Source organism: Undibacter mobilis, from assembly GCF_003367195.1.
GTDB lineage: Bacteria > Pseudomonadota > Alphaproteobacteria > Rhizobiales > Xanthobacteraceae > Pseudolabrys > Pseudolabrys mobilis.
Genome location: NZ_QRGO01000003.1, coordinates 115,344 through 171,205, shown reverse-complemented (window position 1 = coordinate 171,205; position 55,862 = coordinate 115,344). Strand labels below are relative to the sequence as shown.

Annotated in this window: 55 protein-coding genes and 2 tRNA genes (1 of these 57 only partly in view); 29 read left to right on the top strand and 28 right to left on the bottom strand. The window is 64.1% G+C overall.

The genetic code is table 11. The features are described from left to right. The first annotated feature begins 60 nt into the window (after positions 1–60). Positions 61–750, top strand: a complete 690-nt coding sequence (locus DXH78_RS18275; RefSeq protein ID WP_430727511.1) for a PhoH family protein — start codon at positions 61–63, stop codon at positions 748–750. Positions 751–952: 202 nt separating this feature from the next. Continuing rightward, positions 953–1,357, top strand: coding sequence for a DUF6481 family protein (locus DXH78_RS18270; protein ID WP_115518695.1), 405 nt, complete (start codon positions 953–955; stop codon positions 1,355–1,357). Positions 1,358–1,435: 78 nt separating this feature from the next. On the opposite strand, the gene DXH78_RS18265 is transcribed toward DXH78_RS18270, so the two are convergent. The 5 genes from DXH78_RS18265 to DXH78_RS18245 form a co-directional block, all read right to left on the bottom strand. Further along, entirely contained in the window at positions 1,436–1,714 is a 279-nt protein-coding gene (locus DXH78_RS18265; protein WP_115518694.1) for a ribbon-helix-helix domain-containing protein, read from the bottom strand. 184 nt (positions 1,715–1,898) lie between these two features. Continuing rightward, positions 1,899–2,927 (bottom strand): DNA polymerase III subunit delta', encoded by a 1,029-nt coding sequence (locus DXH78_RS18260; protein WP_115518693.1) that lies wholly within the window; start codon positions 2,925–2,927, stop codon positions 1,899–1,901. Further along, positions 2,924–3,610 carry a dTMP kinase gene (gene tmk, locus DXH78_RS18255; RefSeq protein WP_115518692.1) on the bottom strand — a complete coding sequence of 229 codons (687 nt, stop codon included), beginning with the start codon at positions 3,608–3,610 and terminating at the stop codon, positions 2,924–2,926. Before tmk ends, DXH78_RS18260 begins: the two co-directional genes overlap by 4 nt. Further along, positions 3,607–4,872: a D-alanyl-D-alanine carboxypeptidase family protein gene (locus tag DXH78_RS18250; RefSeq protein ID WP_115518691.1), complete on the bottom strand. Its 1,266-nt coding sequence runs from the start codon at positions 4,870–4,872 to the stop codon at positions 3,607–3,609. Before DXH78_RS18250 ends, tmk begins: the two co-directional genes overlap by 4 nt. A gap of 128 nt (positions 4,873–5,000) precedes the next feature. Further along, positions 5,001–5,921, bottom strand: a complete 921-nt coding sequence (locus tag DXH78_RS18245; protein WP_115518690.1) for a septal ring lytic transglycosylase RlpA family protein — start codon at positions 5,919–5,921, stop codon at positions 5,001–5,003. Positions 5,922–6,186: 265 nt separating this feature from the next. On the opposite strand from DXH78_RS18245, the gene DXH78_RS18240 reads away from it, so the two are divergent. Then, positions 6,187–6,276: transfer RNA gene (locus tag DXH78_RS18240), tRNA-Ser, on the top strand. 36 nt (positions 6,277–6,312) lie between these two features. Here the strand turns inward: DXH78_RS18240 and DXH78_RS18235 are convergent. The 3 genes from DXH78_RS18235 to DXH78_RS18225 all read right to left on the bottom strand — a co-directional run bounded on the left by DXH78_RS18235 (position 6,313) and on the right by DXH78_RS18225 (position 9,484). Beyond that, a complete protein-coding gene (locus tag DXH78_RS18235; RefSeq protein ID WP_115518689.1) occupies positions 6,313–7,233 on the bottom strand; it encodes a hypothetical protein in 921 nt (306 codons plus the stop codon). A gap of 204 nt (positions 7,234–7,437) precedes the next feature. Further along, positions 7,438–9,159, bottom strand: coding sequence for a class I SAM-dependent methyltransferase (locus DXH78_RS18230; RefSeq protein WP_115518688.1), 1,722 nt, complete (start codon positions 9,157–9,159; stop codon positions 7,438–7,440). A gap of 85 nt (positions 9,160–9,244) precedes the next feature. Further along, positions 9,245–9,484, bottom strand: a complete 240-nt coding sequence (locus DXH78_RS18225) for a hypothetical protein (RefSeq protein WP_115518687.1) — start codon at positions 9,482–9,484, stop codon at positions 9,245–9,247. A gap of 259 nt (positions 9,485–9,743) precedes the next feature. On the opposite strand from DXH78_RS18225, the gene olsC reads away from it, so the two are divergent. The 5 genes from olsC to DXH78_RS18200 all read left to right on the top strand — a co-directional run bounded on the left by olsC (position 9,744) and on the right by DXH78_RS18200 (position 15,029). Next, entirely contained in the window at positions 9,744–10,553 is an 810-nt protein-coding gene (olsC, locus tag DXH78_RS18220) for an ornithine lipid ester-linked acyl 2-hydroxylase OlsC (RefSeq protein WP_245416941.1), read from the top strand. Between the two features lie 179 nt (positions 10,554–10,732). After that, positions 10,733–12,106: a 30S ribosomal protein S12 methylthiotransferase RimO gene (gene rimO / locus DXH78_RS18215; protein WP_115518685.1), complete on the top strand. Its 1,374-nt coding sequence runs from the start codon at positions 10,733–10,735 to the stop codon at positions 12,104–12,106. A gap of 85 nt (positions 12,107–12,191) precedes the next feature. Continuing rightward, complete coding sequence (locus DXH78_RS18210; protein WP_115518684.1) at positions 12,192–12,932, top strand: metallophosphoesterase family protein; 741 nt, start codon at positions 12,192–12,194, stop codon at positions 12,930–12,932. Positions 12,933–12,935: 3 nt separating this feature from the next. After that, a complete protein-coding gene (locus tag DXH78_RS18205; RefSeq protein WP_115518683.1) occupies positions 12,936–14,333 on the top strand; it encodes a serine/threonine protein kinase in 1,398 nt (465 codons plus the stop codon). Between the two features lie 72 nt (positions 14,334–14,405). Continuing rightward, the gene (locus DXH78_RS18200) at positions 14,406–15,029 is read left to right on the top strand and encodes a DUF1236 domain-containing protein (RefSeq protein WP_115518682.1); all 624 of its coding nucleotides are present in this window, start codon (positions 14,406–14,408) and stop codon (positions 15,027–15,029) included. 95 nt (positions 15,030–15,124) lie between these two features. Here the strand turns inward: DXH78_RS18200 and DXH78_RS18195 are convergent, their stop codons facing one another. The 6 genes from DXH78_RS18195 to DXH78_RS18170 all read right to left on the bottom strand — a co-directional run bounded on the left by DXH78_RS18195 (position 15,125) and on the right by DXH78_RS18170 (position 20,554). Next, positions 15,125–16,360 (bottom strand): allantoate amidohydrolase, encoded by a 1,236-nt coding sequence (locus tag DXH78_RS18195; RefSeq protein WP_115518681.1) that lies wholly within the window; start codon positions 16,358–16,360, stop codon positions 15,125–15,127. A 98-nt stretch (positions 16,361–16,458) separates the two neighbouring features. Continuing rightward, positions 16,459–17,436, bottom strand: a complete 978-nt coding sequence (locus DXH78_RS18190; protein WP_115518680.1) for a quinone oxidoreductase family protein — start codon at positions 17,434–17,436, stop codon at positions 16,459–16,461. 111 nt (positions 17,437–17,547) lie between these two features. Further along, complete coding sequence (locus DXH78_RS18185; RefSeq protein WP_115518679.1) at positions 17,548–18,282, bottom strand: SDR family oxidoreductase; 735 nt, start codon at positions 18,280–18,282, stop codon at positions 17,548–17,550. Positions 18,283–18,310: 28 nt separating this feature from the next. After that, on the bottom strand, positions 18,311–18,994 hold the full coding sequence (locus tag DXH78_RS18180; protein ID WP_115518678.1) for a CDP-alcohol phosphatidyltransferase family protein: 684 nt from the start codon (positions 18,992–18,994) through the stop codon (positions 18,311–18,313). After that, positions 18,994–19,578, bottom strand: coding sequence for a DUF1326 domain-containing protein (locus DXH78_RS18175; protein ID WP_168192894.1), 585 nt, complete (start codon positions 19,576–19,578; stop codon positions 18,994–18,996). Before DXH78_RS18175 ends, DXH78_RS18180 begins: the two co-directional genes overlap by 1 nt. 64 nt (positions 19,579–19,642) lie before the next feature. Then, positions 19,643–20,554, bottom strand: a complete 912-nt coding sequence (locus tag DXH78_RS18170) for a DUF2182 domain-containing protein (protein WP_115518676.1) — start codon at positions 20,552–20,554, stop codon at positions 19,643–19,645. A 108-nt stretch (positions 20,555–20,662) separates the two neighbouring features. Here DXH78_RS18170 and DXH78_RS18165 point away from each other — a divergent pair, with 108 nt between their 5' ends. After that, positions 20,663–21,895 carry a UbiH/UbiF family hydroxylase gene (locus DXH78_RS18165; protein WP_115518675.1) on the top strand — a complete coding sequence of 411 codons (1,233 nt, stop codon included), beginning with the start codon at positions 20,663–20,665 and terminating at the stop codon, positions 21,893–21,895. Here DXH78_RS18165 and DXH78_RS18160 read toward each other — a convergent pair. Then, entirely contained in the window at positions 21,892–22,962 is a 1,071-nt protein-coding gene (locus DXH78_RS18160; protein ID WP_115518674.1) for a CaiB/BaiF CoA transferase family protein, read from the bottom strand. The two genes, DXH78_RS18165 and DXH78_RS18160, sit on opposite strands and share 4 nt — an antisense overlap. A 58-nt stretch (positions 22,963–23,020) precedes the next feature. Then, complete coding sequence (locus DXH78_RS18155) at positions 23,021–23,983, bottom strand: AEC family transporter (RefSeq protein WP_115518673.1); 963 nt, start codon at positions 23,981–23,983, stop codon at positions 23,021–23,023. Between the two features lie 112 nt (positions 23,984–24,095). On the opposite strand from DXH78_RS18155, the gene DXH78_RS18150 reads away from it, so the two are divergent. Continuing rightward, complete coding sequence (locus tag DXH78_RS18150; protein WP_115518672.1) at positions 24,096–25,136, top strand: HpcH/HpaI aldolase/citrate lyase family protein; 1,041 nt, start codon at positions 24,096–24,098, stop codon at positions 25,134–25,136. A 62-nt stretch (positions 25,137–25,198) separates the two neighbouring features. Continuing rightward, on the top strand, positions 25,199–25,531 hold the full coding sequence (gene hspQ / locus DXH78_RS18145) for a heat shock protein HspQ (RefSeq protein ID WP_115518671.1): 333 nt from the start codon (positions 25,199–25,201) through the stop codon (positions 25,529–25,531). Between the two features lie 93 nt (positions 25,532–25,624). Here hspQ and DXH78_RS18140 read toward each other — a convergent pair whose 3' ends face one another. Continuing rightward, positions 25,625–26,374 (bottom strand): invasion associated locus B family protein, encoded by a 750-nt coding sequence (locus DXH78_RS18140; protein ID WP_115518670.1) that lies wholly within the window; start codon positions 26,372–26,374, stop codon positions 25,625–25,627. Positions 26,375–26,682: 308 nt separating this feature from the next. Here DXH78_RS18140 and DXH78_RS18135 point away from each other — a divergent pair, with 308 nt between their 5' ends. From DXH78_RS18135 to DXH78_RS18120, 4 genes are all read left to right on the top strand, one after another. After that, the gene (locus DXH78_RS18135) at positions 26,683–28,464 is read left to right on the top strand and encodes an extracellular solute-binding protein (protein ID WP_430727507.1); all 1,782 of its coding nucleotides are present in this window, start codon (positions 26,683–26,685) and stop codon (positions 28,462–28,464) included. Positions 28,465–28,571: 107 nt separating this feature from the next. Next, positions 28,572–30,092, top strand: coding sequence for an AMP-binding protein (locus DXH78_RS18130; RefSeq protein WP_115518668.1), 1,521 nt, complete (start codon positions 28,572–28,574; stop codon positions 30,090–30,092). Between the two features lie 133 nt (positions 30,093–30,225). Next, complete coding sequence (locus tag DXH78_RS18125) at positions 30,226–31,491, top strand: GGDEF domain-containing protein (protein WP_115518667.1); 1,266 nt, start codon at positions 30,226–30,228, stop codon at positions 31,489–31,491. 37 nt (positions 31,492–31,528) lie between these two features. Beyond that, a complete protein-coding gene (locus tag DXH78_RS18120; RefSeq protein ID WP_115518666.1) occupies positions 31,529–32,182 on the top strand; it encodes a DsbA family oxidoreductase in 654 nt (217 codons plus the stop codon). 97 nt (positions 32,183–32,279) lie between these two features. On the opposite strand, the gene mfd is transcribed toward DXH78_RS18120, so the two are convergent. Next, positions 32,280–35,792: a transcription-repair coupling factor gene (mfd, locus tag DXH78_RS18115; RefSeq protein ID WP_115518665.1), complete on the bottom strand. Its 3,513-nt coding sequence runs from the start codon at positions 35,790–35,792 to the stop codon at positions 32,280–32,282. 33 nt (positions 35,793–35,825) lie between these two features. Then, positions 35,826–36,110 carry an FAD assembly factor SdhE gene (locus tag DXH78_RS18110; RefSeq protein ID WP_115518664.1) on the bottom strand — a complete coding sequence of 95 codons (285 nt, stop codon included), beginning with the start codon at positions 36,108–36,110 and terminating at the stop codon, positions 35,826–35,828. A gap of 117 nt (positions 36,111–36,227) precedes the next feature. Between DXH78_RS18110 and recG the strand changes: the two genes are divergently transcribed. Continuing rightward, on the top strand, positions 36,228–38,324 hold the full coding sequence (gene recG / locus DXH78_RS18105) for an ATP-dependent DNA helicase RecG (RefSeq protein ID WP_115518663.1): 2,097 nt from the start codon (positions 36,228–36,230) through the stop codon (positions 38,322–38,324). A gap of 1 nt (position 38,325) precedes the next feature. Here the strand turns inward: recG and DXH78_RS18100 are convergent, their stop codons facing one another. The 4 genes from DXH78_RS18100 to glmU all read right to left on the bottom strand — a co-directional run bounded on the left by DXH78_RS18100 (position 38,326) and on the right by glmU (position 42,919). Further along, a complete protein-coding gene (locus tag DXH78_RS18100) occupies positions 38,326–38,697 on the bottom strand; it encodes a DUF805 domain-containing protein (protein ID WP_115518662.1) in 372 nt (123 codons plus the stop codon). A 37-nt stretch (positions 38,698–38,734) separates the two neighbouring features. Next, on the bottom strand, positions 38,735–39,469 hold the full coding sequence (locus tag DXH78_RS18095) for a DUF502 domain-containing protein (RefSeq protein ID WP_210209614.1): 735 nt from the start codon (positions 39,467–39,469) through the stop codon (positions 38,735–38,737). Between the two features lie 98 nt (positions 39,470–39,567). Beyond that, positions 39,568–41,394, bottom strand: coding sequence for a glutamine--fructose-6-phosphate transaminase (isomerizing) (glmS, locus tag DXH78_RS18090; RefSeq protein WP_115518660.1), 1,827 nt, complete (start codon positions 41,392–41,394; stop codon positions 39,568–39,570). Between the two features lie 154 nt (positions 41,395–41,548). Continuing rightward, positions 41,549–42,919: a bifunctional UDP-N-acetylglucosamine diphosphorylase/glucosamine-1-phosphate N-acetyltransferase GlmU gene (gene glmU / locus DXH78_RS18085; RefSeq protein WP_115518659.1), complete on the bottom strand. Its 1,371-nt coding sequence runs from the start codon at positions 42,917–42,919 to the stop codon at positions 41,549–41,551. Positions 42,920–43,037: 118 nt separating this feature from the next. On the opposite strand from glmU, the gene DXH78_RS18080 reads away from it, so the two are divergent. Further along, entirely contained in the window at positions 43,038–43,940 is a 903-nt protein-coding gene (locus DXH78_RS18080; RefSeq protein WP_115518658.1) for a superantigen-like protein SSL4, read from the top strand. Between the two features lie 64 nt (positions 43,941–44,004). Next, positions 44,005–44,388: a hypothetical protein gene (locus DXH78_RS18075; RefSeq protein ID WP_115518657.1), complete on the top strand. Its 384-nt coding sequence runs from the start codon at positions 44,005–44,007 to the stop codon at positions 44,386–44,388. Here the strand turns inward: DXH78_RS18075 and DXH78_RS18070 are convergent. Beyond that, positions 44,354–45,961 (bottom strand): glycoside hydrolase family 17 protein, encoded by a 1,608-nt coding sequence (locus tag DXH78_RS18070; RefSeq protein ID WP_115518656.1) that lies wholly within the window; start codon positions 45,959–45,961, stop codon positions 44,354–44,356. The genes DXH78_RS18075 and DXH78_RS18070 overlap by 35 nt on opposite strands. A 404-nt stretch (positions 45,962–46,365) precedes the next feature. Between DXH78_RS18070 and DXH78_RS18065 the strand changes: the two genes are divergently transcribed. Together DXH78_RS18065 and DXH78_RS18060 are read left to right on the top strand one after the other, a co-directional pair. Further along, positions 46,366–46,872, top strand: a complete 507-nt coding sequence (locus DXH78_RS18065; protein WP_210209610.1) for a beta-1-3, beta-1-6-glucan biosynthesis protein — start codon at positions 46,366–46,368, stop codon at positions 46,870–46,872. 185 nt (positions 46,873–47,057) lie between these two features. Then, entirely contained in the window at positions 47,058–49,817 is a 2,760-nt protein-coding gene (locus tag DXH78_RS18060) for a glycosyltransferase (protein WP_115518655.1), read from the top strand. Positions 49,818–49,899: 82 nt separating this feature from the next. On the opposite strand, the gene DXH78_RS18055 is transcribed toward DXH78_RS18060, so the two are convergent. Continuing rightward, positions 49,900–50,325 carry an organic hydroperoxide resistance protein gene (locus DXH78_RS18055; RefSeq protein WP_115518927.1) on the bottom strand — a complete coding sequence of 142 codons (426 nt, stop codon included), beginning with the start codon at positions 50,323–50,325 and terminating at the stop codon, positions 49,900–49,902. 237 nt (positions 50,326–50,562) lie between these two features. Between DXH78_RS18055 and DXH78_RS18050 the strand changes: the two genes are divergently transcribed. Beyond that, positions 50,563–51,018 (top strand): MarR family winged helix-turn-helix transcriptional regulator, encoded by a 456-nt coding sequence (locus DXH78_RS18050; protein WP_115518654.1) that lies wholly within the window; start codon positions 50,563–50,565, stop codon positions 51,016–51,018. Here DXH78_RS18050 and DXH78_RS18045 read toward each other — a convergent pair whose 3' ends face one another. Then, positions 51,019–52,185, bottom strand: coding sequence for a M20 aminoacylase family protein (locus tag DXH78_RS18045; RefSeq protein ID WP_115518653.1), 1,167 nt, complete (start codon positions 52,183–52,185; stop codon positions 51,019–51,021). Positions 52,186–52,487: 302 nt separating this feature from the next. Here DXH78_RS18045 and DXH78_RS18040 point away from each other — a divergent pair. Then, a tRNA-Lys gene (locus DXH78_RS18040) sits at positions 52,488–52,563 on the top strand. Between the two features lie 160 nt (positions 52,564–52,723). On the opposite strand, the gene DXH78_RS18035 is transcribed toward DXH78_RS18040, so the two are convergent. Both DXH78_RS18035 and DXH78_RS18030 read right to left on the bottom strand, forming a co-directional pair. Next, a complete protein-coding gene (locus tag DXH78_RS18035; protein ID WP_115518926.1) occupies positions 52,724–53,113 on the bottom strand; it encodes a c-type cytochrome in 390 nt (129 codons plus the stop codon). Between the two features lie 202 nt (positions 53,114–53,315). Further along, positions 53,316–53,606, bottom strand: coding sequence for a hypothetical protein (locus DXH78_RS18030; protein ID WP_115518652.1), 291 nt, complete (start codon positions 53,604–53,606; stop codon positions 53,316–53,318). Positions 53,607–53,864: 258 nt separating this feature from the next. Between DXH78_RS18030 and DXH78_RS18025 the strand changes: the two genes are divergently transcribed. The 7 genes from DXH78_RS18025 to DXH78_RS18005 all read left to right on the top strand — a co-directional run. Then, complete coding sequence (locus tag DXH78_RS18025) at positions 53,865–54,068, top strand: cold-shock protein (RefSeq protein WP_115518651.1); 204 nt, start codon at positions 53,865–53,867, stop codon at positions 54,066–54,068. A gap of 71 nt (positions 54,069–54,139) precedes the next feature. Beyond that, positions 54,140–54,331, top strand: a complete 192-nt coding sequence (locus tag DXH78_RS18020) for a hypothetical protein (protein ID WP_115518650.1) — start codon at positions 54,140–54,142, stop codon at positions 54,329–54,331. 92 nt (positions 54,332–54,423) lie between these two features. Beyond that, a complete protein-coding gene (locus DXH78_RS18015) occupies positions 54,424–54,606 on the top strand; it encodes a hypothetical protein (RefSeq protein ID WP_115518649.1) in 183 nt (60 codons plus the stop codon). Positions 54,607–54,864: 258 nt separating this feature from the next. Beyond that, positions 54,865–55,038 carry a hypothetical protein gene (locus tag DXH78_RS19965; protein ID WP_168192885.1) on the top strand — a complete coding sequence of 58 codons (174 nt, stop codon included), beginning with the start codon at positions 54,865–54,867 and terminating at the stop codon, positions 55,036–55,038. Between the two features lie 71 nt (positions 55,039–55,109). Continuing rightward, entirely contained in the window at positions 55,110–55,466 is a 357-nt protein-coding gene (locus DXH78_RS18010) for a hypothetical protein (protein ID WP_115518648.1), read from the top strand. Between the two features lie 24 nt (positions 55,467–55,490). Beyond that, positions 55,491–55,655 (top strand): RCC1-like domain-containing protein, encoded by a 165-nt coding sequence (locus DXH78_RS20370; RefSeq protein WP_430727506.1) that lies wholly within the window; start codon positions 55,491–55,493, stop codon positions 55,653–55,655. A 43-nt stretch (positions 55,656–55,698) separates the two neighbouring features. After that, positions 55,699–55,862, top strand: the 5' portion of a protein-coding gene (locus DXH78_RS18005) for a hypothetical protein (protein ID WP_115518647.1). 55 nt of this gene lie beyond the right edge of the window; 164 of the gene's 219 nt are visible here — the first part of the coding sequence; the start codon lies at positions 55,699–55,701; the stop codon falls past the right edge of the window.

The following is a 55,862-nucleotide window of genomic DNA, read 5'->3' as shown; positions in this document are numbered from 1 at the left end:
GAGAAGGAGTCGGCCTTGGGTAAGAACCTGAACAGCAAGAAGAGACGCCGTCATGATCGCTTGTCTGGTACCGCCGAGATCATCAACTTTCAAAACAAGTTTGAAGCTGAACGGGTCTTGCCGCCGATAAAACCGCTCAATCCCACGCAAGCCGACTACCTCGACGCCCTTCGCAGATGTCCTCAGGTCATCGTTCTCGGGCCCGCCGGCACCGGCAAGACCTGGATCGCCGCCACGCACGCCGCCGACCTTCTTCGCAACCGACAGATCGACAAAATCATCCTGACGCGGCCGAACGTGCCCTGCGGCCGTTCGCTCGGCTTTTTTCCCGGCTCGCTCGAGGACAAGTTCGCGCCCTGGGCCGCGCCTGTCATCGAGGCGATCAAGGAACGCATTGGCAAAGCCGCCTACGACATCGCGCTCAAGAATGGCGCCATCGAACTGGTGCCATTCGAGGTGATGCGCGGCCGCTCTTGGAAGAATGCCTTTGTCCTGCTCGACGAGGCACAGAATACCACCGCGGCCGAGATCAAGACCTTCCTCACCCGTATCGGCGAGGACTGTACGGTGGTCATCAATGGCGACATCAGCCAATGCGACCTGCCGAAGGAATCGGGGCTGCGGACGGTCATCGAGATCATCGACGGTCAGAACCTGCCGGTCCCGGTGGTTGAATTCACGCGCGCGGAGATTGTTCGTTCCGGCATCTGCGCGATGTGGGTGAACGCCTTCGAGACGGCGCGGATCTGACTTGCGGCCAACTTTGGCCGGGCAGCGCGTCTCCATCGATCGGCCGGGACGAGGTCAGCCTCGTTCCGGCCATTTTTTGTCGCATATTCGCCCGATAAATTGACGCGGCACAGTTGATTGCATCGCGTCGGCACGCCATATAACGCCTGTAATCCACATTGCTTTAAAGTCACCCGCCCCAGCGACCCTCCAGGAGAAAAATTTGAGTCAATTCAGAAGTCCCGACGCATTCGAGCGCCGGAACAACGCCGCTGCCGTTAAAAAGGCGATGCTCGAGAAGTTCCGGGCCGCCACCCAGGCTCCCGAACTCGAATCCAAGCGCCTTGAACGTCTCGCAATCGCCGAGGCGCGCGCTGAGCGTCAGGCCAAACGCGACGCCGAGCGTGAAGCGGCCCGCAAGGTCCGTGAAGCCGAGGAAGCCCGTCTCGCCGCCATCGAGGCCGAGCGCCAGGCCAAGCTGCAGAAGGAAGCCCAGGAACTCGCGGTCCTCGAAGCGGCCGACAAGGCCGCTGCCGACGAGGCCCTGCTCGCCGAGCAGAAGGCCAAGCGTGACGCGCGTTACGCCGCCCGCAAGGCCGCCAAGAAGAACAAGAAGCGCGGCTACTGATTTCCCCGCCGCGCTGCTGATCTTCGATTGTCGCCGGCCTTAAAGGCCGGCGATTGCTTTTTCGGGCTAGCTTTGCCTTTAGCGACCTTGCGCCAGCTCGACAGTGGCACCGCTGGCCTGACGCTCCGTCATCACTTCCATTGCGCGGGCGCGGGCGTTTTCGAGCACGAAAAGCCGAATGGCGGACGACAGATTGCCTTCGCCGCGGTTCGTATCGATCGCGTTGACCAGGGACGACAAGGTCTCGCGGCGGTGCTCGGCGATCTTCTTCAACTCCTGCCAGAACGCGTCTTCAAGACTGACGCTGGTCTTGTGTCCCCCGATAATGATCGAGCGCTTGGTCACAAGCGATTTCATTGACAACTCCTTATGTCGTGCCCCACCCCATCGCCCGGCCATGCCGGCGAACGACTTTGGTAATATTGGACCGCCGTGTCGGCGTCGGCTGTGATCGCCAACACACCGTCGCGTGAAGCGAACGCTTTTGGCCACGCAACAGTTGCGCCGTCTTGTTCCCGAGATAACACGCCGGACCTGACGATCAGGACCGCCGGGCCGCGTCGGCGAGTTCCTTGAAAACGGCAAACACCAGGGGTTTGCGTTCGAGATTGTAGGCCTCGACGTCGCGTGCCGCCCGGTTGATCCGCTCCCAGGCCATCGCCGCCTTGTTCTTCTGGCCGGCGCCGATTTCGGTCCGCAAGCGATCCGACAACCAGCCATTGACCAGATCGACGAAGGTCTCAAGCGATTCAGGATCGGTGCCCGACAAGGCATCGCCGAGCGCGTGCAGCGCGCGCGGATCGGGCTTCGGTAATTGCTCCATCAGGTCGAGCACACGGCCGCGCAAGGCCAGCGCCGGACCGTCGAGGAGATGCAGCGCACGGCCCGGGCTGCCGCCGGATGCTTCGGCAGCCGGCCGCAGATCGCCGTCGGCTGCGCCGGTGGCGGCGGCAACGGCACGCATGACATCCTCTGTCGCGAGCGGCCGCAGCAGCAACCGCCGGCAGCGCGAGCGAATGGTCGGCAGTTCGCGGCCTGGCGACTGGCTGACGAGCAGCAGCAGTGTGCGCGGCGGCGGCTCCTCCAGAATCTTCAACAAGGCGTTGGCACCGTCGCGTTGCAGATCGTCGATCGGATCGACGATGGCGATGCGCCAGCCGCCCTCACCTGCGGTCGAGCCGAAGAAGCCGACCGTCCGCTTCACGTCGTCGATACGAATGTTTTGAAACAGCTTGCCGGTCTGCGGATTGATCACGCGTTCGAGCACCAGCAAATCGCCTTGCGCCTTGACGGCCATGCGGCGCGCTGCCGGATGCTCCGGGTCGACGGCGAGCGAGGTCGCGTTCTGCACCGCGGGCGACGCCGGATCGGGATGCGCCAGCACGAAGCGCGCCAGCCGGTAGGCCAGCGTCGCTTTGCCGATGCCGGGCTGGCCGCCGATCAGCCAGGCATGGGGCATGCGGCCGCCGCGATAGGCTTCAAGCAAGGTCTGCTCGGCATCGGCATGGCCGAACAGCACGGTCGTCTGATGCGGGGCGAGGCCTGCGCCGTCTTCGGCTTCGTCGGTCATGGCACCGCGGCCTCGACCGGCGTGGCGGGCGCGCCGAGAAGACGCTGCTCCACCGCGGCCCAGACGCGTTCGGCGACAACGTCGCGCGGCGGCCGGCCGTCGATCACGGCAAAGCGCTTCGGCTCCTGCCGCGCCACATCGAGAAACGCCAACCGCAGGTTCTCATGAAACTCCACCGACTCCGCCTCGAAGCGGTCGGCCGCGCCTTCGCCGCGCCGGGTCTTGGCACGGGCAAGGCCGATATTGGCCGGCACGTCGATGAGGATGGTGAGATCCGGCATGGCCTCGCCGACAGTGACGCGCTCGAGCCCGCGGATCAGCTTCATGTCGACCTTGCCGAGCGCGCCCTGATAGACGCGGGTCGAATCGATGAAGCGGTCGCACACGACCCATTTGCCGGCGAGCAGCGCCGGCAGAATGGTGGCGTTGACGTGATCGTCACGCGCGGCGGCAAACAGGATGGTCTCGGTCTCGGTGCCGAGCGGCTTGGCAATGCCGGAGAGAATGATGTGGCGGATGATCTCGGCGCCGGGCGAGCCGCCGGGCTCACGCGTCAGCACGACGTCGAGCCCGCACGCGCGCAGGCGTTCCGCCAGCAACTGCGTGTGCGTCGACTTGCCCGAGCCCTCGCCGCCTTCGAAGGTGATGAACTTGCCGCGCTTCCTGAAAGATTCTGCGCTCATAGCTTTTGCGCACCGGCGCGGAATACGCCGATCACAAGCTCGGCGGCGGCATCGACGGCACGCTGCGAGAGCGAGCCTTGCGCGACGGCCTCCGCTGCCTTCAGCGGCACATTGAGAATGACCTTGTCGTTGCGCCACACACGCAGCACGCCGATTGGCTGGTCCTTCTTGACCGGCGCCGCCACGGGTCCGTTATAGACGATGCGCGCGATCAGACGATCGCCGCCCGACTTCGGCATCATCACCTGCACCTGACCCGGCGCGAGCAACGGCACGCTGCCCTCCGCGCCACCATAGATCTTGGCGGTGCCGATGATCTGCCCTTCGGCGAACAGAATGCGGTGATCGAAATTCTTGAAACCCCATTCGAGCAACCGCTTGCCGTCGTCGGCGCGCTCCTTCGGCGAGCCGAGGCCGTTGACGACCGCGATCAGCCGCGTGCCGTTTTGCACCGCCGAGCCGACGAGACCGTAGCCGGCTTCCTTGGTGAAGCCGGTTTTCATGCCGTCGGCGCCGATTTCCAGCGGCAGCAACGGGTTGCGGTTCGGCTGCTTGATCTTGTTCCAGGTGAAGTCGCGCTGGCCGTAGATCTTGTACAGCTCCGGATAGGTCACGACGATGTGGCGCGCGAGCAGGCCCAGTTCGCGCGTCGTCACCTGCGTGCCGGGATCGGGCAGACCGTTGGAATTGGCGAAGGTCGATTTCTCCAGGCCGATCACGCGCGCGCGCTCGGTCAGCTTGCGGGCGAACTCCGCTTCCGTTCCGGAAATGCCCTCGGCCAGCACGATGCAGGCATCGTTGGCCGACTGGATGATCATGCCATGGATCAGCGCATCGACCGGAATGCGGCTATGCAATGCCGCAAACATGGTGGAGGTGCGCGACGGCGCGCCGCCTTTGCGCCAGGCGTTTTCGCTGACCGGAAACTCGTCGTTGAGATTGAGACGGCCCTGCTTGAGTTCGTTGAAGACGTATTCGGCCGTCATCAGCTTGGCGAGCGAGGCCGGATAGATCATCACATCGGGGTCGCGCTCGAACAGCACGCTGCCGTTCTCGGCGTCGATGAGAATGGCGTGCTTGGCGTTGATCGGCGGCTCGTCTTTCTTGGCCGGGTCTTTCTTGTTGGCGAGCCCCGAGGCCGGCTTGTGGCCCGAGCCCGGCCGGTGCGCTTTGGTCGCGGCAAAAGCCGGCGCGCAAACCGCGGCCGCAAACAGCGCCGCGATCGCAGCTCCGACGAATTTGTTGGTCCGAAACGCTGTCATCAGCGACCCGACTTCCCGATCTGCCGCTCAGGCGATTAAAGGCGCGACGGGCGCCCCGCAACGGCCTTTCGCGCCGGTGTTCCACCGGGCAAAAATGGCAGCGCTGTGACGGAAGGTGCGCAGCCGCGTCAGTACAAGCCGCGGCCGTTCATGAATCCCGCGCGGCCATCATACCGGGGCGGGGCGTAGGCCGAAACCTGCGAAACGGCGGGCGTGGCCTCGGCGGGGGCGCTTTGCACAGCCGCCGGACGCACGGGCGCGGGCAGACTGGCCGCGGCGATGCGGGCCGGCGCTTCGGTTTCCACCTCGTCGTCATCCGCAACGGCGGCAACCTGTTGCGCCGCCGGGGTCATGGTGGCCGGCGTTTTGGCCGGACGCTTGGACTCGGCCATCGGCTTGGGATCGAAATAAGGTGCGAATTCTTTGGACGAAGCCACCTGCACCTTCGGCGGCGGCGCATTGCCGTCGCGCAGCGTGGCCGCGAGTTTGCGGTCGTCGGAACCGGCGAGCGGCGCGCGGCCGACATACTCGACCTTGACCTTGCTGACGCCGTGGCCGTGGAACTCCAGAAGCTGGGCCACCCGCGACGACAGATCGATGATGCGGTTGCCGACATAGGGCCCGCGATCGTTGACGCGCACGATGATGGACTTCTTGTTACGCAGATTGGTGACCCGCGCATAGGACGGCAGCGGCATGGTCGGATGCGCGGCCGAAATCGATTCCTTGTCGAAGATCTCGCCATTGGCCGTGTAGCGGCCATGGAAATCGGAGCCGTACCACGAGGCGTAGCCTTCCGCCTTGTAGTTCACATCCTCTTCGGGAACGTAGGTGCGGCCGGCCACCGTATAAGGTTTGCCGACCCGGTAGCGCCCGCCGCCTTTCGGCACCGGCTCGCCGTCTTCGACGACGCGCGGGCTCGCGGCCACGCCCCATTTGGGGTCGAGACGCGAATTGGCGGAGCAATTGGCAAGCAGCAGCCCGCCCGCGACGAGCACGGCGACGCGTGCGCACAGACCGATCCGGCCGCTTTCTTCCGAAACCTGCATGCTTGAAGAATTCGTCCCCGGTGGCAGTGCAACAACATTAACCTCAACCGGCCGCGGCGCAAACCCATCCGGGCGGTTGTGGTAAACGATTGGTTCCGCTCGGGCTTTTCCCCCGAGTCGAGACAAATCGTCGATATCCCGGATACTTAAGGCGGCGCCCTCTTGCAAGAGCGGCCGCCTTCGACCAATGAACTAGCGGACAGGACGGCTTTACGATCATAAAAGGCCGTACCGCCCTGCCCGCCCGGGCGGCGGCGCGGACAACGGAAGGGTGGCCGAGTGGTTTAAGGCACCGGTCTTGAAAACCGGCGTGGGTGCAAGCCCACCGTGAGTTCGAATCTCACCCCTTCCGCCATATCTCTTTTATAATCAATAATTTAATCATATGTATTTATTTTGTACCCGCCCCGGTACCCACGACGTCGGCGAACGCGCCGTACCTCCAACGTTTCCCTAGCCAGGCGCCGACAACAGACAGGCGTGATTTTCGTGGCGCAAAGGCACTGAGCCAAGCGGCGTAGTTTTCCGCCGGAGGCAAGAGCCCCTCTTTTTCGACGTCGCTCCAGTCTTCGGTACCAATCCGGGGCAATGACCACACACGCCACCGATTTCGACGACGTAACGCCTTTCCGTAGGCGCCCAGATCCTCAGCGAGTAATTTTGAGAAAAAGATGCCATCGTCTGCATATTCAGATAGCGCCGTCAGATTGTCCTTAAATCGATCATCACGGCCACCCACCGTGGGCAAACCAAAATACAAATAGGCCACGTCCTTGTCCGACAGCCCGTGCTTTTGCCTACCTTCCCGAAGCTCCACACTCAATGTATTCCGGTCGGCAATTGAACGATTAAAGGCGTCGTATACTTGTCCGAGCTGGACCGCGCACATCAGCCCTCTTCCCGTCATCGAGATTTTTTCAAGAACATGGCTCTGCAATGCCGCGATCGGAAGAGATGCTTGTGTCAGAGTGCCATAGTTAGCCGATAATTCCACGACATGAAGCTTACCCGGTGCAGCCGCAGCGGCGGCTTGGGCCTTGATAAACTCGGTGCGAGCGGCATCGTATTCCTTTTTCAGGCCTCGGATGTGTTGTTTTTTTTGAGCGATAAACCCGTTGCAAATCGAAAACGATAACGTCCGCGCGGCGTTGATATTGTTTATCTCTTGAATAACTGCACGCCGGCGTTCTCTCCAACTCGTTGCTACCGCGCCTGCGAATGCGCCCATCGCCGCCGAGGCAAAAGTGGAGAAGGGGTCGCCGTCGATAAATGATGCCCAAGATTCACCGAGCCATTTCAAGATTCCGGACATGTCAGCCCCTCGATCGGACACCCGCCCGCATTGTCGCGGGCGGGCGCGTTCGGTTCAAGCCGCCGGCCGGCGCAATGGTGTCGGATTGGCGTCGTGCCCTCCCTTACGTCGTCAGTCTGCCCGCCGACAAAGCAGGCCAGATTGACGGCATAGCCGAGAATGCGCAGCGCATCGCACAAACGGTCGAAAACCGTCCGGTGATCGCTAGCAGACCTCACCCTTCTTCTGCACCCAGAACACGTACATGCTGGCGAAGATGTCGGGATTGTCGCGCTCGTAGGCGTTCCAGCGCGCAAGGTCGGTGAGCGACCAGCCGTTCCTGGCGAACACCGCGCGGTGATGCTGGTGAACGACCTGATTGCTGAATTCGAAGCCGATGAAATCGAGCCCGCTCGCCGCGATGAAATCCGCGATCTCCGGAATCGTGAACTGCCGCTCATGAACGTGGAAAATCAGATCGCGCACTTCGCTCGTCGTGAAGAAATCGCGCAAGGTCATGAAATTGAAATGCGGGCTGCGCGCGAACAAGTCCTGCCGCGCCCGGCGGATGCCGTCGGCGGTCGCGGGAAAGCAGCGCTCGGCGATGAGCTTGCGCGCTTCGTTGATTTCCCGGCGCGCATGGGCGCTGTAGAGCCCGACCTGCATCAGCGCGTTCGGCCGCATCAGCTTGATCAGTTCGCGCCAGCCGCCGAGCGCGTCTTCCATGTGATGCAGCACGCCGCCGACGCCGATGAAATCGAAGTCGCGGCCGATCGAACCGATCGACATGATATCGGCCTGCGCGAATGCGATGGCGTCTTTCAGCGCCGGCGGCGTCTTGCGCCTGGCGGCGGCGAGGCTGGACAGGCTGATATCCACGGCCAGCACCTGCGCGCCGGCAAAGCTCTGCGCCACTTCGAGCGCGATGCGCCCGGTGCCGCAGCCGGCAATGAGAATATCGAGACGGTCGGTTTTGCCGACCGGGCGGAACGGCTGCGAGGGAAACTGGAAGCGAATGAGGTCGTCGAGCACCATCGGCGGCGGCGGCGCCGGCAGCCGCACCCAGCGCGGGTAAGGATGCTCCTCATATTGCTGACGCACCGCGGCGGTGATGCCGCCGGCAATGGGCGTGAGCACCGGCATGGTGTCGCGCAAGGCCGCCTCCGCGCGCGGCTCGCGCAGCTGCTGCGTCACCACGGCCTCGACCGCCGACGGCCATTTGCGGGTCAGCAGTTTGTCCGCGCCGGGCAAGGACTGAAGCGGCGCGTAGGCGGCCAGCACCGCCAGCGCGAACGGTGCCACGGGCGCGTCGGTCTCGAGCGCGGCGCCCACGCGCGCCGTGAGCGTTGCGACCCGCTCCGCCTCGCCGTCCGAAACGGCGAAAACGTATTCGTTGATGTAGCACTGCCGCGCCAGCGCCGCGGCGAAGGCGACGAGATCGCCGCTCGGCTTGGCGTCGTCGTCCAGCGCGAGCAACGACGCGCGCACGGCGGTCAGCCAGCGCTCGAAGGCCCAGTCGCGCACCGCGGTGTTTTCCAGCACGCAGCGCAGATAGACGTCGGCGGCGATCGCATCGCTCACACGGGCGACGACCGCAGGCGCCTCGCCGCGCGCGATGGCGTCGAGCGCCGCGGCGAAGTCCGGCTGCAGCGTCTTCAGCGTCGTCAGCACGATATCGAACTGGTTGAGGGTCTGCGGCGCCATGCGGGCGAGCTCGGCATAATGCGCCGCCGCCTTGTCGCGCTTGCCCTGCGCCAGATAGAGCGCCGCCAGCCGGTCGCAGGCCGGCGCATGAGCCGGGTCGGCCGCCAGCACCTTCTTGTAGAGGACCGCCGCGCCCGGCAGGTCGCCCTGCTGGTGATGCATCGACGCGCGCTGGAACAGCTCGGCGGCCGGCGATGCTCCGGGAGCCTGTTTTTGCGCGGCGCGGCGTTGGGTGCGGTTCATCGGGGCGCGGGCCTTGAGGCGCAGATCGTGGGTGCTGCGGCCCGGCTTATAGGTGCGCCTCCCCGAGGCAGCAAGCGAGGCGGTTCTAGGGTGCCGTCCGCGCCTGCAACTGGCCGAGCGCCAGCGTGGCCTCGCGGCGCAATGCCATCAGGACCGTGCTGTCAGAGCCTGCGAGCGCGGCGTCATTGCCGAACAGCGGCGGCGCGGCGCTGGTCATCGGGCTCACGACGGCCGTCGGCTGCATCCTGGTGCCGATCGGACACAGCAAGGCGACGGCGCCGAAGGCGCTGGTCAGCAGCAGTAACAGGCGATGCCTGGACGACATGACCGAAACTCCAGAGGCGGGAATTCCCAAGGTCGCGCAATGCCGCCATCATTCCCACACAAAGAGTTCCATTCCGTTCCGGCGCAGGCCGCAAATCGCGCGATCGGCGTAACCCGCCGTTAGCCATAGGCGGTCGCCCCAGAATGGCCCCGAACGCTTGAGTACCATGCGGAACTCCGGCTTTTGCGGCGCGCCTGCGATGGCTAGATTGACCCTGCTTCGGCCCGTCGCGGCCGCCGCCCGATGGAGACGACCGACAGTGACCCTCGCCAATCAGACCAATGAGCCGGCCCAGCAATTCGGTACGGAGGGCATCAAGCCCATGGGCCGCCCGAGCGCGGTCACGCGCTTCTTCATGGCGGTGGTCGCCTTTGCCGAGCGGCTGAACCTGACGTTCAGCAAGGTCGGCAATCCGCCGATCTACGACAAGGCGGTGTTTCCCTGGGCCAGGGAGATCGAGAAGGAATGGCCGGCGATCCGCGCCGAGCTCGACAAGGTGCTTACCCGCAAGGACGAGCTGCCCGGCTTCCACGAACTGGCGACCGACGTCTCCACCATCAGCCAGGACCGCGGCTGGAAGACCTTCCTGCTCGCGGGCTACGGTTTCAAGTCGGAGCAGAACATCAAGGCGTGCCCGGAGACCTGGCGCATCTGCCAGAAGATCCCCGGCCTCATCACCGTGATGTTCTCGATCTTCGAGCCGAACAAGCATCTGCCGCCGCATCGCGGGCCCTATAATGGCGTGCTGCGGCTGCATCTCGGCCTCATCGTGCCGGAGCCGCGCGACAAGCTCGGCATTCGCGTCGAGAAGGAGGTCTATCGCTGGCAGGAAGGCGAAGCCGTGATTTTCGACGACGCTTTCGAGCACGAGGCCTGGAACAAGACCGACAAGGTGCGCGTGGTGCTGTTCGTCGACTTCCGCAAACCTCTGCGCTTCCCGGCCAACCTGATGAACTGGCTCCTGCTCAACGTCGCCGTGTTCACGCCCTTCATCCGCGAGGGCATGGACAATCAGAAGGCCTGGGAGAAGAAGTTCTACGAGGAGGCCGAGGCGCTGCGGAACAGGTAGCGTTTACCCGCCTCATCCTGAGGAGTGCACGAAGTGCGCGTCTCGAAGGATGGGGCGGCCCCATCATGGTTCTAGACGGGCCTTGCGGCCCTCCTCACCATGAGGGCCGGTTTACGCCATTTTCGGGCCGCCAAGTCCCACCCTTGCCAATCCGGCCTTTCGCGTCTAGCTCCTGCCGCATGCTCGACGCCCCCGCAACGACCGCCCCGGACACCGACGGCCAGCCCGCCCCCAAGGTGAGCTTCGTCTCGCTCGGCTGCCCCAAGGCGCTGGTCGATTCCGAACGCATCATCACCCGGCTGCGCGCCGAGGGGTATGAGCTGTCGCGCGAGCACAAGGGCTCGGACCTCGTCATCGTCAACACCTGCGGCTTCCTCGATTCCGCCAAGGCGGAGTCGCTCGACGCGATCGGCCTGGCGCTGAGCGAAAACGGCAAGGTCATCGTCACCGGCTGCATGGGCGCCGAGCCCGAGAACATCACCCGGGCGCATCCGAACGTGCTGGCGATCACCGGACCGCAGCAATATGAGAGCGTGCTCGACGCCGTGCACCGCGCGGTGCCGCCGAAGCACAATCCGTTCATCGATCTGGTGCCGCCGGAAGGCATCAAGCTGACGCCGCGGCACTACGCCTATTTGAAGATTTCCGAAGGCTGCAACAACCGCTGCACCTTCTGCATCATCCCGAAGCTGCGCGGCGATCTCGTCTCGCGCCCGGCCGCCGACGTGATGCGCGAAGCCGAACGCCTCGTGAAGGCCGGCGTCAAGGAACTGCTGGTCATCTCGCAGGACACCTCCGCCTACGGCCTCGACATCAAATACGCGGCAAGCTCTTGGAAGAACGCCGCCGGCGAGACGCGGGAGGTGCGCGCCAAATTCCTCGATCTTGCCTCGGCGCTCGGCGAGCTCGGCATCTGGGTGCGGATGCACTATGTCTACCCCTACCCGCATGTCGATGACGTCATTCCGCTGATGGCGGAGCGCAAGATCCTGCCTTATCTCGACATGCCGTTGCAGCACGCCAATCATGACGTGCTCAAGCGCATGAAGCGACCGGCCTCGCAGGAAAAGACGCTGGAGCGGATCGCGCGCTGGCGCGACATGTGTCCGGACCTCACCTTGCGCTCGACGTTCATCGTCGGTTTCCCAGGCGAGACCGACGCCGAATTCGAGACGCTGCTGGAATGGCTCGACGAAGCCTCGCTCGACCGCGTCGGCTGCTTCAAATACGAGCCGGTTGCCGGCGCGCCCGCTAATGCGCTGGGCAATCCGGTGCCGGACGAGGTCAAGGAAGAGCGCTGGCACCGCTTCATGGCCGCGCAGCAGAAGATTTCCGCGCGCCGTCTCAAGCGCAAGGTCGGCAGCCGCCAGCAGGTCATCATCGACGAGGCCGGCCCGACCGTCGCCAAGGGCCGCTCGATGGCCGACGCGCCGGAGATCGACGGCAACGTTTATGTCGCCAGCCGCCGTCCCTTGCGCGTTGGCGAGATCGCGACCGTCAAGATCGAGCGCGCCGACGAATACGACCTGCACGGAACCGCGGTCGGATTCTGACCGCTATCCCGGCCATTCGGCTCATTGACAAGGATCAATACGGGTTGATCCTCACGCGGCAACATCGCCACGTCTGGGAAACGCCGTGCTGATCGCCCTGTTCGCCGATATCCATGCCAATCGGCAGGCTTTCGAAGCCTGCCTGGCCGACGCGCGCGCCCGCGGAGCGCAACGAACCGTTTTGCTGGGCGATTTCGTCGGCTATGGCGGCGATCCCGATTGGGTGCTCGATCGCGTCATGGGGCTGGCCGAAGACGGCGCCACGCTGGTGCTGGGAAACCACGACGCCGCCATTGGCGGCTCCGCCGATGGCATGAATCTCGAAGCCCGCGTCGCCATCGAATGGACGCGCACCGAACTTGGCAAACCCGCGCGCGATTTCCTCGCAAACCTGCCCCTGACGCAATCCGACTACGACCGGCTTTACGTGCATGCCGAAGCAAGCCACCCGGAGCGCTGGACGTATGTCGTCAGCACGCTGGAAGCCGCCGACAGCCTCGCTGCTACGCAGGCGCGTGTCACCTTCTGCGGTCATGTCCATAGGCCGGCGCTCTACAGCCTGTCCTCGACCGCCAAGATGACGTCGTTCACGCCGACAACCGATGCGCCGGTGCCGCTATTGCCGGGCCGGCGCTGGCTCGCGGTGCTTGGGGCCGTCGGCCAGCCCCGCGACGACAATCCGGCCGCCGCCTACTGCCTGTTCGACACCGACAGCGGCGAACTCACCTATCGCCGCGTGCCCTACGATATCGAGGCGGCGGCAAAGCGCATCCTGCAGCAGGGCCTGCCGCCGATATTGGCCGAACGCCTCTATGTGGGGAAATGAGACATGGCGCGGCCGCTGCACGATCCCGGCTTTGTCATCGATGGTTTCCGCCTTGACGAGATGGTGCACAAAGGCGGTATGGCCATGTTGTGGCGCGTCAGCAAGGACGGCCTCGATGAGCCGATGCTGATGAAGGTGCCGCGCATCGGCGAAGGCACCGATCCGGCCGCCATTGTCAGCTTCGAAATGGAACAGATGATCCTGCCGAAGCTGAATGGGCCCCATATTCCGAAGTACATCGCCGCCGGCGACTTTGCCCATCAGCCCTACCTCGTGATGGAGGCGATCGCCGGCACCAGCCTGCTCCAGCGCCTGCCCGATCTGCCTCTGCCTTATGACGAAGTCGCCCGCCTCGGTGTCACGATCGCGGAGGCGCTCGACGACCTGCATCGTCAGCACGTCGTCCATCTCGATATCAAGCCAAGCAACATCATGTTTCGGCCGGATGGATCGGCCGTGCTGATCGATTTCGGTCTGTCGCATCACGATCAACTGCCGGACCTGATGCAGGAGGAATTCCGCCTGCCGTTCGGTACAGCGCCCTATATGTCGCCGGAGCAATTGCGCGGCATCCGCAACGATCCGCGCAGCGACCTGTTTGCACTCGGCGTGCTGCTGTATTTCTTCTCGACCGGCGAGCGCCCGTTCGGTGAGAGCGAAACGCTGCGCGGTATGCGCCGCCGTTTGTGGCGCGATCCCAAGCCGCCGCGTTCGTTGCGGCCTGACTATCCGCCATGGCTGCAGGAAATCGTGTTGCGCTGCCTCGAAGTCGAGCCCGGCCGGCGTCATCCGACCGCGGCGCAGCTTGCCTTCGATCTCAGCCACCCGGACGAGGTAAAGCTGACGGCGCGCTCCGAAAAGCTGACGCGCGATCCGTGGACCACCGCGATGCGGCGGCGTTTCAACACGGACCTGACCGCACCGCGCAAGTCGCCCGTGGCAACGCAGATTGCTTCTGCGCCCATCGTGGCTGTCGCGGTGGATGTTGGCGAACAGGGCGCGCCGATCAATGCGGCGCTGTTCGAGGTGACGGCGCGCATTCTTGCCACCTTGCCGCAAGCGCGGCTGGCCTGTCTCAACGTCTTGAAGACGAGCGCCATCGCCCTCGACTCAACGCTCGACGATCAGGGCCACAACAAGAAAATCGATCGTCTTGTGCGGCTGAAATCCTGGGCCGCGCCGCTCAAGCTCGATGAACGCCGCCTGACCGCTCATGTGCTGGAAAGCACCGACGCGGCCGCGGCCATTCTCGAGTTTGCCGCGGTCAACCGGGTCGACCACATCCTCATCGGCGCGCGGCAGGACTCATTTCGGCGCCGCGTGCTCGGCAGCGTTTCAGCCAAGGTGGCCACCGAAGCGCCTTGCAGCGTCACCGTGGTGCGGGCGCCGCGCGCGGGCTGAGCCGGAGTTCCCGCGGGAACGCAAGCGCATGGCCGGCGTTATAAACATGCCTTCAACCATCGGAGTCTGAACATGCAGCGTAAAACCGCAACCTTTTTGGCTGCCATCGCGGCGCTGGCGGCTGTCGCGCTGCCCGCCTCGGCCGCGACGCTGGCAACGGCCACCACATCGCTCAACATCCGCACCGGCCCGGGACCGGAATATCCGGTGATCGGCGCCATCCCCGACAAGGGCCAGGCCACGGTCACCGGCTGTATCGCCGGCAGCCTGTGGTGCCAGGTTTCGTATAACGGCAAACAGGGCTGGGCCTATTCGCAATACATGATGGGCATGGCCGGCGGCCAGAGCGTGGTGGTCAGTCAGACCGTCCCTGCCCTGTCCTTTGAACCGCCGCCCGCCACTGTCGGCTCAACCACGACGGTCGTAACGACGCGAACCATCCAGGGCGAGTTTGTTGCCCCGGCCGGTGCGCCGCTGGCCATCGCGCCACCGCCGCCGACCGTACAGGCCTACGTCACGCAGAACCCGGTGACGCCGGTCTACATCAACGGCGAAGTCGTCGAAGGCGCCGGCCTGCCGCAGGACGTCGTGCTGACCCCTGTGCCGAACTACGAATACAACTACGCCTATGTGAACGGTGTGCCGGTGCTGGTCGAACCGGGCACGCGCCGCGTGACGTATATCTATCGGGAGTAGCAGTACGAACGACCGCCCGTTCAGTCCCGCGTAAACGTGAATCCGGTTCAGAAAGACCGGGTTCGCGTTTTGCGACGACGAACGGAGATTTCTTCTTACAGCTTCGCCGTCTCGATAAACTTGATCAGCGCCGCGGCCGCGAGGCCCATATCGGCGGGGCTCGTATATTCGGCCGGGTTGTGACTGATGCCGCCGCGGCAGCGCACGAACATCATGGCGATGGGACACAGCTTCGCCATCGCCATGCCGTCATGACCGGCGCCCGAGACGAGTGACACCGGTTCGCCGCCGACCGCAGTAATCGCCTTGGCAATCCCATCCTGAAGCGCAGGATCGCAGGGCGTCGTGGGAACGTTGCGCGTGTCGGCCATGGTGACACCGAGATGGCGGCGTTCGGCCAGCGCCCGCACCTCGCGTTTGAACGTCTCGACAAATTTGTGCCGCGCCGCGTCGGTGCCCGAGCGGATATCGACGATCAGCGCGACGTTGCCGGGAATAACGTTGCCGGCGGCATTGGGAATGCGCAGCACGCCAACGGTGGCCACGACTTCGCCTTTGGTGTCGCGCGCCAGACGTTCGGCAAGGCTGACCGTTTCCGCCGCACCTGCCAAGGCATCGCGGCGAAGCAGCATCGGCACGGTGCCGGCATGGCCGGCCTCGCCGAGAAATTCGACATTGACGTAGGTCTGTCCGGCAATCGCGGTGACGACGCCGAGCGGCTGGTTGCGATATTCGAGCACAGGCCCCTGCTCGATATGCACCTCGACATAAGCGGCGGCTTCGTCGCGCGAATAGGCCGCGGCGGGAATGTCGGCGGCGTTCTTGCCGTACCGCGTCAGCACGTCGCGGAACGTCACACCGTCATGATCGGCCTTTTCCAGCCGCGACGTGTCGAAGTGACCGGCGACCGCCAGGGACGATGACAGCGTGACCGGGAAACGCGACCCTTCCTCATCGCCGAAGGCGAGCACATCGAGACCGAATGACAGCTTGCGCCCGGCCCGGGCGAAGTGCCCGGCCGCGAGAATACCGACGATGACGCCGAGCGGCCCGTCAAACATGCCGGCCTCGATCACGGTGTCGATATGCGAGCCGATCAACAGCCGCTTCTTGCCCTCGCCCGGCCAATGGCCGCGCACGGTGCCGAGCGCATCTTCCGAAACAGCGAGTCCCGCTTCGCGCATCCATTTGCCGATGAGATCGGCGGCGGCGCGATGCTGCGGCGTCAGGAAGGCCCGGACCAGCCGGTTCGGCTCGGCCGAGATCGAGGCCAGAGTCCGGATCATCATGTCGGCGCGTTCGCCGAGCGCAGCGGAATCGGGGGCGGTCATGGAGGCAGGTTCTCGAAAACTGTCATGCCATCCGTAGCGCAATTCCCTCCCCCTGCAAGGGGGAGGGCAACAAGGTAGGGCGGCATCGCCGCCCAATTTTACGGCATCAGGACGATCGAGCCGGTGGTCTTGCGACCTTCGAGATCGATATGGGCCTGCTTGGCATCCTTGAGCGCGTATTTATGGCTGGCCGGAATCTTCACCGCGCCCGACCCCACGACCTTGAACAGGTTGTCGGCGATCGCAACCAGATCCTCGCGCTTGGCCGCGTAGGTGTTGAGCGTCGGCCGCGTAGCGAACAGCGATCCCTTCTGCTGCAGGATATTGATGTCGAAGGCCTTGACCGGTCCCGACGCCGAACCGAACGACACGAACATGCCAAGCGGACGGATGCAGTCGAGCGACTTCGGGAAGGTGTCGTTGCCGATGCCATCATAGACGACATCGCACAGCTTGCCGCCGGTGATGGCCTTGACCTTCTCGGCGAAGTCTTCCTCGCGATACAGGATGGTGTGGTGCGCGCCATTGGCTTTGGCGAGCTCGGCTTTGTCCTTGGAGCCGACCGTGCCGATCACGGTGGCGCCGATATGGTTGGCCCACTGGCACAGAATGAGCCCGACCCCACCGGCCGCGGCATGGACCATGATCGTCGAGCCCTTCTCCACCTTGAAGGTGCGGTTGAGCAGATACTCGGCGGTCATGCCCTTGAGCATCATCGCCGCCGCCTGCTCGTAGCTGATGTTGGCCGGCACCTTCACGGCACGCGCTGCCGGCAGCAGACGCTCCTGCGCATAGGCGCCGAGCGGCACGACATAGGCGACGCGGTCGCCGACCTTGAAGTCCGACACGCCGGGGCCGACCTCGATCACCTCACCGGCTCCTTCATTGCCGGCGACGAAAGGCAGCCCGACCGGCGAAGGATAGAGGCCGCTGCGGAAATAGGTGTCGATGAAGTTCACGCCGCAGGCATGCTGCTTGATCTTGAGCTGGCCCTCGCCCGCCGCGGGCACCTGAATGTCCTCGAACGTGAGGACGTCAGGACCGCCAACCTTATGGACACGTACTGCGGCAACCATGTTTCACCCCTTATTGCATCAGGTTTGTTGTGGGATCGCTGTTCGGGCGGCGATCATAGGCGGCCAACCGGCGAGCGCAAGCAAGGCCCGGCGTGCCTCGCGCCAAAGTGTTCAACGTCCGCCGGAAACGCGGAGGTTCGAACCGGTGACGTAAGAGGCCTTGTCGGAAAGCAGATAAAGCACACTGTCGGCCACCTCGTCCGGCGAGCCGACGCGGCCGATCGGGATCGACGGCGTAATGCGATCGACACGGCCCGGCGGCTGGATGTCGGTGTCGATCATGCCGGGGCTGACGCCGTTGACGCGGATGCCTTCGCGCGCCACTTCGCGGGCGATGCCGATCACCATGGAATCGACCGCGCCCTTGGCGGCAGCGTACCAGACGCATTCATTGGCGCCGCCGATGACCGCCGCCATTGACGAGATCATCACGATCGAACCGCCCGTGCCGCCGTGCTTGGTCGACATGCGGCGGATGCAGGCGCGCAGGGACAGCAGCGCGCCGAAGGTATCGACGTCGAGCGCGTTCTTGATGGTCGCGGTGTCGGCCTCGTCCAGCCGCGACATCGGCCCGATGATGCCGGACGAATGGACGAAATGCGTGATGGCGCCGAACTTGTCGGTCTCGGCGAAGACGCGCTCGATATCCGCCTCCTGCCCCATGTCGCCCTGAATCGCGACCGCACGGCCGCCGGAGGCTTTCACCGCCGCGACCACGCCCGCCGCCGCATTGGCATTGCTGTGGTAGTTCACCGCGACGTCGTAACCCGACGCGCCGGCGAGTTTGGCGATCGAGGCGCCGATGCCGCGGCTGCCGCCGGCGACAAGAAGAACCGGTCTCGACATAGGCGTATTCCCCCGCAATGCGTATTGTTCAATTGGCCCGGCGTAACAAACCGGCGCCCAGGAAGTAAAGCGCGATCACCGACAGGCCGGCGACGACCGGGAGGCCGGGCGCGAGATTGGCGATCAGCGTCACCAGCGCCAGCGCGGCCCACACCACCATCAGCGCGACATTGAGCCAGCGCAAGTGCTTCACCCGCAGCGGATGCACGAAGCGGACCGGCACGAAAGTGAGGGCCGCCAGCGCGGCAATGGTGACGGCCGCGATCCAGGGCGGCGGCATCAGGACATAGAGATAAAAGGCGATGACATTCCACACCGCGGGAAAGCCGCGGAAGTAATTGTCGTCGGTCTTCATGGTGCGGTCGGCGAAATACAAGGCGCCGGTGACAACGATCACCACGGCCGCCGGAACGCCGAGCCCGTCCGGCAGCAAGCCGCTGGCGGTGATCGCATAGGCCGGCACGAAAACATAGGTCGTGAAATCGACGACGAAATCCAGGCCCGCGCCGTCCCAGCGCGGCAGCACGTCCTTGACGCGCAACGCCCGCGCCAGCGGTCCGTCGATGCCGTCGACGATCAGCGCGACACCCAGACAAGCGAACATCGCGGTCCAGTGGCCGCCGGTCGCCAGGATCAGGGCGACGAGCGCGAGCGCCGCGCCGCTCGCCGTCAGCACATGGATCGCGAAGGCGCCGATGTGCCGGAAATCCATCAGCCCTGATTACCCCAGTCGAGCTTGACGATTTCCGCCGAACGGCCGCCGAGGTTCCAGTTGCGGCCGAAGCCGCGAAAGCGCGATTTGTCGGACTTGGCGACGATGACTTCCGGGCCGATCCAGTATTCGCTGTTCTGGATCGAAACCAGTCCATCCTTGTCCTTGCCGCGCACCGGGGTCACGGCGCCGCCGCCGTATTTGTCGAGGCTGACGATGCGGGTATTGCCCTGCGTCTCGTAGCGGATCGGCACCTGATGCACGCCAAGAAACTGGCCGACCAGAATCGACAGGAGATGCGTGGTGCCGCCGACACGACCGGTGAAGATACGCGTCAGCCCCTTCACCGCCTGGATCGGCGCCTTGTCGTCGATGAACAAGGCCGCGGTCCAGTTGCCCCGCGCCATGATGCCGGGCAGGTCCATCATCAGGCCGAGATTGATGCCCGACAGATCGACGTTCTCGAACTGCCCCTCGTCGATGCGCACGCCCGCCCATGTCTGGCAGCGGCCTTCGGTGGGCGGATGTTCGCCGAGCGACAGCACGCAAGGGCAGAACACCGTGCAATTGCACGACAGCGTCATCTCGCCTTTGAGGGTCCAGGCTTCGGTCAAGATTTCACTCCCGGCTATTTTCCCGATTGTTAGCTCAATTTGCGCCCGCAGGCCAATGCGCGACGACCGAGGTCGCAATGAACGCGACGCCGGCGACGATGGCGAAGACGCCGATGGCATGCGTGAGACGGTTGGTGACGGTCATCTTCTCGACCGTCATCAGCACGCCCAGCAAGGCCATCCAGACCACATTCATGATGCCGACGGCGAACATCACCAGCATCATCGCCCAGCAGCAGCCGAAGCAGAACAGACCTTGCTTGAGGCCCAGGCGGAAGACGCCGCGCGGCGTCGTCTGCCAGTTGGTGAAGAAGAAAGGAAACGGCGAGCGGCACTGGATGAGACAGGCGTTCTTCAGCGACGAGAACTGATAGACACCGGCAACGATGAATACCGCGCCGGAGAAAAGCCCGCTCGCGGACGCCATGCTCGGGTTAAGAAGCGCCGCCTTCGTTAAAGCGAACTGGGCGACTGTCGCGGTCGCGCCAAAGCCGAACCACACCGCCGCGTAACCCGCCGTCAATACGAACGGCGACACCACCTTCTCGTGCTTGCGCGCTGCGGTGTCGGCAATTTCGGCATACGTGTAGATCATGGGCGCGGCGCTCGGCAGCATCATGGCCAGCGTCATCGCCATCCACATCAGGCCGACCAGCAGGAAGCCGCTCACGCCCCACTCGCCTTCCGGCATCAGCGAGACGCCGAAGGTCGGGCTGCACAGCACGTTCCAGACGCGTGGCAACAGATCGAGCGCCGCCATGCCCGGACCGAGCGCGGCGCCCGGCCCACCCATCTCGCCGATCAGGAGCCCGAGATAAAGCCAGCCGAGCCCGGTCAGCGCCACGATGCACAGCACCGCCAGCACCTTGGGCCGGGCGAAGACTGCGGCGAGCCGCGCGGCGGCCGGCGTGAGGTGATCGAGCGGATGGCGGGACAGTTCGGTCATGGAAGACTCTCAATAGCGCATTGGCGGGTTACGCGAAATCCGGGCCATACCGAATGGTTTCCGGGCTCCCGCCGTGCTACGTCGCCCCCATCCCGAAGGATTGCATTGATGCCGGACAAAAACGGGTCGGAAAAAGTCGGAAGCGGAAATCCCGCCGCCATCGTGGTCGGAGGCGGCCCGGCGGCGCTCACGGCCGCGATCGCGCTGGCCCAAGCCGGCATTGCGACTGTTCTCGCCGGCAAGCGGCCGCCCCGCACCGACAACCGCACCACCGCCCTGCTCGCCAGTTCCATCACCGCGCTGGAGAAGCTCGGCGTTTGGGCGCTGTGCGTCGACAAGGCTGCGCCGCTCGTCACCATGCGTCTGGTGGACGCCACCGGCCGGCTCTGGCGCGCGCCCGAGGTCAAGTTCAATGCGCACGAGATCGACCTCGAGGCCTTCGGCTACAACATCGAAAACCCCGTCCTGATCGATGCACTGGAGCAGCGCGCCGGATCGCTCGCGAACCTGCGGCTGATCGACGACGAGGTCCTTGCCGTCGAACCGGGCGACGATGATGTCACGGTCGAGCTCAGGAGCGGCGAGCGTCTCACGGCGCCGCTCGTCGTCGGCGCCGACGGCCGCAACTCGATGTGCCGACAGGCCGCCGGTATCGAACTGAGCAACCGACCCTACAAGCAGGTCGCTCTCACGGTGTGCCTGACGCACACGCGGCCGCACCACGACACGTCGACCGAATTTCACACGCCAAGCGGCCCGTTCACTTTGGTGCCGCTGCCGGGCAACCGCTCCAGTCTGGTCTGGGTGCTGCGCCCGGCCGACGCAGACGAGATCGCCGAACTGAGCGATGACGATTTGGCGCTTGAGATCGAGCGCATGGCGCATTCGATCCTCGGCAAGATGACAGTCGAGCCCGGCCGGGCGCTGTTTCCGCTGAGCGTGCAGACAGCGCGGCGCTTCGGCGCACGCCGCATCGCGCTGGTCGGCGAAGCGGCGCATGTGGTGCCACCGATCGGTGCTCAGGGCCTGAACCTCGGCCTGCGCGATGCCGTCACCATTGCCGAACTGGTCGCAGCGGCGAACGACGAAGGCCACGATAGCGGGGGCCCGGATGTGCTCACCGCTTACGAAAAGGCGCGGCGTGGCGACGTCATGAGCCGCGGCATGGTTATCGACATCGCCAACCGCACTTTGCTGAGCGATTTCCTGCCGCTGCAGGGACTGCGCGGGGCCGGGCTTTACGCCCTCGATAAAATTGGTCCGCTGCGCCGCGCCGTGATGCGCGAGGGCATAGCGCCCCGCTTCGGCCGTCCGAAGTTGATGCGGGGCGACGCGGTTTAGGGCTTCGCGCGAAACTGCGGATCGACCGGCACCGGCAGCGCCGGAATATCCCGCCCATCACCCAGCGTCAGGCGCTGGACGAACAGGCCGCGCTCGACGAAATGCGGGTCGCGCAACGCCTCTTCGAGCGGCGCGACGATGGTGGTGCAGCAATCGGCCTTCGCGAAAATCGGCGCCCATTCGCCGCTGCTGCGTGACGCAACAATCTGGGCCACCGCCTCGGCAGTCGCATTCGGATCGCGCCTGTCGTCGATGAATTCCGGCGCCAGACCGATGGCGGCGCAGAACCCTTCCCAGAACTTCTGCTCGAGCGCGCCGCAGGCGACGAGCTTGCCGTCTTTCGCCGGATAGAGCCGGTAGCGCGGCGATGATCCGACCAGCTGCAATTCGCCGGATTTCGGAAAACGTCCGCCGGCCAGCCCCAGCGCCAGCGCGTACCAGCCGAAGGTGAACATCGCATCGGTCATGGCGATATCGATGAAGGCGCCCTCGCCGCTCCGATCGCGCGCGCGCAGCGCCAGCAGGATGTTGATCACGGCCGGAAAGCTGCCGCCCGCTATGTCGGCGATCAGCGCCGGCGGCAGCACCGGCTGGCTCGCGGGCCCCGGCTGCAGATCGAGCAGCCCCGTCGCACCGATATAATTGATGTCGTGGCCCGCTTCATGCGCGCGCGGTCCGCTCTGGCCGTAACCGGAGATGGCGCAGTAGATGATCTTGCGATTGATGGCGCGCATGTCGTCATAGCCAAGGCCGAGCCGCGCCATCACACCGGGCCGGAACTGCTCGATGACGATGTCGGCGCGCGCGATCAGCGGCTTGAGCTTGGCGCGGTCGGCTTCGCTCTTGAGGTCGAGCGTCAGCACCTGCTTGCCGCGGTTCAGCATGGCGTAGACGGCGCTTTGGCCGCCGACCAGCGGCGGAAACCGCGCCATGTCCTCGCCGCCCGGCCGCTCGATCTTGATCACCTCGGCGCCGGCTTCCGCCAGCATCAGAGCCGCCAGCGGCCCCGGCAGCAGCGTGGTGAAATCGAGAACCAGCAGACCTTCGAGTGGCTGGGTATTTTTCATGGGCGCATGACCTTGTCCGAAAGCCGGTTCCCACTTTTCGGGGGCATGCGCGCGCCCGCTATCTGAATAACAGGTGCGGCAGCGCGCCCGTCTTCACCATCCACATCACCGTCGTCAGCGTCAGCACCGAAACAACGGTGCCAACCAGCACCGCGGTCGAGGCCTGCTCGACCCAGGTGTCGTACTGCCGCGCAAACACGAACACGTTGAGCGCTGGCGGCAGCGCCGCCATCAACACCGCGGTGTCGACCCACATCTGATCGAACGGGCCGAACACCGACAGCAGCAGGAACACGACAATCGGATGGATCACCAGCTTGATCGTGGTGAGCAGCGGCATGTCCCACGGCACCTTCTTCAAAGGCCTCAGTGCCACCGTCACGCCGAGCGTAAACAGGGCGCATGGCGCCGAGGCGTTTGACAGGAACAACATCAGCTTTTCGGCGGCGACCGGCGGCTGAAAGTGCACCGCCGCCGACAGAATGCCGAGCACGCTTGCGATCACCAGCGGATTGGTGCCAATGCGCTTGACGACCTCAAGCGCGATCGAGGTCACGCTCTTCTTCTGCGGGCTGGCGATCGCCATCATGAACGGCACCAGCGAAAACAGCAGCAGCGTGTCGAAGCAGAAGATCAGCGCCACCGGTACCGCGGCGGTCGGCCCCAAGGTCGACAGTGCCAGACCGGGGCCCATATAGCCGATATTGCCGTAAGCGCCGGCGAGACCGGCGATGGTCGATTGGTCGATGCGGCCTTTGGTGACGGCAATACCAATCGCGAAGGCGACCGCGAACACCCAGAAGGTGGACAAGGTCGTGGCGACGATGAAATCGACCTGCGCCAATTGTTCGAGCGGCGTCTGCGCCAGAATGCGATAAAACAATGCCGGCAGCGACACATAGACGATGAAGAAATTCATCCAGCCGAGCGCGGTATCGGGGATCTGCTTGATCTTGCCGCAGACGAAACCGATGATGATCAGGCCGAAAAATGGCAGAGCAAGATTGAGGACTTCGATCATGGGCTCCGGCGGCGCCCGGCTGTCTGTCCGGACACCCTCCGTGGATATCCGACTTGGCGCGGCCTTTGCATTGCTCTAAACGGCAGACGCCCGATTTGGAAGGACCTCCGCCGTGAAACTTCCCCGTCAGTTCTTTCAGCCCTTGGCCATTGGCGCCCCCAGCCCGCTGCGCGAGCTCCCGGTGCGGCTGGAGCGCATGATCCATTTCGTACCGCCGCATATGGAGAAAATGCGGGCCAAGGTGCCGGAGCTGGCGCGTCAGGTCGACGTGGTGCTGGGCAATCTGGAAGACGCTATTCCAGTGGACGCCAAGGAAGCGGCCCGCAAGGGCTTCATCGAAATGGGCAAGTCGGTGGACTTCGGCCCGACCGGCCTGTGGACTCGCATCAACGCGCTGAACTCGCCCTGGGCGCTGGATGACGTGATTGAGATTGTCGGTGCCATCGGCAACAAGCTCGATGTCATCATGCTGCCGAAGGTCGATGGCCCATGGGACATCCACTACCTCGATCAGCTTCTCGCCCAGCTCGAGGCCCGGCACAAAATTGCCAAGCCGATCCTGATCCACGCCATTCTGGAAACCGCGCAGGGCGTCAACAATGTCGAGGCGATCGCGACCGCCTCGCCGCGCATGCACGGCATGAGCTTAGGCCCCGCCGATCTGGCCGCCTCGCGCGCCATGAAAACGACGCGCGTTGGCGGCGGGCACCCCGAATACAAGGTGCTGGCCGATGCCGCTGGTGACGGGCCGCGCGCGGCCTATCAGCAGGACCTTTGGCACTATACCGTCGGCCGCATGGTCGATGCCTGCGCCGCAGCCGGCATCAAGCCGTTCTACGGCCCGTTCGGCGATTTCTCGGATCAGGCCGCATGCGAGAGCCAGTTCCGCAACGCCTTCCTCATGGGCTGCCTGGGCGCCTGGTCGCTGCATCCGACCCAGATTGCCATAGCCAAAGCCGTGTTTTCGCCAGATCCCGCCGAGGTCGCCTTCGCCCGGAAGATCGTCGATGCCATGCCCGACGGCGCCGGCGCCGTCATGATCGACGGCAAGATGCAGGACGACGCCACCTGGAAACAGGCCAAGGTATTGATTGATCTGGCGAAACTCGTTGCCGCCAAAGATCCCGAAATGGCCGCAAAATACGCCATGTAGCGGGGGCGGCGCACCGAATTGGGGGCTAGCCAAGCCGCGCGCAAAGCACTAACTCGTCGACTATGGGCAAGACTGCTACCGCCAAATTCAAGATCGGACAGGTGGTCAAACACCGCGTATTTCCGTTCCGCGGCGTGATCTTCGATATCGATCCGGAATTCAACAACACCGACGAATGGTGGGAGGCGATCCCGGCCGATGCGCGGCCGAACAAGGATCAGCCGTTCTATCACCTGTTCGCCGAGAACGCCGAGACCGAGTACATCGCTTACGTCTCCGAACAGAACCTGCTGCCGGATACGTCCGGCACGCCGATCCGCCATCCGCAGGTCGAGGAAGTGTTCGAGTTCGACGAGAACGGTGACTACCGGCCGCTCGACAATCTGTTGAACTAGCACCGCTCCGTTCGTTGGCTTCCGACAGGAATCAAAAAAGGCGCGAGGCTCAGGGCCTCGCGCCTTTCGATTTTGCAGATGGCGCCTGAAGCCTTACGGCTTCTTCGCCGGCGCTGGAGCCGGCGCGGCTGCGGCCGGCTGCTGCGCTTCGAGCTTCTTGCGCGCCTCCTCGGCCTTCTTCTGCATCTCTTCCTGCAGTTTGCGCTGCTGCTCTTCGACCACCTTCGGATCGGTCGCCGGGCCGTCATAGGCCTTGCCGAAATCGGTGAGCGATACCGGAATGCTCAGCACCTGGCCGTTCATCAGATAGGTCTGGACGACGAGCTGCTTGCCGGCCTTCAGTTTCTTGATGGTGTCGGCATTCGCCGCGTAGTCCGACAGACAGCCGACCTGCGTACACACCATGTAGGGCGCGGTGCCCATATCCTGGTTGTCGAGCACCAGATGAGTGCCTTCCGCCAGGCGCACGATGATCGTCATCGGGACCGTGACGCGCAGGCGCTCCTGGGCGCCTTCGACCTGCAGCAGCTCGGTCATGATGACCGGCATGCCGTTTTCCATGCGGCCGTCGCGGTGGACGACGCAGACCTTCTTGTTCTCCGTCTCGGCGCCCTGCTGGCACAGCTTGACCCACGACGAGTACATCAGCGGCGGCAGTTGCGGCGCGGCGGCCTGCGGCGCGGCGGCGGGCGCCGAAGGTTGAGCCGGTGCCGTGGGTGCGGCCGGTTTGGGCTGCTGCGCCCCCACCGGCTGCGCCAGAAGGGTCGCGCCAATGAGGCCCGCGCTCAGGGCAGCCGCCGTCAGGCGGGCGCGGCGCGTGGCAGATGCGATCCGATGATCCATTGAAAATTCCGTCCTTTGTTTCCGACCGGCTGCGTTGACGGCCGGGCCGTCCCGAATTGAACCACGCGACCTTTGGGCGGCTCTGTCGTTGCGAAATGCGGCGGGAGCGTGACCTTCGACCGCAGCCTGATAGCCGATATCACCGCGCCGATAAAGGCGTCATTGCTGCGAAAAATTTGCCGGGCAACCCCGCCGTCCCCCTGTGATACAAGGCCCGATCGCGGAGTCGCCAGACAATTCCACTCAAACCCAACCAGCCCTCCGACACTGCCGCTGCGACCGGCCTTCGCCCGTCGCGCCGTGCCGTCGTGCTCGGTGGATTGGCGGCCGCTACCGGACTTGGCCCGCGGACCGGCTTCGCAGCCACCGCGACCCACGCCGTCGCCATGCATGGCGAACCGGCATGGCCAGCCGGTTTCATGGCGCCGACCTACGTCAATCCGGAGGCGCCCAAAGGCGGCCAATTGACGCAAGGCGTGCTTGGCGCCTTCGACAGCCTCAACCCCTTCATCGTCAAAGGCCTGCCGGCGGCCAATATCCGCGGCTACGTCATCGAGAGCCTGCTAGCGCGCGGCTATGACGAACCATTCACGCTATACGGACTGCTCGCCGAAAAAGTCGTCACCGACGAAAGGCGCAGCTTCGTCACCTTCACGATCAACGAGAAGGCGCGCTTTTCCGACGGGCGCAAGGTCACGGCCGAGGACGTGGTGTTCTCGTTCAACCTGTTGCGCGATCACGGCCGACCTCTATTCGGAATTTACTACAACAAGGTCGCGAAGGTCGAAGCCCGCAATGAACGTACGGTGCATTTCGATCTAACCGGCGCCGATGATCGCGAATTGCCGCTGATCCTCGGCCTGATGCCCGTGCTGGCCAAACACGCCGTCGATCCGGGCAAGTTCGAGGAGACGAGCTTCGAGCCGTTGCTCGGCAGCGGTCCCTATCGCATCACCGCGGTGCGTCCGGGTGACAGCGTGACCTTTACCCGCAACGAAGACTATTGGGGCCGCGATCTCGGCATCAACCGTGGCCTGTGGAATTTCGATACCATCAAATTCGACTACTACCGCGACGGCAATACGCACTTCGAAGCCTTCAAACGCGGCGATTGCGACCTGCGACTCGAAACCGACCCGGGCCGCTGGCAGACGGCATACGATTTCCCGGCCATACGCACCGGCAAAGCCGTGAAGGAAGGCCTGCCTTACGGTCTGCCGAAGGGCATGGACGGCCTCGTGTTCAATACACGGCGCGCCCTGTTCAAGGACATTCGCGTGCGCGAGGCATTGTTGCATCTGTTCGATTTCGAATGGATCAACCACACTTATTTTTTCGATCTCTACAAGAGGACGGCCTCTTACTTCGACGGTTGCGATCTGTCGGCGCACGGCGTGCCGGCCAATGCCCGCGAAAAGGAACTGCTCGCGCCTTTTGCTGACGAGGTGCGCGCTGACATCATGGCGGGGCAATGGGCGCCGCCGGTGAGCGACGGCTCGGGACGAGACCGCAAGCTGCTGCGCCGCGCCCTCGATTTGTTTGCCGAAGCCGGTTACGCGCTCAAGGGGCAGACGCTCGTCAACACCACGACCGGCGTACCCTTCGCCTTTGAGATTGTCTGTACCACGCGCGATCAGGAGCGGCTTGGCCTGGCCTACAGCGCCAGCCTCAAACGCGTCGGTATCGAGGCGCTGGTGCGCACCATCGATGCCACGCAATTCGAGCGTCGGCGCATCGCCTTCGATTTCGACATGATGCAATACCGCTGGGACCAGTCGCTGTCGCCAGGCAACGAGCAGTTGTTCTATTGGGGCTCAGACGCCGCCGACCAGAACGGCAGCCGCAATTACATGGGTGTCAAATCCAAGGCCGTCGACGCCATGATTGCAGCCATGCTGGCGGCCACGGAACGCGACGACTTCGTCGCCGCGACGCGGGCGCTGGATCGCGTGCTGCTGTCCGGCTTCTACGTGGTACCGCTGTATTTTCCCCCGGTTCAATGGGTGGCGCGCTGGACCCGAATCGCCCATCCATCGCAGACTTCATTATTCGGCTATTTGCCGGAGACGTGGTGGCGTAGCGGCGCGTGACGTTCCAGCGGCCGTAAGAGTTCCTCTCAAAGTTTTATGGTGCGGCGTTTTGGTGCTGCGTTCCTGTGGCGCCTGCGGTTTCTGGCGCCTGACCGTCTGGAATTCCGATGATCTTGCGCAACGAGACAGGCGCAAACGAAAGCGACACGGGCACGGCCGGGGTAGGACGCCCTACCCTGGACGATCTTTTCCGCCGCGCCGCGGTACATGATCCGGATGCGCTGGCGCTTGCCGATCCGCCGAACCGCTCGTCCTTTACCGATGGTGCGCCGCGCCGCCTGACCTATGCGCAAGCCGACCGGGCGATCTCCGCGCTCGCCGCCAAGTTCTGTCGCGCCGGCCTGCAGGCCGATACGCTGGTCGCAATCCAGCTTCCCAACACGGTCGAGGCCATTATCACCCTGCTGGCGGTGCTGCGCGCCGGCATGATTGCGGTGCCGCTGCCGGTACTATGGCGGCAGAAGGAAATTCTCGGCGCCCTGCGCCCGCTCGGCGTCAAGGCGATCGTGACCGCTTCCCGCATCGGCGCGGTCAAGCATGCCGAACTGGCCGGCGAAGTCGGCGCCGAGCTGTTTCCGATCCGCTTCATCTGCGGCTTCGGCGGCGATCTGCCGGACGGCGTGCTGACGCTCGACGATGTTTTCGACACACAGACTTCATCCACTGTGCCGCGCACCTTGCGCGGCGGCCAGGCTGCCGAACATGTTGCCGTGGTGACGCTCGACGTTACACCAGCCGGCTTGGTGCCGGTTGCGCGCAGCCACAGCGAATTGATCGCCGGCGGGCTGTCGCTGGCGCAGGAGATCGGCGTCGGTCCGCATATGTCGATCCTGGCCGCAATCCCGCCTTCGTCCTTCGCCGGCCTTGCCGTCACGATCGTGCCATGGCTGTTCGGCGGCGGTTGTCTGTCGCTCCATCACGGCTTCGATGCCAAGGCCTTCGGCGAGCAGATGGGGACCATCAATACAGCTGTGCTGCCGGGACCCGCTGTGGCGTTGCTCGCCAAAGCGGGCCGCCTGCAAGTGTTGAAAAGTCTCGTCGCCGTGTGGCGCTCCCCCGAGCAACTCAATACGTCCGCCGCATGGAGCGGCCCGGCGCGGCTCACCGACGTGTCATGCTTCGGCGAACTCGGTGCCATTGCCGTGCCGCGGGATACGGATGGCCTGCCGGCGGCGATGCCGCTCGGGCCGGTTGGCGCACCGCACGATATCGAGACTGCGCGCAGCAAGATCGGCACGCTCCTCGTGCGCGGCGCTATGGTGCCCAGAGCGGCGTTCCCACCGGGCGTCGAGCATGGCCCGGAGCCTTATCTGGCCGCCGACAAAGATGGCTTCGTCGACACCGGCTTTACCTGCCGCGCCGATGAAGAAGCCCGCACTCTGACTGTCAGTGGCCCCCCTGGCGGCATCGCCGCTATCGGTGGATATCGCTTCACCATCCGCGACATGGAAAGCCAAGTTTCGATGGCCGACCCGGCGGCCACGATCGTTGCTTTGCCGGGCAGTCTGATGGCGCAAAAGCTGGCCGGCAGCGCTCTCGACAACGCCGACGTGGCCGTGTCCATCCTCGGCCAGGGTGGCAGCCCGCTGATTGCCGCAGCCTTCCGGCCGCGTGGCCTTGCCGCCTAGCCTGTTTGTTTAGCAGTGTTTATTTGTCGTTGACGCGGCGTTAAGGGCCACGTGCCTATGGTTTGCGATCCGTTAGGCACGGCCCGCGTTCGGGGACGTGTTTGTTGCGTAACATAGTACGGCGTTGCGTCTCATGTCGCTGCAAGGTCCCTTGCTGGTGGTCTCGGAAGAGCCAGCCACCGCTGTCGTCGAGGCGCTGGGCGCCGCCGGCGCTTTCCCTGTCATCGAAACCCAATGGGCCGACGCTCCGACCGCCTTTGTGTCGGTCAAGCCGTCCGCCATCGTGATTGCCGAGCCCGGCGCGCCAGTCAGCGAAGCATCCGGCCGCATGCTGGCGCTTCAGGTCGCGACCGTTCAGGGTCCGATCGTACCGATCCTCGCCATGGCCGACGCCGACCGTGACGCCGCCATCCCAACCGCGCTGACCGCCGATCTCGACGCACCCTTCGACTGCCTGATCGGGCGCCTGCAGTCGGCTCTGCGCGTGCGTGCGCTGCATTCGACGGTGCTGCGCCGGATCGAGACCTTCGCCGCACAGGGCGGCACCATGCTGGAATTGCCCATCGGCGATCCACTGGACGATGCGACGGTATTGATCGCCGGACGCGGTCCGCTTTATCCCGCTCTGGGCGTCGCCATAGGCGAACAGGCCAAGATGGTCGGCGCGCTTAGCGTCGAAGCCGCCGCGCGCCACCTCGAAGAGCGCGACATCGACGGCATCATCATTGGCGACGGCTTCTCGCCGCGCATGATCGAGGCGTTCCTGACCTTCCTCGCACAAGAGGCGCGCTTCCACGAGATCCCGGTCGCCGTCATGGGCGACATTCCGCAGGGTTACGAAGGCGGCCTGCCCAATCTCGACAGCATCCGGCAAGCGCCGGAACGTCTGGTCTCACGCATGGTGCCGCTGGTACGACTCCATGCCCTGCAGTCGCGGCTCAAGCGCATGCTGCATTCGCTCGACACCGACGGTCTGTACGAACCGCGCACCGGCCTTTTGACGCCGGAATCCTTCTGGCGCGAACTCAACAAGGCCGTCAGCGAGGCCGCCGACCGTAGCCACGCGCTGACCCTCGCCCGTTTCACCTTTGAGGGCGCGCATGAACGCCGCTGCCATTTCGACGGCGCCCGGCTCGCCAGCAAGCTGATGCGCAACATCGACTTCGCCTGCAATGACGACGATGGTGCGCTGCTGGTCGCCTTCACCCAGACCGATCTGCGTAGCGGCCATATCGTGGCCCGCCGCCTCGCGGCGGCGATCAAGAACGTGATGCGTGCGCCGACCAATCCGAACGGTCGCATCACCGCCAATGTCACGCTCGCCTCGTTCAAGAACGGCGATACGCTGCAAAGCCTGATGCAGCGCGTGATGGACAGTCCCATGGTTGCGGCCGAGTAGCCGGATCATTACGTTACTCCCAACAAGGAGTGACCTCATGACCCAGCCCGTCCGAATCGACGTCGTCTCCGACATCGTTTGTCCGTGGTGCTTCATCGGTAAGAAGCGGCTTGAGCAGGCAATTGCGCTGTCGCCGGACACTCCGGTCGAGGTGCATTACCGCCCTTATTTCCTCAACGACTGGATTCCGCGCGAAGGCATTGCGCGCAACGAGTACCTGACCACCAAATTCGGTTCGCCGGACCGATACAAAGAAATCGCCCAGCGCGTCGTTGCGGCAGCGGCAGCCGAGGGCCTGATCTACAACGCGGCCGGCATTTCGAATCAGCCCAACACCATTGACGCTCATCGCCTGATCCGCTGGGCCGGCGGCATCGGCAAGGCCGGCGCCATGAAGCAGCGGTTGATGGATCTGTATTTCACGGAAGGCGCCGACCTCACCAACCAGGCGGTGCTCGTTCAGGCGGCCGCCGATATTGGGCTGGACCCCGAGGATATCCGTGCGGCGCTCGATAGCGACCAGGATGTCGAAGCCGTGACCCAGGAAGCCGAAAGCGCCAAGGAAGCTGGCATTCAGGGCGTGCCCATGTTCATCTTCGGCGGCCGCTTCGCGGTCTCCGGCGCACAATCGTCGGAACATCTCGCCCAAGCCATTGCCCGTACAGCACAGGCCGGCAACGCCAGCGAGTAACCGTCGGCCGACTGAATCAGCCGCCTCGTTGGCCGGCGTCGAGACCCATCGCCTGCATCAATCGGCGCGCCAGATGGGGTGGTTTAAGTCGCCCTCTTCACGCTGCTTTGGCCTTCGTCGCAATCGACGACAACCGCCGCACGATAGCCAGCGCGCCCTTGAGCCGCTCCTCCGGCCTGTCCCAGTCTTCGAGAAAGACCAGCCGCTGGCCGTTCTTGTCGTTGCGCACCTTCACGCTCGCCGCATGATCGCGGATGAACAGCATGAGGCCTTCCGGATTGGCAAAGGCATTGTCGCGGAACGACAGCACCGCCCCCTTCGGACCCGCATCAAGCTTGTCGACGTTGGCGTGCCGGCACAGCGCCTTGATCTGTACAATCTGCAGCAGATGCTCCACGTCCTTCGGCAGCGGGCCGAAACGGTCCACCATCTCGGCCGCAAAGCTGTCGATGTCGCGCTCCTCTTCCAGGTCGGCGAGACGGCGGTAGAGTGCGAGGCGCACCGACAGGTCGGCGACATAATCATCAGGGATGAGGATCGGCATACCGATGGTGATTTGCGGTGACCAGCGATCCGCCACCACCTCGGTGATGCCCGCCTTGGCGCTGGTGACCGCCTCCTCCAGCATTTGTTGATAGAGCTCGAAACCGACCTCCTTGATGTGGCCGGACTGCTCCTCGCCCAGCAGGTTGCCGGCGCCGCGAATGTCGAGGTCGTGCGAGGCAAGCTGGAATCCTGCCCCCAAGGTATCGAGCGACTGCAGCACCTTCAGGCGCCGTTCCGCCTGCGGCGTGATAGTGCGGTTCGCCGGCAGCGTCAGCAGCGCATAGGCCCGCAGCTTGGCGCGGCCCACGCGGCCGCGCAGCTGGTAGAGCTGCGCCAGGCCGAACATATCGGCACGATGAACGATCAGCGTGTTCGCGGTTGGAATGTCGAGCCCGGATTCGACGATGGTGGTCGAGAGCAGCACGTCATATTTGCCGTCGTAGAAGGCCGACATGATGTCGTCGAGCACGGTCGGCGCCATCTGGCCGTGTGCAACGACGACGCGCACCTCCGGCACATGCTTGTCGAGGAAATCCTTGGCCTCGGCGAGATCATCGATGCGCGGACAGACATAGAAAGCCTGGCCGCCGCGATATTTCTCACGCAGCAGCGCTTCACGCACCACCAAAGGATCGAACGGCGTGACGAAAGTGCGCACCGCCAGACGATCGACCGGAGGGGAAGCGATGATCGACAGATCGCGCACGCCAGTAAGCGCCAGTTGCAAGGTGCGCGGGATCGGCGTCGCCGTCAGCGTCAACACATGCACCTCGGCGCGCAATGTCTTCAGACGCTCCTTGTGGGACACGCCGAAATGCTGCTCCTCGTCGACCACCACGAGGCCGAGATCCTTGAACTTGATCGCCTTGCCCAGCACGGCATGGGTGCCGACGACGATGTCGACCGAGCCGTCGGCAAGGCCCTTCTTGTTGAGCGTCATTTGCGCCGCTGGCACCAGCCGCGACAGCTGCGCGACGTTGACGGGAAAGCCGCGAAAGCGCTCGGAGAAATTCTTGAAGTGCTGGCGTGCCAGCAACGTCGTGGGCACCACCACCGCAACCTGCTTGCCGTTCATCACGGCATCGAAGGCGGCGCGGAGCGCAATCTCGGTCTTGCCGAAACCGACGTCACCGCACACCAGTCGGTCCATCGGCCGTCCCGAGGCGAGGTCATTCAGCGTGGCATCGATGGCGGTAAGTTGGTCGTCGGTTTCCTCATAGGGAAAGCCGGCGGCGAACTCGTCATAGGCACCCGGCGTGACCGTGAGCTTCGGCGCCTCGCGCAACTGCCGTTCGGCAGCAATCTTGATGAGCTCGCCCGCGATCTCGCGGATGCGGCTCTTCATGCGCGCCTTTCGCGCCTGCCAGTTGCCGCTGCCGAGCCGGTCGAGCTCGACGTTCGTCTGCTCGGAGCCGTAACGCGACAGCAGCTCGACGTTCACGACTGGCAGGAACAGCTTGGCGCCCTCGGCGTAATGAATCTCGAGACAATCCTGCGTCGCACCGTTCACGGTGATCGGCTGCAGGCCGATGAAACGCCCGATGCCATGATCGACATGCACGACGAGATCGCCGGTCGACAGCGAGGTCGCTTCCTGGATGAAATTGTCGGCGCGGCGCGTGGCCTTGCGCGTGCGCACCAGGCGGTCGCCGAGAATATCCTGCTCGCTGATGACCGCGGCATTGTCGGTGACGAAACCTGCGTCGACGCCAAGCACTGCGAACAAAATTTCGTGCTTCGGTGCAGCGGTCACCTGCTGCCACGAGCCGACAGACTTCAGATTGACCAGCTTGTGGTCGGCGAGCACATGCCCCATGCGCTCACGCGCACCTTCGCTCCACAACGCAATGACGACGCGCTTGCCGTCGCCCTGCAGCGTGTTGACGTGCTTGGCGACCGCCTCGAACACATTGCCGCCCGGTTCGGTGCGCTCGGTGATGAAGTTGTGACCTGGCAATGCGCCGATATCGATCACGTCGGCGGCAGCCGGTACGTCGAACGGCTTGAGCTTGGCGACTGCGAGCCGTCCCAGCCACTCCTTCCACTCCGCATCGGTGAGATAGAGCTTGTCCGGCGGCATGGGCTTGTAGGCCGGTGTCATGCCCTCTTTCAGCGCCTCGGCGCGCGCCTCGTAGTAATCCTTGATCTGGGCGAAGCGCTGATCGACCGCATCGTCAGCCAGCGCCTCAAGCGCGACTGGCGATCCGGGCAAATAGTCAAACAAAGTGTCCATGCTGTCATGGAACAGCGGCAGCCAATGCTCCATCCCCGGATAGCGGCGGCCCTCGCTGACCGCCTCGTACAGCAAGTCGTCCGGCCCAGCAGCCCCGAACTGCGAGACGTAGCCGGTGCGGAAGCGGCGGATCGTTTCCGTGATGAGCTGGAATTCGGCGACGGGCACCAGATCGAGCTTGCCCATTGGCATCTCGCTGCGCTGGGTCTGCGGATCGAAGGTCTTGATGCTTTCGACGGAGTCGCCGAAGTAATCGAACCGCACCGGCATATCGAGGCCCGGCGGATAGAGATCAAGAATACCGCCGCGCACCGCGTATTCGCCCGGCTCGCGCACCGTGGAGGCGCGCAAATAACCGTTGAGCTCAAGCCACTCGACCACGCTTGCCATGCCGAGCACATTGCCCGGCGCGACCGACAAGGCATGCGTCGCGGTGAATTCACGCGCCGGAACGCGTTGGGTGATGGCATTAGCGGTGGTGACCAGGATCGACGGCTTGTCGCGGCCTTGAACGCGCGCAAGGCGCGACAAGGTGGTCATGCGCTGGGCGACGATGGCCGCGTTCGGCGAGACGCGATCATAGGGCTGGCAGTCCCAGGCGGGGAATTCCATCACCTCGATATCGGGGCCGAAGAACGACAGCGCGCGGGCTAGCTGCGCCATGCGCTGGCCGTCGCGGCACACGACCGCGAGCGAGATCGCCGGCGCATTGGCTCGCGCGGCAATGGCGCGTGCAAGATCGGCCAGCACCAGACCTTCGGCGCCGTCGGCAACCTGCGCCAAGGTGAGCGCACGGCCAACTTTCAGGGCTTGAGCGGGAGATTGAGCCATCGAATTCCAGTCTTTGTCTTCTAATTGCCAGCCCTAAGGCCGGGTGCCGTGGAAGGTGCGCAGCTTACGGAAAAGCGGCGTGTCGAGCCCGGTCGGCGGCGTCTCCGAGCCGTTGACCCAAGCGAACATCTGCTGGTCCGGAATATCGAGCCAGGTCTCGACCTCGCTCAACTCGGCATCGGAAAGGTTCATCAGTTCGGCATCGGCGAAGCCGCCCATCACCAGGTCCATTTCGCGGATGCCGCGGTGCCACAGCCGAAACTTGAGCTTGCGCCGCCTCAGGTCCAGTCCTTCGCTTGAGATTTCGGTGCCGCTCAACGGATTTCTCCAACGCCAAAAACCCGGACGGTGCCGGGCGCGGGGTATATAGGCATAACTCTTTGACTTGTCATGGCCCTGCGTTTGCAGCGGCGGGAAATCCACTAAAGTCAGTCCATGCGCGCGCCCGTCCTCAATCCCCTGTTCGCCTCAATCACCAGTCTGCCCGGCGTCGGGCCGAAGCTAGCGGTGCTCTATGGCAAGCTGCTCGGCCGCGACGAGCCGCGCGTCATCGACCTGTTGCTGCACATGCCCTCCGGCACCATCGACCGCCGCGCCCGGCCCAGGCTCAACGAGGTCCAGCCCGGGCAGATCGTCACCGTGTCTGTCACCGTCGAAGAGCACCGGCCGGCGCCGCCGAACCGGCCCCGCGCGCCCTATCGCATTGTCACGTCAGACGACACCGGCACGCTGACGCTCACGTTTTTCCACGCCCGGCGTGACCATCTGGAGAAGCTCCTGCCGGTCGGCGAAAAGCGTTACGTCTCCGGCACCGCCGAGTTCTACGACGGCATGCTGCAGATGGTGCACCCCGACCGCGTCGTCGATGAAAAGGGCTTTGCCGATCTGCCTCTTGTTGAGCCGGTCTACCCGCTCACCGAGGGGCTCAATCTCGGCAATGTCCGCCGTGCCATGGACGGCGCGCTCGCGCGCGTCCCGGCGTTGCCAGAGTGGCAGGACGAAGCCTGGGTGTCGCGCGAGCGACTGCCACCCTTTGCCGAGGCGCTGCGCAGCTTGCATAAGCCGCAGGAGCCCAGCGATATCGCCCCCGAAAGCTTGGCCTGGACGCGGCTTGCCTTCGACGAACTGCTCGCTGGTCAACTGGCGCTAGCGTTGATGCGCGCACATATGCGCCGGCAGGCCGGCCGGGGCACGTCGAGCGAGGGCCTGCTGCGCGCGAAAGTCATGAAGGCCCTGCCTTATACGCTGACGCATTCGCAGCAGCAGGCGGTCAACGATATCGTCAATGATCTCGCTTTGCCGCAGCGCATGTTGCGGCTGGTGCAGGGCGACGTCGGTTCCGGCAAGACCGTCGTGGCGCTGATTGCGGCGGCGACCGTCATTGAGGCCGGCAGGCAAGCCGCGATCATGGCGCCGACCGAAATTCTGGCACGACAGCACTTCGCGACCATCGAGCCACTCGCCAAGGTCGCCGGCATCCACGTCGCCCTTCTCACCGGCCGCGACCGTGGCGGCGAGCGCAAGGCCATCCTCGACCGTCTGGCGCTCGGCGAGATCGACCTTGTCGTCGGTACACACGCGCTGTTCCAGGACGAGGTGCTGTTCCACGACCTCGCCTTGGCAATCGTCGACGAGCAGCATCGCTTCGGCGTCCATCAGCGCCTCGCGCTGACGCAGAAGGGCGACGCGGTCGACGTGCTGGTGCTCACCGCAACGCCGATTCCGCGCACGCTCGTCCTCACCTATTTCGGTGACATGGACATCTCCGAACTGCGTGAGAAGCCGCCCGGCCGCCAGCCGATCGACACCCGCACCATCGCGCTCGACCGCGTTGGCGACGTCGAAGACGCCATCGGTCGCGCCATCTCCGAAGGCAAGCGCGCCTACTGGGTCTGCCCGCTCGTCGAAGAGTCAGAAAAGATCGATCTGGCCGCGGCCGAGGCCCGTTACGAAGACCTGCGGCGGAGGTTCGGCTCAAAGGTCGATCTGGTGCACGGCAAGATGAAAGCTGCGGAGAAGGACGCCGCCATGGCGCGCTTTGCCTCGGGGCAAAGCCAGTTGCTCGTCGCCACCACAGTGATCGAAGTTGGCGTCGACGTGCCCGAAGCCACCATCATGGTGATCGAGCACGCTGAACGCTTCGGACTGGCTCAGCTTCACCAGTTGCGCGGCCGCGTTGGCCGCGGTTCGGGCAAATCGACCTGCTTGCTGCTGTACAAGGGCCCGCTGGGCGAGACCGCCAAGGCACGCCTCGCCATTCTGCGCGAAAGCGAGGATGGCTTCCGTATTGCCGAGGAAGATTTGCGCCTGCGCGGCGAAGGCGACCTGCTCGGCACGCGTCAGAGCGGCCTGCCGGGCTTCTCGGTCGCGCGGCTGGAGATCCACGGAAAGTATCTTGGCGCCGCACGCGACGACGCCAAGCTGATCCTCGAGCGCGACCCGCAATTACAGACCGAGCGCGGACAGGCATTGCGCCACCTGCTCTATCTGTTCGGCAAGGACGAAGCGATCAAGCTGGTTCGCGCCGGCTAGATCATGCTCCCGATGTAGCGAGCGGATCCGGCCCGAAGCGGTTCGGTCCCTGCGTGCCGCGCAGGCAGAACCATACCAGCAGCAGCAACAGGCCGATAATGGTGAAAGCGATCAGCACCCACCAGCCGGTGCGGTCGAGATCGTGCAGACGGCGGATCGCCACGGCCCAACTCGGCAGCAACAGGCCAAGACTCACAATCAGGCTGAACGGACCTGTCTCCATCAGCGGAAACATCGCGGTGTCCATGATGACGGCAATGACATTCATCAGTGCGACGAACAGCGCGAAGTACCAGTATTCGGATCGCGCAGCCCGGCCACGGCCGGAGACATAGTTATGAAAGCAGTGGCTGATCGCCTGAACGAAATCCATCAAACTCCCCCTGTCACCCCGTCTTCAGCCAAGTTGCCTAGCCAACCGGCTCCTTCCGCTTTGACAACTGTGCCGCGCGCGCCATTGCCGCCATCTCGGCAAGTTTCTTCTGCGAGGCCGCGTCGGCTCCCGGCTGCACCATGCCGGCCGACATGATCAGCGTCATGCCCGTCTCAACGCCGATGTCGAGTTCGATCAGCTTGTTGCGCGGCACGAAAAAGAAGAAACCTGTAGTCGGGTTCGGCGTACAGGGTAGAAACACCGAGACGTTGTCGGTCTCGGGCAGGCGCTCCGCGATGGGTTGCGCCGGCGGCTGCGAAATGAAGACGATCGACCACATGCCGGGCGCCGGAAACTCCACCAGCGCCACCTTTCGGAAGCTCGAGCCCGACTTCGAGAACAGGGTCTCGAAGATCTGCTTCATCGTCTTGTAGACGGGCCGCACGATCGGCATGCGGTTGAGGATACCCTCGCCAAGCTCGACCAAAGTCCTGCCGACCAGGTTGGCGGCAAGGAATCCGAGCAGCGTGAGCGCCACGATGGCGATGACCAGCCCGGTGCCGGGAATCGGCCAGGGCAGATAGGTCTCCGGACGATAGGTCGGCGGAATGAACGGCCGCACCCAGTTGTCCACCCAGGTGATGAACGACCACGTCAGGTAGACCGTGATGAACAGCGGGCCGGCGACAACGAGACCGGTGAGGAAATAATTGCGCAGCCGGCCGGCCAGACTTGTGTGCGAGGCGGCCGCAGCCCTGACCTCTTCGGCCATCTGTTCGCCCGGCTTCTGTTCCGTCTGATCCATGCGAAGTGACCCGTACACCCAAAATGACCGTAAACGGCACAGTCGCCGCCGGTCGAAGGCGCAGTCTACTCTACTGTCACGGATTTCGCGAGGTTGCGCGGCTGGTCGACGTCGGTGCCGATCGCCGCAGCGGTGTGGTAGGCCATCAACTGCACCGGGATCGCATAGACCAGCGGCGTCACCGTCGAGGCCATTTCCGGCAGCATCAGGGTCTCCAGCGACTCGATGGTCGCCTCCTTGGCGCCTTTGGGATCGGTGACAAGGATGATCTTGCCGCCGCGCGCGGCCACTTCCTGCATGTTTGACACCGTTTTCTCGAACACCCGGTCATGCGGTGCGATGACGATTACCGGCATGGTCTCGTCAATCAGCGCGATCGGCCCGTGTTTGAGCTCGCCGGCGGCATAGCCTTCAGCATGGATGTAGGAGATTTCCTTGAGCTTCAGTGCGCCCTCGAGCGCGATCGGAAACGAGGTGCCGCGGCCGAGATAAAGCACGTCCTTCACTTTAGCGAGATCGTGCGACAGCTTTTCGATCTGCGGCTCCAGCGCCAGGGCCTGCGACATCAGGCGCGGCACCGCGATCAGCGCCCGTACCAGATTCTTCTCGTCGGTTTCCGAAAGATGACCGCGCGCGCGGCCGGCGGCGAGCGCAAGGCAAGCGAGCACGCTAAGCTGGCAGGTGAAAGCCTTGGTCGAGGCAACGCCGATCTCGGGACCGGCCAAAGTCGGCATCACCACGTCGCTTTCGCGCGCGATGGTCGATGTGGTGACGTTGACCACGGAGAGTACGTGCTGCTTCATCTCCTTGGCGTAGCGCAAAGTCGCCAGCGTATCGGCGGTCTCGCCCGACTGCGAGATGAACAGCGCTAGATCGCCCTCTTCTAGCGGCGCGCCGCGGTAGCGGAATTCGGAGGCGATATCGATTTCGACTGGCAGCTTGGCGAAACGCTCGAACCAGTATTTCGCGACGAGACCGGCATAGAACGCTGTGCCGCAGGCCGAAATCGACAGCCGCTTCAGTTTGGTCCAATCGAACGGCAGCTTGCCCGGCAAGGCGACACGTTCTCCGACCATGTCGATGTAATGCGCCAAGGTATGGCCCACCACTTCCGGCTGCTCGTGGATTTCCTTGGCCATGAAGTGCTTGTGGTTGCCCTTGTCGACGAGCTGGGCGCTGACCGACGACTTGACGATCGGTCGCTTGACTTCGCGATCCTGCGCGTCGCGCACCGAAGCGCTGGTGTGCGTCAGCACCACCCAATCGCCGTCGTCGAGATAGCTGATCGTGTCGGTGAAGGGCGACAGCGCGATCGCGTCGGAGCCGAGATACATCTCGCCCTTGCCGTAGCCGACTGCGAGCGGCGAACCTTTACGCGCGCCGATCAGAAGATCATCCTCGCCGGCAAACAGAAAAGCGAGCGCGAAAGCGCCGCGCAATTCCTTGAGAGTGGCCGCCACCGCATCGATCGGCGTCTTGCCCTTCTGCATGTAATCGGTGACCAGATGCGCGACGACTTCGGTGTCGGTCTCGCTGGCGAATTTGTGGCCCGCGGCGATCAGCTTGTCGCGCAGCTCCCGGAAATTTTCGATGATGCCGTTATGAACAACGGCTACCTTGTCGGTCGCATGCGGATGCGCGTTGCTTTCGGTTGGTTTGCCGTGGGTCGCCCAGCGCGTGTGGCCGATGCCGGCATTGCCGGGCAGCGGCTCGTCCTTGAGCTTGAGCTCCAGCGCCTGCAGTTTGCCTTCGGCGCGCCGGCGGCCCATGACGCCATGATCGAGCGTTGCAACGCCCGCCGAGTCATAGCCGCGATATTCGAGCCGCTTCAGCGCATCGACCAACTGGCTGGCGACCGGCTTGGTCCCCAGAATTCCGACAATCCCGCACATGCGTCTGGGCCCGCCCCCGTGAAAATTTGAATTATGCTGTAGCGGCCGCGGCAACAGCGCTGAAATCAAAACCTGTTTCGCCGTATGTCAGGGACATTAACTGCGAAAAGCCGACAAAAGGCTTAACGGCTGGTATGCCGTTGGTGTTTGACCGTCAACCCTTGGCTTTCTTCATCTTGTTGTAGAGTTCGCGCAGACGCGCCGCGCCGCCTTCCTTGTTGACCTGCTGGCCGCGCGCAATCGCCAGCGCGTCCGCCGGCACGTCCTTGGTAACCACCGAGCCGGACCCCACATAGGCGCCGTCGCCGATTTTTACCGGCGCGACCAGCGACGAATTGGTGCCGATGAAGGCGCCGGCGCCGATGTCGGTGTGATGTTTGTTCACACCGTCATAATTGCAGGTGATGGTGCCGGCGCCGATGTTAGCTTTGGCGCCGACCCGCGCATCGCCGATGTAAGCCAGATGATTGGCCTTGGCGCCGTCCTCGAAAGTGGCCGCCTTTACCTCGACGAAGTTTCCGATATGCACGTCCTCACCGAGCTTGGCGCCCGGCCGCAGCCGCGCGAAGGGACCAACGCGCGCGCCCTTGCCGACCACAGCGCCTTCCAGATGCGAGAACGAGCGGATGGTCGCGCCGTCTTCGATGGTGACGCCGGGGCCGAACACGACATTCGGTTCCACCGTGACGTCTCTGCCAAATACAGTATCGGAAGACAGAAACACCGTCTCCGGCGCGATCAGCGTAACGCCAGCTTCCATCGCTGCGGCGCGCAGGCGCTGCTGCAGCACAGCTTCGGCTTCGGCCAGTTGCGCCTTGGTGTTGATGCCGCGCACATCATCCTCGTCGGTTTCGATCACGGCTGCTTTCAAACCCAGGTCGCGGGCGATCGCAACCGCGTCGGTGAGATAATACTCGCCCTTGGCGTTGTCATTGCCGATGCGATCAAGAATTTTCAGTGCCGACGCGCCGGCGAGCGCCATCAGGCCACCGTTGCATAAGACGATCTTGCGTTCTTCCGCGCTGGCATCCTTGTCCTCGCGGATGGCGATCAATTCGTCGCCTTTCATCACTAGCCTGCCGTAACCCGAAGGATCTTTCGGCCGGAAGCCGAGCGCCGTCACCGCCGCGCCTGCGGCAATCGCGGCGCGCAGGCGCGTCAGCGTTTCCGCCCGCACCAACGGCGTGTCGGCAAACATGACGAGAATATCGTCGGCACCCTTGGCAATGGCGTCGCGTGCCGCCAGCACGGCATGCGCCGTGCCGAGCCGTTCGCGTTGTTCGAAGACGCCTGCGCCAGGCGCGGTTGTCTTTGCTTCCTTGGCGACGTCGTCACGGCCGGGCCCGACGACAACTGCGATCTCCGCGCCACCGGCCTTCTTCGCCGCCGTCAGCACATGGGACACGAGGCTCTTGTGGCCAATGGCGTGCAGCACTTTCGGCAAACTTGAGCGCATGCGCGTGCCTTCGCCGGCCGCAAGCACGATGGCGAGGCAAGAGCGGTTCGAGGTTTCGGACTGATGCATGCGAATGAACTCAAGGTGTTAGCCGGCGCAAAGCCGCCAACGGCGAAGTTTCAAAGGCCAGCAATGCCGGATTCTGCTAATGTTTTCAATGACCTGATTCGTCGTTTTCGAGGGCATTATGGCCGACGCGTTTGACCCGCCGGAACACGGGCCGTTGCGTGATACCAGCACGATGTGGCGCCTCAGCCTGTGGGGCAGCGCCGCGACCGTCGCCGTTGCCGCAGCGCTGCTGATCCTCAATGCCGATCTGGGGCTTGATCGCGTGGCCCAGGCGCTGTCGCAGCCGGCGCCCGATAAGCAGATCGCGCTGGAGGACACGCTGCTCAAGCGCGTTGAGATGCAGCGCACCGAGGAAAATCGTCGTCTCGAGGCCCGGCTGCGCGAACTGGCCGCCGACCGCGACAAGCTCAGCTCCCGCCTCGCCGCGCTGGAGCAGAATTTCAACGACCTCACCGGCTCGGTCAAACGCGACATGGCCGCCGTTGCCGCGACCGCTCTGGCCGCCAAACAGGACATGCCGCCCCAGGTCGCCGCGCCTCCCGCCCCGGTCCTGACGGCGCCGCCGTCGACGACCGCCCCCGCAAGCGCCGTGCCCACCAGGCCGGAGCCCGCACCGCAGGTGCAGTCGCCGCCCGTCGAGAGCCCGGCCCGCAGCGACATGGCGGTTGAGAAGCCGCCGCAGGTGGTCAACGTTCCGATGCCGCCGACCCGCGTCGCTACAGTGACACCGGCCGCGCCCGAAGAACCGCGCAAGCCCGAACTCGGCGTCGATCTCGGCGGCGCGCGGTCTATGGAAATCCTGCAGGCACGCTGGGTCGCGGTGAAAGCCAATTTCGGCCCGGTGATCGACGGGCTGCGGCCGCTCGCCGGCTATGACGACCGGCCGGGCATCATCCCCTATCGCCTGATCGTCGGCCCCCTGCCCAACGGCGCGGCGGCCGCGCAAATTTGCTCGCGCCTGCACGCCTCGAAAGTGCCGTGCCGGCCGGTCGAATACGCCGGCGAGAAATTGGTGCAATAGAGCGGCGGTTTGCTCCTGCGCCCGCGCGGCGGCATACTCCGCCGCCTTGCGAATAAGAGTAGCCATGGAACCGAACCGACTGTTTCTGCCCAGCGCTCGTGCCACCAACATCCTGCTGATCGTGGGCTTCGGCGCGCTCGGCTATGCGCTCTATGTGCGCTACATGGGCATCGAGCAGTCGCATGTAGGGCTGGCCTGCAATGCGGGCCTCGACACCTGGATGTGCGCGCAGCGCCGCGTCTTCGCCGCGCTGTTCGACCGTTCGCTGATCGGCGGCGCGGCCGTGGTGCTGGCGGCGATCCATCTGCTGCGGCCGACGCTGGTCATCTTCGCGCTGGCACTGGCCGCCGCACTGATGGGCGTCGTGCTCTACAATGGCATGCTGGCGTCGCTGGCGATCGGCCTGCTGCTGCTCAGCTTTGCGCGTCGCGTACCCGAACCAGACTGATCGCAAAGGCAGCAAGCGCCGCGCACATCCACAGCGACTGCCCGTTCGCAACCGTCTCGTTCGGCACGATCCAGACCACCGACGCCGCCAGAACCAGCGCCGTAGCAAACTCGGTCACCGCCCGCCCGCCGGATGGTCGCGGCGTCACGAGGCTGGCAACAAGGAACGGCATCGCCGCGCCCGTCAGCGGCGCGAACGGAAAGTCCTTGTAGCGCGGGTCGAACACCAGTCCGAGCGCAGAGATCACCGCCACCAGGATCGTCAGCATGGCGACGCAGCCGACCGCGATTGCGGTCTTGTGCTGTGCGCGTCCGCTTTTCGGCCCGATGATGCGGGCGATCGCCGGCTGCGGGATGCCGCGCATGATGGCAGCGCTCAAGACGAGCGGCGAGGCAATGGCCGCCGTCGCCAGCGCCAGACACCGGATCCAGCCGCCGACGCCCATGCTTTCGATTGGCACGTTGACGACGGTCCAGCCGATGGTGATGCCGCCGACGAGCGCATTTGCCGTCACTGCAAGCCACAGCCGCGCCGGCGCTGCCGGCAGGAATGAGTGCCGCCGGGCCCACAACGCGATGCCGAACACAAGAATGGCATAGGCAATGCCGCCAGCGGCCTGCATCTTCCAGAACGGATGGTTGGAGACAGGCTCGCCCCAGCCGAACTTCATCGCCCGGTGGGAGTCGTCAAACAGGCCCCAATGGCCGCCGACGACGCCTTCCTGTGCGCGCTTCCACGGCGCGTCATAAGCTTCGATGACGTTGACCCGGTAATTCTCGCGCGCGGCGTAAGCCAGCACTTCCTGAATGACGCGAGCCTGATTGGCTGGCGACGGCAGCGCGCCCTCCCGCATGCGGCCTTGGCTCGGCCAGCCCATCTCGCCGATATAAACATTCTTCGGCGCGTACAGGCCGGCCATCTTTTTATGAATATCGTTGACGTGGGCGGCGGCCTGCCCGGCCGCGATCGGGAAGTCCTCCCAATACGGCAGGATGTGGATCATCACGAAGTCGACCGCAGCGGCCACGTCCGGCGCCCGCAGCCAGAACTCCCACACATCCGCGTAAGTGACCGGCACTTTGGCGCGCGCTTTAACGCTGCGGATCAGGGCCGCCAGATCGCCCGCCGAAATATCGCCGCGCAGCAGCGCCTCGTTACCGACGACGATGGCCAGAACCGTATCCGGATAACGTTCGGCCAGCGCCAGCGCCGCCTCGACCTGGACCTGCGTCTTGACCGGGTTGTTGGAAACCCAGGCACCCTGCAAAACCTTCATGCCGTAGCGGGCAGCGATCGGCACCACGTTTTCGATGCCCTGGTCGGTCGCATAGACCCGGAGGCAATTCGACATCTTCGCCAACTGGGCGATGTCTTCCTCGATCTGCGCCGCCGGGATCTGAATGCCTTCCTGGTGCGGCGACTGGCTGCCCCGGAACGGGGCGTAAGACACGCACCACAGCTTGTCGCCCGCCTTGAGCGGCGCGCTAGGCATAGGGATGGGCTGGCCGAGCCACGTCCAGACGGCGGCGATCACCGCCACGGCGGCGGCGAGGCAGACTAAGGCAAGGCGCATGGGGTGACCCAAAACGAACGGTGACGAGCCGATCCCTGACGATCAGCCACACCGGCTTATCGCCTCGCCCCAGCTCTGCCAAGTTTCAGCACCCGCACACGCGGCAATTGAACACGCCCACGACCACCGTCTTTCGCGTTGACGCTATGTCGCGGAACCTCTGGACAAAAGCTGGCGAGTGAGGCCAAGTTTCGCCCGCAAAAGTCGGGCGGCTTCCCGGTAATCTCCGGGTTCACCCAGGCTTTTCGGGGATGAGGGACTTTGGGCCGGGGGGCCCAAGCTTTCAGCTATTCAGCGCCGGTTCAGCAAGGACGCCGCATAAGCGTCTCAATCCGCCTGCAATAAGGGCCAAAGGCTGAGCCGCCATCGGTGGCTTTAACAATATCGTCGGGAATTTTCCGTCCATGACTTCGCTGCGTACGTTGATCGCCGCAACTTTTGCGGTTTCGTTTGTCCTGTGCGCGCCGGCCGCCTTTGCGCAGTCGGGTGGCGCCCAGCCGGAGCCGCAAAAACCGGCCGCCGCCGACGCCGCTGCCAAGGACGCTGCCGCCAAGGAAGGGCAAAAAAAGATCGACGAAATCGCCGAGGCGACCAAGACCCTGGTTGGCCCGGCCGGCAATCCGGAATGCGTCTGGCTCGGCCGCCGCGTGGTGAGCCTGCTCTGGCGCGACGATCTCGACACCGCTTTCCGCCATCTCGATCTTTACGACCGGTTCGGCTGCCCGAGCGCCCATATCCAGGCGACGTTCCGCTGCATCGTCCGTCAGGGAAATATCGATCCCAAGGCGCCGGAAACCCTCAACGGCCGGGTCCATGCGTGCTGGCTCAATCCGGGCCTCTCGCCTGCCCCTGCTGCGGCCGCCAATACTCAGCCGCCGGCCGGTCCGGAAGGAACGACCACGCGTCAATAGCGTTGCCGGGTCGCGCATAAATTCGCGTGCCCGCCATTTGTCAGTCTTGGTTTTGCCATGTCAGGTATCTACTTGAAACAACGGCCTAACCTGAGCTATGCTGCACTACAGCATAAAACGCTCGGGCCGAACCCAGGGGACGGGTTCGGGGGTCTGCCACCCAGCCCCATTTGGTATTGAAGTCTATGCGCACCGTCGCTGCTGTCGTCGCCCTCGTGGCGTGCGTGCATGCCGGCTTGTGGCTGCTTGGCCGCGAGAAGATCGACGCTCCCAATTTCGACGGCCAGCTCTCGAGCGTTTCCTACGCACCCTTCCAGGGCAATGTTAATCCCGAAGACGGCGGCAAGGCCGAAGCGAAAAAGATTCGCGATGACCTGAAGATTCTCGCGCCGCTGACCAAGTCGCTGCGCACCTACTCGTCGACCGCCGGCGTCGAACTGGTTCCCGGTATCGCCTCTGAGTTCGGCCTGCGCGTCACCGTCGGCGCGTGGATCGACAATCATCAGGACCGCAACGAGCGCGAAATGCGCGCCGTCGTCGACCTGTCGAAGCGGCACAGCAACGTCAACGGCATCTTCGTCGGTAACGAAACGATCTACCGCGGTGAACTGGCGCCGAAGGCGGGAGACAAGCTCTCCGCTGAGGAAGCCGCCAAGCTTCAGGGCGCCAAGAGCATCGCCGAAGACAAGAAGCTGCGCGAGGACATCGGCGTCGCGCGCCTGATCAAGATGATCCAGAAGGTCAAGCGGCAGGTGAACGTGCCGGTGACCACCGGCGAAATCTACAGCGTCTGGCTCGATCATCCCGAGCTCGTTGCGTCGGTTGATTACATCGCCGCGCACATCCTGCCCTATTGGGAAGGCTTCTCCGACAAGCAGACCGTCGATCAGGCGATCATCATCTATGACAAGCTGCGCCGCGCCTATCCGGGCAAGCGCGTCGTCGTCGCCGAATTCGGCTGGCCGAGTTCGGGTTACAACTATCACAACGCCTATCCGGGCCGCATCGAACAGGCTGTGATCCTGCGCGACTTCGTCACGCGCGCGGAAGCCTACGGCATCGACTACAACATCGTCGAGGCGATCGACCAGCCCTGGAAGATATTCGAAGGCGGCGTCGGTCCTTACTGGGGCATGCTGAATGCCGCGCGGGAAGCGAAGTTCGCCTGGACCGGTCCGGTCACCGATCCCGACCACTGGAAGCTCGCCGGCATCGCGCTGCTCGTGAGCGTCTTGTTGTCGCTGCCGATCCTCACTCTGGCCGGCGCCACCTTCTGGCAGGCAACCACGCTCGCCGCCGCCGCCAATACGGTCGGCGCCTGGTCGGCCGCGCTGTTCGGTTACTGGTACGGCCACTACTTCGTGCCCGGCGCCGCTTTCGCGCTCGGTCTCGGCACCCTGCTGTTGATCCCGCTGATCCTGATCGCGCTGGCGCGCATCGAGGAGATCGCCGCCATCGCCTTCGGTCGCAAGCCCCAGCGCCTTGTTCCCGTAGCGCCGCCGCTGGCGCCCGATATGCCGACGCCGAAAGTGTCGATCCATATTCCGGCCTATCGCGAGCCGCCGGAAATGCTCAAGGCGACCCTCGATGCCGTGGCCGCGCTCGATTATCCGAACTTCGAATGCGTCGTTGTCGTCAACAACACGCCCGATCCGGCGATGTGGATGCCGATCGAAGAGCACTGCAAGGTGCTCGGCGATCGCTTCAAGTTCGTGCTGGCCAACAATCTGCAGGGCTTCAAGGCCGGCGCGTTGCGCCTTGCCACCCTCCACACCGCCGAGGACGCCGAGATCATCGGCATCATCGACGCCGACTATGTGGTAACGCCGGACTGGCTGCGCGACCTCACGCCTCTGTTCAACGACCCGGCGGTCGGCATGGTGCAGGCGCCGCAGGATCACCGCGACGGCGCGCGCAGCCCGATGCATACCGCGATGAACGCCGAATATGCCGGCTTCTTCGATATCGGCATGGTGCAGCGGAACGAGCACAACGCCATCGTCACCCACGGCACCATGGTGCTGATGCGCCGCAAGGCGATCGACGCCGCGGGTGGCTGGTCGAGCGACACGATCTGCGAGGACACCGATCTTGGCCTCTGCCTGCTTGAACACGGCTGGCAGGCACACTACACCAACAAGCGCTACGGCTATGGCCTGCTGCCCGACACCTATGACGCGTTCAAGAAGCAGCGCGATCGCTGGGCCTATGGTGGCTTCCAGATCGTCAAGAAACACTGGCGCAGCATGCTGTCGCGCGACACGCGGCTCAGCCGCGATCAGAAGCGCGAATTCGCTCTCGGCTGGCTGAACTGGCTGGGTGCGGAAAGCGTTGGCGTGGTGGTTGCGATCCTCAACATCCTCTGGGTGCCGGTGATTGCCATCCTCGATATCGCTGTGCCGGACCGCATCCTGACCGTCCCGATCGTGGCCAGCTTCGTTGTCACGCTCCTGCATTTCAGCGCGCTCTATCGCCTGCGCGTACGCATCACCAAGACCGAGATGGCGGTGGCCGCGATTGCCGCGATGTCGGTGCAGTGGACCGTGGCACGCGCCGTGGCCATGGGCCTGATCAAAGATCACTTGCCCTTCGTGCGCACCGAAAAGGGCGGCGGCCGTCGCAAGACTGATTTCCACGCTTTCTGGGAGTCGATCGTCGCCGCGCTGCTGCTCATCGGCGCCTTCGTTCTGGTGCAGACCAACAACAAGGAAGTGCGGGAAATCTACATCTTCGCCGGCGTCCTTGTGATCCAGTCGCTGCCCTTCGTGGCAGCGGTTCTGATCGCGCTGTGGGAGCGCTCGCGCTTCAACGACTACGCCGTGCTCGAAGGCTATCGTGCCGGCATCGCTGCGGTCGCCCGCCGCGCCCGCCTCGTCAAGGCTAAGGCCCAATCGGTGGCTCCGGCGCAAGTGGTTACGCAAGAGCGCGGGGAACTGGTTCAGTAAAGTTCGTACTGGCGATGCAATCGAACAACGCATAAGGGCGCCGAAAAATCGGCGCCCTTTTTCGTTGCCGATGCCGCTGCGGTCAGACGACCGACAGCTTGACGTCGATATTGTTGCGGGTGGCGTTGGAATACGGGCAGACCTGATGCGCCTTGGCGACCAGCCCTTCCGCATCCGCCTTCGGCAGCCCCGGTAGCGAAACCTCGATTGCGACCTCAAGACCGAAGCCGCCTTCCGAGCGCGGGCCGATGCCGACGGTCGCAGTCACCGTGGTGTCAGCCGGCACCTTGGGGCCGTCTTTCGCGGCGACCGCCTTCATGGCGCCGAGGAAGCAGGCCGAATAGCCTGCCGCGAACAGCTGCTCCGGGTTGGCGCCGGGGCCGCCGGGACCGCCGAGTTCCTTCGGCACCGCAAGTTTGACGCTGAACGAGCCATCGGTGGTGGTCGCCTGGCCATCGCGGCCCCCGGTTGCCTTGGCGGCGGTGCGGTATTTGACGTCGACTGGCATGATCATCTCCTTGTTGGCGTGTTGTCGCAGGGTCGAAACGGGCGCTGTTCGGATCAACCGGCGGCGCCGGCCGGCGTTCCCGGCTCGGCGGCAGATTGATCGGACGCGTTTATATCGTGCACGATTGATCTAGAGCCATCGCGACCGGCGGTCAATAGCTTGCGATTAGATCGCGCACGATATATATTCACGAAACCGTGTGGCGCTGTCGCCCCGGACAACCGCCAAAGGCCACCCATGCCTGCCGCCGCCAAATCCGCGCCGCGCGACGTCGCCGACCATCTCTGCTTCGCCATCTACTCGGCCGGACACGCCTTCAACCGCGTCTACAAGCCGCTGCTCGACGAGCTGAAGCTCACCTACCCGCAGTACCTCGTGATGGTCGCGCTGTGGGCCGAGGACGACCAGACGGTCGGCGAGATCGGCGACAAGCTGTTTCTGGAGTCGAGCACGCTGACGCCGCTGCTGAAGCGGCTTGAGGGACTGGGCTACCTGACCCGCCGGCGCGACCCGAACGACGAACGCCAGGTGCGCCTGCGCCTGACCGACAAGGGCGCGGCGTTGCGCAAGAAATCCGGTGACGTGTCGGCCTGCGTCGGCGCGGCGACGGGCTTGCAGGTCGAGGCGATCGTCAAGCTGCGCAACCAGATTTCGACGCTGCGCGACAATCTCATGAAGACGAATGGGACCTGATCAGGCCGGCAGCGCGGTCTCCACCAGCCGCACCCAGTACGAGGTGCCGAGCGGAATGGCGTCGTCGTTGAAGTTGTAGCGCGGGTGATGCAGGCCGGCGCTGTCGCCATTGCCGACCCAGATGAAGGCACCCGGGCGCTTGCGCAGCATGAAGGAGAAATCCTCCGCGCCCATCATCGGCGGCAGCTTTGTGTTGACGCGGTCCTGTCCGGCGATCTCCTTGGCCACCGAGGCGGCAAAACCGGTCTCGGTTTCGTGGTTGACCAGCACCGGGTAATTGCGGCGATAGGTGAGTTTGGCCTTGGCGCCAAAGGCCGCCGCGGTGTTCTCGACCAGGCGGGCGAGGTTCGCCTCCACCATGTCCTGCACCTTGTCATCGAGGGTGCGCGCCGTGCCGCGCAGGCGCACCGTTTGCGGAATGATGTTGTCGGCGCTGCCGGCTTCGACGACGCAGATCGACACCACCGCCGACTTGAGCGGATCGGTGTTACGGGACACCACCGACTGGATGCCAGTGATGATATGGGCGCCGACCAGTACCGGATCGATGGTCAGATGCGGCCGCGCCGCATGCCCGCCATAGCCTTCGATGTCGATGGTGACGTAATCGGCCGCCGCCATGATCGGCCCGGAGTTGATGCCGAATTCGCCCACCGGCATGCCGGGGGAATTGTGCATCCCGTAAAACTCGTCGATGCCGAAGCGTTCCGCCATTCCGTCCTCAAGCATGGCCAGCGCACCGGCCCCGCCCTCCTCCGCCGGCTGGAACACGACGACGACGGTGCCGTCGAAATTGCGGGTCTCAGCGAGATAGCGAGCCGCCCCGAGCAGCATGGCGGTGTGGCCGTCATGGCCGCAGGCATGCATGGCGCCGGGGATGGTGGACTTGTACGGCAGATCGTTGAGCTCGGTGATCGGCAGCGCGTCCATGTCGGCGCGCAGCGCCACCGTCTTGCCGGAGCCCTGCTTGCGACCGCGGATAACGCCGACCACGCCGGTCTTGCCGATGCCTGGCACCACCTCGTCGCAGCCGAAGCTTTTCAGCTTCTCGGCCACGGTCGCCGCAGTCCGATGGACGTTGTACAGGATCTCGGGATGGGCATGGATGTCACGGCGCCAGGCGGTGATATCGGAATGCAGGTCGGCGACACGGTTGACGATCGGCATGGCGGATCCTTCGCAGGGCAAGCAACGGGCAAAAGAACGAGCAAGTGATTTGCGCCCCAGTGTAGCAAAGCCGGACGCCCCGGGGCGAGTTCAAGATAGGGCATAAATGGCGGCAGATTCACCTGAATCCGCCGTCAACAGGCGCGTGGAACGCTGGCAGGCGCCTATTGACCCCGGGGGCCGGCACCCCTAAACACCCGGTCGCGCATGATCCGACTGGACTTGGTCCCTTCCGGGGCCGACCCGCTTTCGTGACCCCGCTATTGGCGGGCCAATCGGATGAGATCATCGCGTTTGGTGACGGGCGCGTAGCTCAGCTGGTAGAGCACACGACTTTTAATCGCGAGGTCCTGGGTTCGAGTCCCAGCGCGCTCACCAATCGCCAGCCTAATTTTCCGTAGATTGTACTTCAGCGCAGCCGGTCTGTCGGCGCCATATCAACGGCACATGTGGAACGGCTCGTTGCGCAGTTGCAATTCGCTGTTTTTAAATTTTCTTGACGAGTTGAGACTTCAGAGACGCGTCGCTCTCGCTGCCCCTACCTCATCTGCACGCCTCTCAAATACTCCACGATCCCTTTGATGGTCTGCGCCGTCGCGGCATCGCCGCCGATGGCCGACAAATCCCGCCCCCACACCGGCATCGCGTAAGTGCCGTGCGCGCGCATGGTCTTGCGGCCGTCGATCAGCGTGCGCAGCACGGCCTCGGGAAAGACGCCGCCATTCTTTTTGGAGAGCATGCGCAAATCCGGCGCGCCGTTGATGAGCGCTGACGCCACAGGGCCATCGCCGGCGCCGCTCTCGCCGTGACAACTCGCACAATAGAGCCGGTACATGTTGCCGCCGGTGGCGGCTTCATCGGCAAGCAGCGGCGATGCAGGAAGTCCGATGATCAACGCCGCGGCGAAGACCGTCTTCGTGAACGTCATGGCCTCCTCCACCTTCACAACAGTGGTGAAGGATAAGAGCCGGACAACGCGCCGCGTTTGAGCTTTATCAATCCGGGCGCGCAGGTCTGACGACCGCGTCCCGACAGGCGCGCAGGCAACAAGGCCGCAAGCCATCAGCGGGGCTGGTTTCAGCACCGATGACAGCTTGCAGCCTAAATCAGGAAGTGAAGAATGAGCGGCGTCAGGCCGAGACGGTCTTGCGCACCCGCTTGGTGACCGGTTTGCTCACCGGCGCTTCGGCCTTCTGCTCGGCCTCTTTTGCCAGACGCAGCGCACGCAGGCGCGGAATGCGTTCAATGGCTTCCTTCTGCGCCGTCCAATATTCCTTGGCGGCCTTCTGGCCCTCGATTTCGCGAATGCGTGTACGGAAACTCGCCTCCGCCCGTTTTTTGGTGCGGTCGGCTTCGGATATTGATTGGGTCATGGGGCGATAACGGCTCAGCCGGTCAAAGGTTCCATCGCCGCCGTCCATCGGCCTGCCGCCCTGCCCGATTCGTCAGCGGATCGAGAGCCCCATCGGACCTGAGAACCGCAAAATCCGCCTTTTGTTGACTTTGCGGGGTAAACAGCGTAGTGGAGACGTATTGAAACAAGAGCTTTTTAGTTGTGCTCTTCGCCTCCGCACTTCGGAGCGGACCATCCCTGAAAATTCACACTGTTTCGATCGCCCGGGCATCGATGTCCAGGGGCGCATAACGACGTATATCAAACATCTGTAAGGAACTGCCTGATGGCAACCGGAACTGTGAAATTCTTCAATACCCAAAAGGGCTTTGGCTTCATCACCCCGAACGACGGCTCGAAGGATGTGTTCGTGCACATCTCGGCGGTCGAGCGCGCTGGCATGAGCAGCCTGATGGAAGGCCAGAAGGTGTCGTACGAAATCGTCACCGAGCGTGGCAAGCAAGCCGCGGGCAACCTTCAGAACGCTTGATCTGATTGTTGGAGCGTCCGGCCCATTGGGCCGGACGTTCTTTTTTTTCGGCGCCGTTACGGGAGACCGCCATGACTCATAAATATCCCGTCGGAACGTCGGTCTATTTCGAAGCCGGTATCCATGCCGGCGGCGCACGTGGTGTGTGCAAAGTCGTGCGCCACATGCCGGTCGAGCGCGACAACCGAATTCTCTATCGCATCAAGAGCGCGGCCGAGACGTTCGAACGCACGGTCGAAGAAGACAATCTGCAGAAAGGTTGAGCCACCGGCTCCCTTGATGTTGTGTGCGGCGCGGCCGCCATCTTCCTGCCCTAACCCCTGACCTACACTTGCTCCCACCGGGAGTGACACACATGAATACCAATCTGTCGTCCGCGGAGTTGCGGCAATGGGCCGCGCAATGCGATGCGCGCCGCAAGGATCCCCTGGTCAGCGGTGACGAGCATGAGCGCCTCACCAGGATGCGCGATGGTCTTATCGCCGTTGCCGAAGCTAAAGACTGGCTCGATGGTATTGCGCTGAAGAAGGCCGGTTAAGCGCGCGCAAAACATTTGCGTGCGAACGAAGCGCCGGCGCCACCCGCATGATCGTTCGGACGAAGCATAAGCTCGCGTCCTAAAGCGCACTTGCGACGGACCCCGAATCGACCGCAGAGTTCCAGTGCCTGTTCAGGCCTGCGCCGCTGCGTCGAGCGACTGGGTTGGGCGAAACTCCTGAGAACGGCGCGCTTGAAAAGCCTGCATCACGCATCCCGCCACAACAGTTGCGGGACGTCATTGCCGAAGGGGGCCGCCATGCATCTGCAGATGCGCGCGCTTGCGCATACCATCGATCAATCGCTGTTCACCGCACGCGAACTGAACCTCGAGACCGTCGAACAATTGCTCGCCATGGCAAGCCTCGAACTGTCGTTGCGGGTGCAGATCATTGAGGATGAAGCCCGTGAAAGGCCGCGGCGCACCGCTTAAGGCCGAGCCATCTTTCCATCTTATTAACCATTTCACGGCACATCGGAATCTCCGGGGTTGGAGGATTCTGTATGCTTCTCAATGAAGAGACGTGTCCCGTACCTGAGTCACTTCTGGGTCAGCTCTACCGCGTCACGCCGCAAGGCTTGCCGGCGCTGATCGATGCCGTGCCGGCCAACACGCGGGCGATGCTCGCCGTGTACTGCTTTCGGCGCTCGCATCTGGCGTCGCTCGGCATTGCCATTGCTGCGTCGTGCGAGGAAGACGATCTCGCCGAGCACGGCGGTAATCTGGGATCCGACCTGTTTGCCAAATCGCGCCGGTCGCCGATGATGGCGGAAGCCCTGCCCTCGCAGCGCAAGAAGATCACGTTATCGACGGGGCCGATCAGACAGTTGCCGCCGCTCGACGACGACATCGAAGACTAGGCGCCATCGCAGCGTGACATCGCGATGACAGGCCGGCGCATGCGCCGGCCTTTGCGTTATGCGCGTATTCGCTTGTGCTGCCTGCACTTGCCGCAACGCCACAAGACGTTGAACAATTCCAGCGTCACAAAAGCTTGCTGTGGCGGCCACCACTGTTTCATCTCGCCGCCTTTCGGCCGCCACGGTTGATCGTCATGGTCCGGCACAACGACGAATGATCAGGAGGCTCATCATGCAGCTCCACTGCTATCCGGCGACGCTCTCCTCCATCCGCGCTTTCGGCGCACCGCTCATCTGCGCCGCTTGCGGCGACCGGCTTATCGCACCCATGGCGTCGGCCTTTGTCGAAGGCGGCGAGATTCGCCATTACTGGGAATGCGAAGCATGCGGCGCCAC

Bases quoted from the DNA above. Each gene is read 5' to 3' on its own strand.
- DXH78_RS18265 (WP_115518694.1), bottom strand. From the start codon at position 1,714: ATGAAATCGCTTGTGACCAAGCGCTCGATCATTATCGGGGGACACAAG.
- DXH78_RS18260 (WP_115518693.1), bottom strand. From the start codon at position 2,927: ATGACCGACGAAGCCGAAGACGGCGCAGGCCTCGCCCCGCATCAGACG.
- tmk (WP_115518692.1), bottom strand. From the start codon at position 3,610: ATGAGCGCAGAATCTTTCAGGAAGCGCGGCAAGTTCATCACCTTCGAA.
- DXH78_RS18250 (WP_115518691.1), bottom strand. From the start codon at position 4,872: ATGACAGCGTTTCGGACCAACAAATTCGTCGGAGCTGCGATCGCGGCG.
- DXH78_RS18245 (WP_115518690.1), bottom strand. From the start codon at position 5,921: ATGCAGGTTTCGGAAGAAAGCGGCCGGATCGGTCTGTGCGCACGCGTC.
- DXH78_RS18235 (WP_115518689.1), bottom strand. From the start codon at position 7,233: ATGTCCGGAATCTTGAAATGGCTCGGTGAATCTTGGGCATCATTTATC.
- DXH78_RS18230 (WP_115518688.1), bottom strand. From the start codon at position 9,159: ATGAACCGCACCCAACGCCGCGCCGCGCAAAAACAGGCTCCCGGAGCA.
- DXH78_RS18225 (WP_115518687.1), bottom strand. From the start codon at position 9,484: ATGTCGTCCAGGCATCGCCTGTTACTGCTGCTGACCAGCGCCTTCGGC.
- rimO (WP_115518685.1), top strand. From the start codon at position 10,733: ATGCTCGACGCCCCCGCAACGACCGCCCCGGACACCGACGGCCAGCCC.
- DXH78_RS18205 (WP_115518683.1), top strand. From the start codon at position 12,936: ATGGCGCGGCCGCTGCACGATCCCGGCTTTGTCATCGATGGTTTCCGC.
- DXH78_RS18200 (WP_115518682.1), top strand. From the start codon at position 14,406: ATGCAGCGTAAAACCGCAACCTTTTTGGCTGCCATCGCGGCGCTGGCG.
- DXH78_RS18195 (WP_115518681.1), bottom strand. From the start codon at position 16,360: ATGACCGCCCCCGATTCCGCTGCGCTCGGCGAACGCGCCGACATGATG.
- DXH78_RS18190 (WP_115518680.1), bottom strand. From the start codon at position 17,436: ATGGTTGCCGCAGTACGTGTCCATAAGGTTGGCGGTCCTGACGTCCTC.
- DXH78_RS18185 (WP_115518679.1), bottom strand. From the start codon at position 18,282: ATGTCGAGACCGGTTCTTCTTGTCGCCGGCGGCAGCCGCGGCATCGGC.
- DXH78_RS18180 (WP_115518678.1), bottom strand. From the start codon at position 18,994: ATGGATTTCCGGCACATCGGCGCCTTCGCGATCCATGTGCTGACGGCG.
- DXH78_RS18175 (WP_168192894.1), bottom strand. From the start codon at position 19,578: ATGACGCTGTCGTGCAATTGCACGGTGTTCTGCCCTTGCGTGCTGTCG.
- DXH78_RS18170 (WP_115518676.1), bottom strand. From the start codon at position 20,554: ATGACCGAACTGTCCCGCCATCCGCTCGATCACCTCACGCCGGCCGCC.
- DXH78_RS18165 (WP_115518675.1), top strand. From the start codon at position 20,663: ATGCCGGACAAAAACGGGTCGGAAAAAGTCGGAAGCGGAAATCCCGCC.
- DXH78_RS18160 (WP_115518674.1), bottom strand. From the start codon at position 22,962: ATGAAAAATACCCAGCCACTCGAAGGTCTGCTGGTTCTCGATTTCACC.
- DXH78_RS18155 (WP_115518673.1), bottom strand. From the start codon at position 23,983: ATGATCGAAGTCCTCAATCTTGCTCTGCCATTTTTCGGCCTGATCATC.
- hspQ (WP_115518671.1), top strand. From the start codon at position 25,199: ATGGGCAAGACTGCTACCGCCAAATTCAAGATCGGACAGGTGGTCAAA.
- DXH78_RS18140 (WP_115518670.1), bottom strand. From the start codon at position 26,374: ATGGATCATCGGATCGCATCTGCCACGCGCCGCGCCCGCCTGACGGCG.
- DXH78_RS18130 (WP_115518668.1), top strand. From the start codon at position 28,572: ATGATCTTGCGCAACGAGACAGGCGCAAACGAAAGCGACACGGGCACG.
- DXH78_RS18125 (WP_115518667.1), top strand. From the start codon at position 30,226: ATGTCGCTGCAAGGTCCCTTGCTGGTGGTCTCGGAAGAGCCAGCCACC.
- DXH78_RS18120 (WP_115518666.1), top strand. From the start codon at position 31,529: ATGACCCAGCCCGTCCGAATCGACGTCGTCTCCGACATCGTTTGTCCG.
- mfd (WP_115518665.1), bottom strand. From the start codon at position 35,792: ATGGCTCAATCTCCCGCTCAAGCCCTGAAAGTTGGCCGTGCGCTCACC.
- recG (WP_115518663.1), top strand. From the start codon at position 36,228: ATGCGCGCGCCCGTCCTCAATCCCCTGTTCGCCTCAATCACCAGTCTG.
- DXH78_RS18100 (WP_115518662.1), bottom strand. From the start codon at position 38,697: ATGGATTTCGTTCAGGCGATCAGCCACTGCTTTCATAACTATGTCTCC.
- DXH78_RS18095 (WP_210209614.1), bottom strand. From the start codon at position 39,469: ATGGCCGAAGAGGTCAGGGCTGCGGCCGCCTCGCACACAAGTCTGGCC.
- glmS (WP_115518660.1), bottom strand. From the start codon at position 41,394: ATGTGCGGGATTGTCGGAATTCTGGGGACCAAGCCGGTCGCCAGCCAG.
- glmU (WP_115518659.1), bottom strand. From the start codon at position 42,919: ATGCATCAGTCCGAAACCTCGAACCGCTCTTGCCTCGCCATCGTGCTT.
- DXH78_RS18080 (WP_115518658.1), top strand. From the start codon at position 43,038: ATGGCCGACGCGTTTGACCCGCCGGAACACGGGCCGTTGCGTGATACC.
- DXH78_RS18075 (WP_115518657.1), top strand. From the start codon at position 44,005: ATGGAACCGAACCGACTGTTTCTGCCCAGCGCTCGTGCCACCAACATC.
- DXH78_RS18070 (WP_115518656.1), bottom strand. From the start codon at position 45,961: ATGCGCCTTGCCTTAGTCTGCCTCGCCGCCGCCGTGGCGGTGATCGCC.
- DXH78_RS18065 (WP_210209610.1), top strand. From the start codon at position 46,366: ATGACTTCGCTGCGTACGTTGATCGCCGCAACTTTTGCGGTTTCGTTT.
- DXH78_RS18060 (WP_115518655.1), top strand. From the start codon at position 47,058: ATGCGCACCGTCGCTGCTGTCGTCGCCCTCGTGGCGTGCGTGCATGCC.
- DXH78_RS18055 (WP_115518927.1), bottom strand. From the start codon at position 50,325: ATGCCAGTCGACGTCAAATACCGCACCGCCGCCAAGGCAACCGGGGGC.
- DXH78_RS18050 (WP_115518654.1), top strand. From the start codon at position 50,563: ATGCCTGCCGCCGCCAAATCCGCGCCGCGCGACGTCGCCGACCATCTC.
- DXH78_RS18045 (WP_115518653.1), bottom strand. From the start codon at position 52,185: ATGCCGATCGTCAACCGTGTCGCCGACCTGCATTCCGATATCACCGCC.
- DXH78_RS18035 (WP_115518926.1), bottom strand. From the start codon at position 53,113: ATGACGTTCACGAAGACGGTCTTCGCCGCGGCGTTGATCATCGGACTT.
- DXH78_RS18030 (WP_115518652.1), bottom strand. From the start codon at position 53,606: ATGGACGGCGGCGATGGAACCTTTGACCGGCTGAGCCGTTATCGCCCC.
- DXH78_RS18025 (WP_115518651.1), top strand. From the start codon at position 53,865: ATGGCAACCGGAACTGTGAAATTCTTCAATACCCAAAAGGGCTTTGGC.
- DXH78_RS18020 (WP_115518650.1), top strand. From the start codon at position 54,140: ATGACTCATAAATATCCCGTCGGAACGTCGGTCTATTTCGAAGCCGGT.
- DXH78_RS18015 (WP_115518649.1), top strand. From the start codon at position 54,424: ATGAATACCAATCTGTCGTCCGCGGAGTTGCGGCAATGGGCCGCGCAA.
- DXH78_RS19965 (WP_168192885.1), top strand. From the start codon at position 54,865: ATGCATCTGCAGATGCGCGCGCTTGCGCATACCATCGATCAATCGCTG.
- DXH78_RS18010 (WP_115518648.1), top strand. From the start codon at position 55,110: ATGCTTCTCAATGAAGAGACGTGTCCCGTACCTGAGTCACTTCTGGGT.
- DXH78_RS20370 (WP_430727506.1), top strand. From the start codon at position 55,491: ATGACAGGCCGGCGCATGCGCCGGCCTTTGCGTTATGCGCGTATTCGC.